The following is a 57,671-nucleotide window of genomic DNA, read 5'->3' as shown; positions in this document are numbered from 1 at the left end:
AACTTCCCGCCAATGTCTCGCCGTCGCAGCGCGCGTCACCAGCTGTAGAGCTTCCAGTACACCGGCGAGACGTTGTCCTTGTTGCCGTCCATGTGGCCGTCGCCGTTGCGGTCGTACAGGTAGTAGGCCGGGCCGCGCGCCGGGGTCACCTTGACCATGCGCAACTGGCCGGCGATGCGGTATTCGTCCACGGTGTCGCCGTTCTCCATTTTGCGTTGGGTCACTTGCGCGCCGCGCATGTCCATCGGCGCGCCGTCCGGGCCAGTGCCGGTGGAGGCGCAGCCCGCCAGTAGCAATAGCGGGATCAGGATCAGGGCTTTCATCGCAACGTTCTCCACGGGCAGGGGGATGGTGGCCGATTATGCGCTGTGCGACCGTATTCGGTGCGCGCAGGGCGGCAGCGTAGAATTGGCCGATGAGCCGATTAGTCCTGATCGACGGGTCCAGCTACCTGTATCGCGCGTTTCACGCGCTCCCGCCCTTGACCAATGCCGCCGGTGAACCCACTGGCGCACTGTTTGGCGTGCTCAACATGCTGCGCGCCACCTTGAAGGAGCGTCCCGAGTACGTCGCCTTCGTGGTGGATGCCCCGGGCAAGACCTTCCGCGACGCGCTGTACCCGCAGTACAAGGCCAACCGTCCGCCGATGCCCGACGAGCTGCGCGCGCAGGTCGAGCCGATGTGCCAGATCGTGCACGCACTCGGCATCACCATTTTGCGCGAGAGTGGAGTGGAGGCCGACGATGTGATCGGAACCTTGGCCCTGCAAGGCGTTGGCGATGGCATGGATGTGACCATCTCCACCGGCGACAAGGATTTCGCCCAGTTGGTGCGTCCCGGCGTGCAGTTGGTCAACACCATGAGCGGCAGCCGCATGGATTCGGATGCGGCGGTGATGGAAAAATTCGGTGTGTTGCCGCACCAGATTGTCGATCTGCTGGCGCTGATGGGCGACACCATCGACAACGTCCCCGGGGTGGAGAAGTGCGGACCCAAGACCGCGGCCAAATGGCTGGCCGATTACGGGTCGCTGGACGGGGTAATCGCCAACGCCGACGCGATCAAGGGCAAGATCGGCGACAACCTGCGCGCGGCGCTGGGGCGACTGCCGCTCAACCGCGATCTAGTCACGATCAAGACCGACGTGGTGCTGTCCGGCGGCCCGCGCACGCTGGGCCTGCGCGAGCCGGAGCCGGAGCAGTTGCGCGGCTTGTACCAGCGCTACGGCTTCACCCAGGCGTTGCGCGACTTGGACGGTGGCGTGGCGGCTCCGTACGTCGCCAGTGAGGCCAGTCCCAGCCTACGCGGTACCGCGGCTGGCTATGCCCGTGCCGCCGCCGCGCCCGATGGTGCGCTGGACCCGGCGTTGGCCGCGAAGGGCTACTACGCCGCGGTCACCACTGCCGAACAGTTCGATGCGTTGCTGGCGCGCTTGCGCGCCGCCGACGGCTTCGCTTTCGACACCGAAACCGACGCCTTGGACGCGATGCGCGCCAATCTGGTCGGACTTAGCTTCGCCATCGAACCCGGTCATGCCGATTACCTGCCGCTGGGTCACGACTATCCCGGTGCGCCAGTGCAGTTGGACCGCGTGCAGGCGCTGGCGGCGCTCGCACCGCTGTTGGAAGATCCGGCCAAGCGCAAGGTCGGCCAGCACGGCAAGTACGACCTGCATGTGCTGCGCCGCCACGGCGTGCAGGTGCGCGGGTATGCCGACGACACCATGCTGGAGAGTTTCGTGCTCAACTCCACCGCCAGCCGCCACGACATGGATTCGCTGGCCAAGCGCTACCTGGGTTACGACACGATCAAGTACGAGGACGTGGCCGGAAAGGGGGCCAAGCAGATCGCGTTCTCGCAGGTGGCCATCGACGATGCCACCGGCTATGCCGCCGAAGACGCTGATATCACGCTGCGCTTGCACCGGGCGTTGTCAGCGCAATTGGATGCCGAGCCGGCGCTGGCGCGGGTGTACCGCGAGATCGAAATGCCGCTGGTGCCGGTGCTGACCCGCATTGAGGCCAACGGTGTGTGCGTGGATATCGCCGAGCTGCGCAAGCAGAGCCAGGTGCTGAGCCAGCGGATGCTGGCCGCCCAGCAAAAGGCGGTCGCGTTAGCCGGGCGGAGTTTCAATCTGGATTCGCCCAAACAGTTACAGGCGGTGTTGTTCGACGAACTGAAGCTGCCCGCCCTGTTGAAAACTCCCAAAGGCCAGCCCAGCACCAATGAAGAAGCACTGGAGGCTATCGCCGACCAGCATGAACTGCCGCGGGTGATCCTGGAATACCGCGGCCTGGCCAAGCTGCGCAGCACTTACACCGACAAGCTGCCGGAGATGGTCAACCCTGAGACCGGGCGCGTACACACCAGCTATCATCAAGCCGGTGCCGCGACCGGGCGGCTGTCCTCTTCCGATCCGAACCTGCAGAACATCCCGATCCGCACCGAGGATGGCCGCCGCATCCGTCGCGCCTTCGTCGCCCCTCCCGGCCGCAAGCTGATCGCGTGCGACTATTCGCAAATCGAACTGCGGATCATGGCGCACCTGTCCGAGGATCCGGGCCTGTTGCGCGCTTTCAGTCAAGGCGTGGACGTGCATCGCGCCACCGCCGCCGAGGTCTTCGGGCGCACCTTGGAGCAGGTCAGCGCCAACGAGCGCCGCGCCGCCAAGGCGATCAATTTCGGCTTGATGTACGGCATGAGCGCGTTCGGCCTGGCGCGTAATCTCGGCATCGGCCGCGGCGAGGCGCAGGACTACGTGGCGTTGTACTTCAGCCGCTACCCGGCGGTGCGCGATTTCATGGAGCGCATGCGCGAGCAGGCGCGCACCCAGGGCTACGTGGAGACCCTGTTCGGTCGCCGTCTGTACCTGAACGACATCAACGCCAAGCAGCAGGGCTTGCGCGCTGGCGCCGAGCGCGCCGCGATCAACGCGCCGATGCAGGGCACCGCTGCGGACATCATCAAGCGCGCCATGGTCAGTGTGGACACGTGGTTGCAGGATCACCGCGCGCGTGCGTTGATGATCCTCCAGGTACACGACGAACTGGTGTTCGAAGTCGACGCCGACTTCGTCGAGATCCTGTTACCCGAGGTGACCTGGCGCATGGCCGCTGCGGCAGAGTTGAAGGTGCCGTTAGTGGTGGACAGTGGCGTGGGCGATAACTGGGACGAGGCGCATTGAGCTATGCGACCCGCAATGCGGCGGTCCCCCAACGACATCCTGCAGTCAGCGCCTTTGCGCAGGGAGTACGGCATTTTTGTTGTTTGTCGGGCGAATGTTTTGGAATGAATCCGTCCTAAACACGACGAATTCTTAACCGCAATTTTCACGAATGAGAAAGGTGAAAAATGGTCTTATGTGCCTCGACAGGCGCAATGCCTGTCGCGGATCTTCTCCCATCCCCTGGAGCAGATCTAGGAACGGAGACTCCTCCCCAAGTCTGCGTTCCCTGGCCCCGCTGACCCACCCCTGGTCCGCGGGGCCTTTTTATTTAAGCTTGAACCTATATCTTTATGCTCGCGTAAACGCTGGCAAGTCAAGGGATGGGGATTACGCCGCGCCGCTTTGTTCGAGTTTGATAGATCCCATCATTCAGCGACTATGTCTGCGCACCGTCACGACGTGTGCAGCCTGCAGTGCATCGCTGTGTTCGTGCACAGCGGTACGTCCAACTATGAAATCGAGCAGCCACTCGGCCTGAAATGCGCTGATCTGCGGCCGCCATTTTTCTGCGGTCGTTGGCTTGCGACAAACACCTTAAGCGCGTGTTTCACGCCGAGGGCGCCATGCGTGCCTGGGCGCGCGGTGACGTGCTCAGGCCAGCCAGTCCCGTGGCACCAGATATTCGGCCAGACGCGCTTCGGGGCTGCCGGGTTCCGGCTGGAAGCCGTATTCCCAGCGCACTCGTGGCGGCAGGCTCATCAAGATGCTCTCGCTGCGGCCGCCACTCTGCAGGCCGAACAGCGTGCCGCGGTCGTAGACCAGATTGAATTCCACGTAGCGCCCGCGCCGGTAGAGCTGGAACTCGCGCTCGCGCTCGCCCCAGGGCAGGGCGCGGCGGCGCGCCACGATCGGCAGGTAGGCATCCAAAAAACCATCTCCCACCGCACGTTGGTAGGCGAAATCGCGTTCGAAATCGGCATGCAGATCGTCGAAGAACAGACCGCCGACGCCTCGGGTCTCATTGCGGTGTTTGAGGTAGAAATACTCATCGCACCAGCGTTTATGTGCGGGGTATCGCTCGGCGCCGAATGGCGCACACAAATCGTGCGCGGTCTGGTGCCAGTGGCGTGCGTCTTCGTCGAACGGGTAGTAAGGGGTCAGGTCGAAACCGCCGCCGAACCACCAGGCCACGGTTGCGCCTTCGCGCTCGGCCTCGAAGTAGCGCACGTTGGTGTGGGTGGTGGGGATATACGGACTGAGTGGATGGAACACCAGCGACACCCCGACCGCGCGCCAGGAAGCGCCGGCCAGTTCTGGGCGGTTGGCGCTGGCCGAGGGGGGCAGGCGCGTGCCGGACACGTCGGAGAAGCCAACCCCGGCCTGCTCGAACACCGCGCCATCGCGCAGAATGCGGGTGCGGCCGCCACCGCCCTCGGCGCGCTGCCACACGTCTTCGGCGAAACGGGCCTGGCCGTCGGTCGCCTCGACGGTGGCACAGATGCGGTCTTGCAGCCCAGTGAGATAGTCGCGGACACGGTCGAAGGTTTGCATCCCCCTATTCTAGAAGCTTGTCGCCTGGGCGTGTGCGTGATGATGCGCGGTCCGTTGTCGAGCACGCACCGCATTCAGCCGGCACTGCGATCGGGGCCATCCGGGTGAACACTGTCGGCTTGCTGCGCGTGGTGTCGCTCAGCGGCGGAAGGCGCTACGCAGCGCCGGGCGCGAGAGCTGGTACACCAGCCAGCCGTGCAGGACGGCGAAAACAAGCGCGGTGAGCAGTGCGCTGAACAGGACGGTGATGCGGCTGGAGTGCAACTGGTGCTGCATGTGTGCATCGAAGCCGTGTTGCGGCGCCCATGCTTGCAGCATGTCGAATAATTGCCACAGTAGCGGCAACATCGCGAAATTGGCCACGGCGGTGACCACTAGGAATGCCACGAATACGCGCCGTGCCCATTCGTGTCGTTGTAACAAGGCCCATGACGTCGCGCACAACGCCAGCGCCAGCGTCGCTGCCAGCCAGGACAGTGCGATCGCATGGGTCATGCACGTGTGCAGCCACGGCGGCAACGGCAGTCCAAACGGCTGCAGCATCGTTTCGATGTTGCCATCGGGTAGCGCCATCAGCGTCAGTGCCTGCGCCAGCGCGGACAGCAGCGACAGCACGCCAAGCAAGAGCGTGATCTTGCCCATCGCATCGATCATCTGGTGACCTGCGGGGTGCAGCGGAGGTGGCGACATTGGCGATCCCTCGGTTGGGTGGATGGCGTAGTGTGCTGCCGCGCATCGGCAAAGATAGAGGTTGCTTGCACAGGCACAAGTGGCGTGGGCGTGTGCGTCATGTGCAGACACGGCGCATGGTCTGGCAGTCGTCATCGCGCATCGTCGCAGACGAGGCGGCGCGGTCATCCGCGCCACGCCGCGACCGCGACAGGCACATTGTGCCGACACCCAGCGCAGGGTGCGTGATCGCCTACTTGAGTTCCTGCTCGAACAATTTCAGGATCCGCTTGTATTCGTCCAGCCAGGAATCGGCGCGGGTAAAGCCGTGTCGTTCCAACGGATACGGCGCGATCTCCCAATTGTCCTTGTGCAGTTCGATCAGCTTCTGGGTCATGTCGACCGAGTCCTTGAAAAACACGTTGTCGTCGATCATGCCGTGGGCGATCAATAGGTGATCGCGCAGTCCGCTGGCGTACTCGATCGCCGAAGAGGTGCGGTAGGCCTGTGGGTCAAGATCGGGAGTGTTGAGGATGTCGGCGCTGTATTCGTGGTTGTACTGGCTCCAGTCTGCCACTGGACGTAGCGCGGCGCCTGTCTTGAATGTGCCGGGGCTGCGAAACAGCGCCATATAGGTTATGAAGCCGCCGTAGGAGCCGCCGTAAATGCCGGCACGGTGACGGTCGCCCTGCTTGGTGGCGACCAGCCAATCCAGGCCGTCCAGATAGTCCTCCAGTTCCGGATGGCCCATGTCGCGGTAGATCGCGGTGCGCCAGTTGCGGCCATAGCCGGCGCTGGCGCGGTAATCCAGGTCGAGCACGATGTAGCCCTTCTGCACCAGCAGGTTGTGGAACATCTGCTCGCGAAAATACGGGGTGTAGCGTACCGAGACGTTCTGCAGGTAGCCGGCGCCATGCACGAACATCACCACCGGGTAGCGTTTGCCGGGTTCTGGATGTGGCGGGCCGTAGTACTTGCCCCAGACCGTGCCGGCGCCATGGGTGGACGGTATCTGCACGAATTGCGGCTGGATCCACGGACGTGCCTTGAATGCGGCGCTGCGGGTATCGGTAAGCACGCGTGCGCTGCCGCCATTGGCGGGCAACACCGCCAATTGCGGCGGCAGATAGGCGCCGGAGTAGTGCACCAGCAGGTGTTGGCCGTCTGGCGAAAGTGCGAAGTCCTCGACACCTTCGAGTGAGGTCAGCTCGACAACGCTGTCGTCGCGCAGATCCAGCTTGCACACCTCGTAGTCGCCCGGCCATTTGCGGTTGCACAGGAACAAGAAGCCCTGGCCATCGGCGCTGATCACCGGCGCGGACACCTCCCAGTTGCCGGCGGTGCGTTGGCGCGGTTTATCGGTGCCATGTTGGGTGTACAGGTGCGCATCGCCGGATTGCTCGGACAGCAGCCACAGCGTTTGGTTGTCCGGCATCCAGCCGAAATCGTTGAAATTCCAGTTGATCCAAGCAGGATCGGTGAGGCGATGGCGCGGCTGCAGCACGGCCTTATCCAGGTCGACGCTGGCAATCCAACGGTCCTTGTTGTCCACCGCGCGCAACATCACCGCGACGTTGCGGCCATCCTCGCTCCAGTGCATCGTCGCGCCGCTGCCATCGCCGTCGGTCTCCACCCGTATCGCACGTGGCCCGTGCAGCGGTTCCTGCTTGGCGGCCTTGCGCAGTGCGGCCAGTGGGTCGTTGTGGATGCCGGGCAGGACGGCGAAGTCGAGTTTGCGCGCGCTGCCCGCGGCGATATCGACTAACCAGAGGTTCTGCGCCAGCGGTGGGTTGCGACCGACGCGAGTGCGCACTTCTTGGAATTCTTCGTAACCCGATTCGGTCACGTACTTGGGCATCTTGCCCTCGCGACCTTCGTCGGCGCCCTTGGCGTGGGTCACCACCAGTAGATGGCGACCGTCCGGCGACAGTGCGCTGTCGTCGATGACGACGTCCTCGCCCAGATACACCGGTGCCGGCGCGCGGCTGCCGTCGGCACGCCGCCAGGCTTGCTCTTGTTGCCGCAGCAAATCGCGCTGCGCGCGATCGCGCGCCAGGGTTTCCAATGTACGCAGTTGCTGCGCACGTAGCGTGTCCAACTTGGGTGCGGTGTCGGGATCGCGTTCGGCCTTGAGTAGCGCCGCTTGCGCGATGCCGCTGTCGGGATTCCAGCGGTACCAGTCGTTGCCGACCCGCCACAGTGCGCCGCCGTCGGTGCTGAACTGCGGTCTTGCGGCCGCTTGATTGCTGCGGGTCAACTGGGTCAGCGCGCCGCTGCGTAGATCGCGCAGGAATACATCGCCATTGCGTACAAACAGCATGCGTCGGCGTGCTGCGTCGTAGACCGGGTTGGCCGCATCGAGCGTGCTGCGTTGCGTATCCTCGATCCGCTGCGCGGTGCTGCCGTCGATCCCCTGGCGGTAGGTGTCGCGCACCGGGCTGCCGTTGCGCTTGAGTTTGTATTGCACTTGACGTCCGTCCCAGGCCCACCAGGCGTCCTCGACCGGCGGCCCGATCCAGTCCGGATCGGCCATCGTTTGTTCGATGGTCAGCGGGGCCACATTCTGAGCCGCAACCAATGGCGGCAAGCAGGACAGGGATAGCAAAACAACGGCGCTCAAGGCTAAGCGACACATCGGGATGTTCCGGACGAAAAGCAAACGATAAGCGTAACAGCCGTCTGGAGCGAATGCTGGGATTGGGAATGGGGAATTGACGATTCGCACAAGCGCGCGTCCCGACGCGTCCATGTTCATGGCATCACAAAAAACGGTGCCCGTTTTTCTTTTTCCGAATCCAGAATCTGGGCGTTTTCCGCCCTGCGATGCGGCATTCTTTCACATTCAATTTTACGCCGCAGCGACAACAATAGACGCTATTGTAGTTTCTTTAGGGGCAGCCTCAATGGACGCTCTTTTGCTTTCGCGCATCCAGTTCGGATTCGTCATCAGTTTCCACATACTGTTCCCGGCCTTCACCATCGGCCTGTCGAGCTGGCTGGCGTTCCTGGAGTGGCGCTGGCTGCGTACTCGCGACACGGTGTGGCGCGATCTGTACTTCTTCTGGCTGAAGATCTTCGCCGTGTCCTTCGGCATGGGCGTGGTCAGCGGTATCGTGATGAGCTTCCAGTTCGGCACCAACTGGGCGGTGCTCAGCGAACGCGCAGGCAACATCATCGGTCCGCTGCTCAACTACGAGGTGCTGACGGCGTTCTTCCTGGAGGCCTCGTTCCTGGGGGTGATGCTGTTCGGTTGGCACAAGGTCCCGGAGAAGTTGCATTTCCTCTCCACTTGTCTGGTAGCCATCGGCACGCTGATCTCCACGTTCTGGATCCTGTCGGCCAACAGTTGGCTGCAGACGCCGGCCGGTTATGTCATCGTCGACGGCGTATTCCATCCGGCCAACTGGGGCGAGGTGATCTTCAATCCGTCGTTCCCTTATCGGCTCACTCACATGGTGCTTGCCGCGTTCATCACCACCTGTTTCGTGATTGGCGGGGTCAGCGGCTGGTACCTGCGCCGCGGCGAGCATGTGGACGCGGCCGGGCGCATGCTCAAGCTGGCGGTGGCGTTCGCCGCGATCGCGCTGCCGCTGCAAATCGCTGCCGGCGACGCGCATGGCCTGAACACGCTCGAACACCAGCCGATTAAGGTGGCCGCTATGGAGGCACACTGGCACCGCGAGGCGCCGGGACAGGGCGTGCCGTTAGTGGTGTTCGCGGTGCCTAACGAGGCTGAAGAGCGCAATGACTACGCGTTGACGATTCCGCACCTGGGCAGCGTGATCCTTACCCACACCTTGAATAGCGAAATCACGCCACTGACCGCGGTGCCGGCCGACGAGCGGCCGCCGGTGAAGCCGGTGTTCTTTGCTTTCCGGGTGATGGTCGGGCTGGGCATGGCGATGCTGCTGCTGGCATTCGTGTCGCTGTTCTTCTGGTGGCGTGGCACGTTGCTGTGCCGGCGCGGGTTGCACCTGGCATGGAACGTGATGTTGCCGGCCGGTTTCGTGGCCTTGCTCGCTGGTTGGTTCGTCACCGAGATCGGGCGTCAGCCTTATGTGATCTACGGTCTGCTGCATACCCGCCATGCGGTCAGCCCGATTATCAGTCCGGCGATGGTGTGGATCTCGCTGGGTGTGTATGTGGTCGTCTATGCGCTGGTGTTCGGTTTTGGCAGTTGGTACATCCTGCGGATGCTGCGCCACGGGCCGTTGCCGCACGAGCCGGCACCGCGCCTGCACGACGGCGGCAAGACTCCTGCGCGGCCGCTGTCGGTGGTCGACGACGACATCGAGGAGACGTGCTGATGGACATGGCGACCGTGTTGCCGGTGATCTGGTTTGGTGTGATCGGCTTCGGTGTGCTGATGTACGTGCTGCTGGACGGCTTCGTGCTCGGCCTGGGCATCTTGGCGCCGTTCGCCGAAGACGAGGGCCAGCTCGACCTGATGATGAACACCGCCGCGCCGATCTGGGATGGCAACGAGACCTGGCTGGTGCTGGGCGGCGCCGGTCTGCTGGCGGCGTTTCCGAAGGCGTATGCGGTGGTGCTGTCGGCGCTGTACTTGCCGGTGCTGCTGATGTTGATCGCGCTGGTGTTTCGCGGCGTGGCCTTCGAGTTCCGCTTCAAAGCGCGCAGTTCCAAGTACTTGTGGGGCTGGGCGTTCGCGCTGGGGTCGCTGTGTGCCGCGTTCTGGCAAGGGGTGATCCTGGGGGCGCTGGTGGAGGGCATGCCGCTGCAGGACGGCAAGTACCTGGGCGGGGTGCTGGGCTGGTTCAGCCCGTTCTCGATGCTCACCGGCGCGGCGCTGGTGTTCGGCTACGCGTTGCTCGGCGGCAGCTGGCTGATCCTGAAGACCGAAGGCGCGATGCAGCACATCGCCCGCACCCTGACCCGGCCGCTGGTGCTAGTGGTGGTGGTGTTCATGGGCCTGGTCAGCGCTTGGCTGCCGTTCCTGGATTCGCGGATCATGGCGCGCTGGTTCCACGATGGGAACTTTTGGTGGCTGTCGCCGGTGCCGCTGCTGGTGCTGGTCAACGCGGTGGCGCTGTGGCGCGTGGCGATGGCACAGGGCCGCGATGCGCGCCCGTTCGTGCTGACCCTGTGCTTCTTCGTGCTCGGCTTTTTCGGCCTGGTGCTGGGCATCTGGCCGAACATCGTGCCGCCCGGGTTGACCATCTGGGAGGCGGCTTCGCCGCCGTCCTCGCAGGGGTTCGTGCTGGTCGGGCTGGCGCTGCTGCTGCCGGTGATCTTGGGCTATACCGCCTGGTCGTACCGGGTGTTCCGCGGCAAGATCACCGCCGACACCGGCTATCACCACTGACGGCCGTACCGGCGGCGGCCAGTGCTGCACCGCCTGCTTGCCAGGTGGTGCGGTGCCGGCCAAGCTAGAGGCTCCCCGCGCCGTGCGGGTCATCGCCCGTCCGAGCTTCCGTTACGCATGTCCGCCGTCTCCGCCTCGTCCCTGCTGCATCCGCTCGCCGTTGGCGACGCGGAGCGTCCGCTGGCCTTCGCCGACGGCGAACACATCGATCTGGCCACCTTCCTCGGCCACGTGCGCGGCCTGGCTGCGGCGTTGCCGTCCGGCCAGCATGCGCTGAACCTGTGCGAGGACCGCTATCGCTTCATGGTCGCGTTCTGCGCAGTGGCGCTGCGCGGGCAGACCTCGCTGCTGCCGTCCTCGCGTGCTCCAGCGGTGGTCGCCGAGGTGCAGCGCACCCATCCCGATGGTTACTGCCTGGGCGATCTGTCCATGGTCGATGCACCGCCCGGCTATTGGCAGTTGCCGGAGCCGCTGCCGACCCTGGACGGCCCGATGCCGCAGTTGGCCGATGATGCCCTGGTCGCGATCGGCTTCACCTCTGGTAGCACCGGCGTGCCCAAACCCAATCCCAAGACCTGGGGCAGCTTCCTGACCAGCACCCGCCAGGATCTGCTGGCGTTGGCGGGGGTGTGGTCCGCCGACGCGGTACCGCAGGTGGTGGCGACGGTGCCCCCGCAGCACATGTACGGCATGGAAATGTCGGTGCTGCTGCCCCTGGTGACGCCGCTGGCGGTGCATGCCGCTCGCCCGTTCTTTCCCGAGGACGTGGCCAGTGCGTTGGCCCAGTTGCCGGTGCCGCGTTTGCTGGTGACCACGCCGGTGCATCTGCGCGCCCTGGTCGAATCCGGTGTCGAGCTGCCGCCGTTGGCCGGCATCGTCTCGGCGACCGCGCCGCTGGCACAGGAATTGGCGGCGGCGGCGCAGGCGCGTTTCGGTGGCGAAGTGCGCGAGATGTTCGGCTCCACCGAGACGTGCATCTTCGCCAGCCGGCGTACCGCGCAAGAGGTTTCATGGACGCCGCTACCGGGCGTGCGGGTGTTGCCGCAGCCGGACGGCACCCTGGTTCATGCGCCGCACCTGGCTCAGCCGGTGTTGCTGGCCGACCTGATGGAGGTGGATGCTCAAGGCCGTTTTCAGGTGCGCGGGCGCCAGGCCGATCTGCTGGAGATCGGGGGCAAGCGTGCGTCGCTGGCCGATCTGACCCGCCGCCTGCTCGCGCTGCCTGGCGTGGTGGACGCTGCGATGTTGCAACTGGACCCGGAGCCTGGACAGGCAGTGGGCCGCATCGCGGCGGCGGTGGTCGCGCCGACATTGGATGAAGACGCGATCCTGGACGCATTGCGCCGCGAACTGGATCCATTGTTCCTGCCGCGCCGCCTGCGCCTGCTCGACGCGTTGCCGCGCAACGAGACCGGCAAGCTGCCGCGCGAGCGCATGCTGGCGCTGCTGGCGGGCGTGCGCGAGGGTTGAGCGGGTTTCGTCAGCAACGGTTCGACGCCCTGGTAGCGTGGTGTGCAGCGAGATAGCGATGCCGCACTTCCGCGAATGGACATCGGGCACGTCGCCGCGTCCAGCTCAGCCATGCACGCCGTCGATCTCCACCGCCAGTTCGTCGCGGCAGATCACCGCATGCAGCAGCAGGCGTGGGATCCGCTCGCCGAAGCGCGCATCGAGCGCCGCAGCGACCAACGGCAGGTCGGCCTTTTCGCGGACATAGACCTTCAACCGGGTACCGTCTCCGAACTGCGCCGGCAGGTCCGGCACGTGGGTGCGTGCGGCGCCCAGCAAGGCGTCGAAATTGGCGAAGGTTTCTTCCAATTGCGCCAGTAATTGTCCGCGGTGCATCGAAGCGTGGCCGACCACGCTGGCGGTGCCTGACAGCAACAGCGGCATATCGCTACCGACCGGTGGCAGCATCGCGCGGGCGAAGCTCGGTGGCTGCGGGCCGTACTGTCGCGGGTAATTGTAGGCACTGACCTGGCGCGGATTTTCCAGCGGCGTGCCGGCTCGCGCCGCCGCCAGCCAATAGATCTGCATCACGGGGGCGTCGTCGCAGCGACCGACGGCGGTCGCCGCTGGCAACCGGTTGGCGTCGAAGTCGCCTAGACCACGCGCGCGGCCGACGCAGAAACGGCGGTAACGCTCACGATCGCCGCTGCCCAGGGTGATCGCGTCGAGGTGGTTCCAGATGCGCAGCAGGCAGGGCGTGGCACTGCCGGCAACGAAAGCGCTGATCTGCGCGTAGGCCTGCGTTGCCGCTTTTTCGATGTCCAGATCCAGTGCGCGCTCGTCGATCTCGATGGCGGCGAATTGCAGCTGGCCATCGCTGGCCCAAGCAATGGCGCCAGCGCGGCCGCTGCGCACCGGTGTGTCCGTGCGCCAGATTTCGAGCATGCGCGGGCCGTACGGCTGCAGCGGCACGCGCAGGTAGCGCGGATCGTCGTGGTGTGGCGCTGCGTCGCCGAAGCCGAACACGGCCAACACCTTGTCTTCGCCCAACACCTGGCTCGGGTCGGTTTCGGCGATGTATTCCACCTGTAGTTGCGGGTGGTGTTGCGCGTGCTCTTGGAACTGCTGATATGGCGGGCTCATGATGGTTCTCTATGTAACGTGTCGCCATGAAACTGTTCGCGCGCCTCGCGGCGGCGATGGCGCCAGGCGCGCCAGGCTCGTGGCGACATCGCCAGGGCGGAGATGGCGTAGATGATGCGGAACACGCGCAGGCGACGCAGCACCGCGCGGTTGTCGAAGACGTCGCCGGCTAACATTGCCACCACCGCCTGCTCTACCTGCAGCACGTTGCGTGGCTGTGCGAATAGCTCACGCATGGTGGGCGAGGTGAAGCGGTAGATGAACCACTTGAGCTGATCCAGGCCGCCGCGCAGCTGTTTTTCCAGGCGTCGCTGTAGCCGTGCCTCGCCGGTCGGGTCGCGCAGCGCTGCATCGATCATTGCCGCGCCGCGCTCGGCGCTGTGCATCGCCAAGTAGACGCCGGAGGAGAATATCGGATCGACGAACGCATAAGCGTCGCCCAGCATCAGCCAGCGCGGCCCGCTCATCCGCGTGCATTCGTAAGCATAGTTGCCGGTGGCATGCACCGGCGCCACGCGTTGCGCGCCGGTCATGCGGGCGGCCACGTCCGGGTTCAACGCCAGGGTTCGCATCAGCAAACCTTCGCTGTCGCCCTGGCGGGTCTTCATGTACGACGGGTCGCACACTGCACCGACGCTCATCACGTCGTCGGGCAGCGGGATGAGCCACATCCAACCGTGGGCGTGGCGGTAGATGCTGATGTTGCCGGCATCCTCGCCCGGTCGCCGCGTCACCCCGCGGAAATGGCTGAACAGCGCCGCCGAGGCGTGCCGCGCATTGGCACGTTTGAGCTTGAGCGTGTTGCCCAGGAAGGTATCGCGGCCGCTGGCGTCGATCAGGTAGCGCGGACGGTAGTGGCACAGGCCCTCGGCACTGCGCGCCTGTACCACTGGCCTGGCGCCGTCCAGTTGCACCGCCTCGACCCGGGTGCCTTCGTGCACAGTGGCGCCGACGGCGCGGGCGCGCTCGGCCAGTATCCGGTCGAAATCGGCGCGCGGCACCTGGAAGGCATAGTCGGACCGAGCGCCGAGCGCATGGGCGAAGCGAAAGGTGTTGTAGCCGCCCGCATCGTTCGGGAAATCCGCGCCGAGCTTGAGCACACCGATCGCGCGGACCTGCTCCAGCACGCCCAGCCGCCGCAGGATCGGTATGTTCATCGGCAGCAGCGATTCGCCGATGTGGAAGCGTGGATGGCGGTCTTTTTCCAACACGCTCACCTGCCAGCCCTGTTGTGCCAGCAAGATGGCCGCTGTGCAGCCTGCCGGTCCCCCCCCGATCACTAACACGTCAGGGGTGGCGGCGGTGGCCGGTGGCGCTGTGGTGTGGGGCTGTGAAAAGGCGCGGGGTTCCATCCTGAAAGAATCTCCAACGGATCTAGTGAAACGAACCGCATAATAGCGTGTCGCTCGCGCTCCCATGGTTGCGTCGTTGCGTTGGATGCACCATCTTGTCGCACCTCCCTAATTAGTCCGGAAGCACCTGGATGTCTTCGCAAACCCCCGCCGAACGTGAACTGGCCGAGCTTCTGGTCGAGAGCCTGAACCTGGAGGACGTGCAGCCTGACGATATCGATCCGGAGGCGGCGCTGTTCAACACCGGGCTGGGGTTGGACTCGATCGACGCCCTGGAGTTGGCGTTGGCGATCAGTAAGCGCTACGGCTTCCAGTTGCGCTCGGATAACGACGAGAACCGCCGCAACTTCGCCTCGCTGCGTGCACTGTCGGCGCATGTCGAAGCGAATAAGACCCACTGATCGAACCGACGCCGCGCGCTGGGTGCCTGCGTTGGGCGTGTTGTTGGCGCTGGTATCAGTCGCGGCGCTGGTGCCGCTGTGGCGCTCGCTGCATGCCTTATTGTTGCTTAGCGTACCGCCGGTGTTGTTCGCCGCCTGGGTCGCCTGGTTCTTTGGCCGCAGCCTGCAGCGCGGGCGCACACCGTTGATTACCCGCATTGTCGAAGCACTGTATCGGCAGGCGGCCATGCCGATCAGCCCCGAGCAACGGCGCTATACGCGTCGGTTGACCCTTGCCTGGACCCTGTTGCTGTTGGCGCTGACCCTGCTGAGCTTGATGCTTGCGCTGTGCGTCCAGCTTGGTGTTGTACTGGTCCAGCTGGGTCGGGCCTCGCCATTGCCGACCAGCGACGCACACACTGCGCTGGTGGCCAATCTGTTCGGCTACGGGATCATCGGTGGTTTCTTCGTCGGCGAGTATCTGTTGCGCGGACGCTGGTTTCCGCAGCGCCCCTACCGTAACTTGTTCGACTTCCTGCACCGGTTGGCGCGGTTGGGGCCGGTTTTCTGGCGCGATCTGTTGCGCTGACGCGCGCATTACGGGAGATGCCAGGAGGTGCAAATCATCAAGGGAAAATCCAAGAATATCTCCCCAACAAGGATGCTGTCGCGCACGGCTTGGGCCGTGTGCAACGCGTTGCAACTGCTGTTCACCATGGTGTACACGGCGTTGGGAATCGTGGTTGTGCTACTGCTGTTGCCCATGACCGGGCCGCGCCTGCCGCTGCGCATGGCCGCGCGGATCTGGGCGCCTGCGCTGTTGTTCGGTGCCGGGGTGCGCCTGCAGGTGGAGGGCCGGGAGCGGGTGGACTGGTCGCGCAATCACCTGTTCGTCAGCAATCACCAGTCGATCATCGACATCTGCGCGTTGTTCATGGCCTTGCCGGTACCGTTGCGCTTCCTGCTCAAGGACGAGATGCTCAAGGTGCCGTTCGTGAATTGGTATGCGCGCTATACCGGCATGTTGTTCCTAGACCGTAACAGCCGCCGCGCCGGGGCGGTCGTGCGCCGTGAGGCTGCGGCATTGCTGCGCCGTGACGAAGACCTGTGTCTGTTCCCGGAGGGCACCCGTAGCCGCAGCGGGGAATTGGCCGAGTTCAAAGCCGGGCTATTGCAGGCGGCCATTGATGCAGGCGTGGACGTGATCCCGGTGGCATTAGATGGGGCCGGCAAGGTTTTGCCGCCCAGCAGCCTATTCCGGGTCAGGCCCGGGATAATCCGGGTGCGGATCGGCGCACCGATCCGGGTCCAGAGCGATAATGGCCCGCTGACCCGGCAGATGTTGACCCAGCGTGCGCACCAGGCCGTCCGTGCCATGCTCGAACCCAGAATATGAGTCGACCGTATGTATTTTGTCGTACCGCATGATCATCCCAGTTTGCCGGGTCATTTCCCCGGTCGTCCGGTCGTGCCTGGCGTTGTGGTGCTGGATCACGTGCTGCAAGCCGTCGAGGTCGCGCACGGTGCCCGCGCGCCGTTGCGCCTGCCGCAAGTGAAGTTTCTGCAGCCGCTGCTGCCTGACCAGTCGGCACGGGTCGAGCTGGAGGGCATTGCGCCGCGCTGGCGTTTCCGTGTGCTGCGTGGCGAGGACCTGCTGGTCAGCGGCGAATTGAGTGCCGAGGCAATGGCGTGAGCGCCGTCTGGAAACAGCGTCCGGAAGCCGGCGGCCGCTTTGCTCTGTGGCTGATTCGTAGCATCGCCCGTTATGGCGGCCGCACCATCGGGCGTTTGCTGCTGTATCCGATCACCCTGTACTTCCTACTGGTGCGCCGCCCCGAACGGCGCGATTCGCGGCGCTACCTGAGCCGAGTTTTCGGTCGCCCGGCCACGCTGTTGGATGTTGCCCGGCACATTCATACCTTCGCCTCCACGATTCTCGATCGCGTGTTCATGCTGTGCGGGCACATACACCGTTTCCGGATCCAGATCCATGGTCTGGACCAACTACGTGTGCAGATGGACCGCGGTCGCGGTGTACTGATCTTCGGCTCGCACCTGGGCAGCTTCGACGCGCTGCGGGTGTTGGCGACCAAGCGCCCGGACGTGCAGGTCAAGGTGGTGTTGGATAAGGCGCACAATCCGGCGCTGACTGATTTGCTGGCGGCGCTGAATCCGTCATTGGCGGCCAACATCATCGATGCCGGGATGGACAGTACCGCGGTCGTCATGGCGATCAAGCAGGCAGCCGACGAGGGGGCGCTGATTGCATTGCTGGTTGACCGCCCGCAGCCGGAGGACCCCGCTCTGCCGGTTGACTTCCTCGGCGAGCAGGCGCGTTTCCCGACCTCGCCGTGGCTGATCGCCGCCGCGCTGAAGGTGCCGGTGATGTTGGCCTTTGGCCTGTACCGCGGCGGGAACCGCTACGAGTTGGTGTTCGAGACCTTCAGCGAGTGCCTGGACCTGCCGCGCCGTCAACGCGCGCCGGCGCTGGCCGCGCTCATGCGCGATTACGCCGCCAGACTGGAGCATTACACCCGCTCGGCGCCCTACAACTGGTTCAATTTCTACGATTTCTGGAACACGCCCCATGCCGATGCGTCGCACCTTGTTATCGATGCTGATACTGCTGTGCAGCGCCGCACGGCTATACGCCGCGTCGCCTGAGCCGCTGGACCCGGATTGGATCCTGCAGCAACTGGTGCGGCCGGTACCTGTCAGCACCGCGTTCGTTGAGCTACGCGGCTCGGCACTGCTGAAGGCGCCGTTGCGTGTGCGGGGCGAATACCGCCGTCCGGACGCGCAGACGCTGGTGCGCGAGGTCACGGCGCCTTACCGTGAAACCACCACCCTGCGCGGCGGCGAGGCTATCGTGCAGCGCGACGGCAAACCGCCCAAGCGGTTCTCGCTGGCACGGATCCCCGAACTGGCCGGACTGCAGAGCGGCTTCGGCGCGTTGCTGTCGGGCGACCGTGCGCAATTGCAACAGCAGTACACCCTGAGCAGCATCGGCACGCGCGAGCGCTGGCAACTGCAGTTGCAACCCAAACAACCGGCGTTGGCCGCGCATGTGCGCAGCCTGCGCTTGTACGGTCGCGGCACGGAGTTGCGCTGCATCGAGACGACCCCGGCCAGCGGTGAGGTTCAACGTACCCTGTTGGCCGGCGCTGCCCAAGCCGCCGCCGACATCGCCGAGACCGCTGCGCTGACCGCGCTGTGCCACGGCGACGCGACGTAATGCCGCGTTTGCACGGGGCGACGACGTGGGTGCGGCGATGACGCGCACGTTGGGTTCGAAGATGCGGATCTGGCTGGCGCTATTGTGGCTGGCCCTGCTGACGGTGGCCGGCGTGTGGCTGGGCAATGCGCTGCAGCTATCGGGAGATCTGCGCAAATTCATGCCCGAAGCCCGGACTCCCGCGCAGAAACTGTTGCTGGACGAACTCGGCGAGGGTCCTGGCTCGCGGCTATTGCTGATGTCGCTGTCGGGGGCAGAGCCGGCCACATTGGCGCGGCAGTCGCAGGCGTTGCGTGCGCAATTGGCCGCGCAGCGCGAAGTGTTCGAATTGGTCGCCAATGGCGCCGACGCCGGTCTGGACGCGGTCCCCGAGCGCCTACTGCCGTACCGCTATCTGCTCAGCGATAGCTTCGATGCCAAGCCTCTGGATGCGGCCACCGTGGCCGACGCGCTGCAGGCGCGGCTGCAAGATTTGGGCTCGCCAGCGGCGGACATGGTCGAGCCGCTGCTGCCGCGCGACCCGACGATGGAAGTGCTGCATCTGGCCGAGTCGCTGCAGCCGGCCGGCGCCCCGCAGCCACGCGACGGCGTGTGGTTCGACCGCGCCGGCAAGGAAGCGCTGCTGGTCGCGCAAACCCACGCGGCCGGTTTCGATCCCACTGGCCAGCAGCGGGCGGTGGACGCGATCCACCGCACTTTCGCCAAGGTCGCCGCGGGGAGCGCCAGTCGTCTGACTCTCACCGGTCCCGGTGCGTTCTCGGTGGAGATCGGCGGGCGTACCCAGACCGAGGCGCAGTGGATCGGTACCCTGGATACCGTGGGCTTGATCGTGCTGCTGTTGGTCGCTTACCGCAGTTGGAAGATCCCGGTGCTGGGGGTGCTGCCGTTGGCCAGTGCCGGGCTGGCCGGGTTGGGTGCGGTGGCGTTGTTGTTCGATGGCGTGCATGGCATCACCGTGGCGTTCGGCTTCACCCTGATCGGTGTGGTGCAGGACTATCCGATCCACTTGTTCAGCCATCAGCGTCCGGGCCTGGACCCGCGCGAGAACGCGCGTCATCTGTGGCCGACCCTGGCCACCGGCGTGGTCTCCACCTGTATCGCTTACGTCACCTTTTTGTTTTCCGGCGTGGACGGGCTGCGCCAACTGGCGGTGTTCACCATTGCCGGGCTGCTGGTGGCGGCATTGACCACGCGTCTGTTGTTGCCGGCGCTGATCGATCCATCGCCACGCGACCATGCCGACTCGCCGGCGCTGGCACGGCTATGGCGCGGCATCGCACGATTGCCGCGTCCGCGTTGGTCGTTGTTGCCGCTGGCGCTGGCCGCAGTGGCCATCATCGCCTTCGCGCCCGGGCTGTTTTGGCAGAACGATCTGTCCAGGTTGACACCGGTGCCGGCTGCGGACCTGGCCCGCGACGCGCATCTGCGCCAGGAGCTGGGGGCGCCCGACGTGCGCTACGTGCTGGCGTTGCCGGCGTCGTCGGTGGATGCTGCGTTGCTGGCATCCGAGCGGCTGCGTCCGCGCTTGGATGTGCTGGTTGCGCAGGGCGAACTCGCCGGCTACGACATGGCGGCGCGCTACCTGCCGAGCGTGGCGACGCAGCGCCGTCGCCAGGCCGCCTTGCCCGATCCGACCCAGGCGCAGGCGCTCATCGCTGCGGCGGTCGCCGCGACGCCATTCCGCCGCGACGCCTTCGCCTCATTCCTGGCCGACCTGCAGCGCGCGCGCAGCGCACCACCGCTGACCACGCGCGATTTGCGCGGCACCCCGCTGGCGACCAGCGTCGGTGGCCTGTTGCTGGAGCGTCCCGACCACGCGACCGCGTTGGTCTCGCTGACTGGGCTGCGCGATCCGGCGCGGCTGGCCAGTGCGGTGCAGGGCAGCGGCGCACAGTTGCTGGACCTCAAAGACGCTTCCGAATCGCTGGTCGCCGCCTATCGTGGGCGGGTGCTGGGGGCGTTGAGCGTGGCTGCGCTATTGCTGGTGCTGACCGTGGCGATCGCGCTGCGCACGCCGCGCCGCATCGCGCGCGTGTTGTTGCCGATGGCGCTGACCACGCTGCTGATCCTGGCGATTCTGCGCGGCTGTGGCGTCGAACTGAATCTGTTCCACCTGATCGCGTTGATCCTGGCGGCTGGTCTGGGTCTGGATTACGCGCTGTTCTTCGATCACGCCGGCGATGACCGCGCCGATCAGTTGCGCACCCTGCATGCCTTGATCGTGTGCAGCCTGATGACGCTGCTGGTGTTCGCGTTGCTGGCCGCGTCCAGTATCCCGGTGCTGCGCGCGATCGGTAGCACCGTGGCGCTGGGCGTATTGTTCAATTTCGTACTGGCGCTGCTGGTGTCGCGGGAGACCGCCAGCGAGGCGGCGCAGGAGAGCAGGTATGCACACTCACACTGACGGCCTGGATGGACGCGACGCAATCGCGGCGCTGGTCCCGCATCAGGGCCTGATGTGCCTGTGGGAGCAGGTTGTGGCCTGGGATGCGCAGCGCATCGTGCTACGCAGTCAGGCACATCGCAGTGTCGAGCATCCATTGCGATGCGGCCAACGGCTGCGCGCGCTGCATCTGTGCGAATACGGCGCGCAGGCGATGGCGGTGCATGGTGGCTTGCTCGGTCGCGCCGCTGGCATGCCGGTGCGGCCAGGCATGTTAGTCGCGTTGCGTGGTGTGCAGTTGCATGTCACCGATTTGCACGATTTGCCGCAGGCGATCGAGTGCGAGGCCGAGGTGCTGCTACAGATGGAAAGCGGCCAGCAATACGCTTTCCGTATCGTCCACGCCGGGCAGCCGCTGGCCGAAGGCCGCGCCACGGTGATGCCGGGTACCGCTGAGCGAGCGTAGCGATGCTGCGCCGGGCACGATCGGCTGCGGCCGATCCCTAAAAAGGTGGACAAGCGCCACTGCTGCAACACGGACGCGCCCGTCAATCGCTAGGATGGCGGCCCTGTCTGCATTTCACCCAGTGAGCTCCGATGTCCTCATCTCCTGTTTCGCGTCGCGCGCTGGTCACCGGCGGCAGTGGCGATCTGGGCGGCCCGATCTGCCGCACGCTTGCCGCGCAGGGCCTGCATGTCATCGTGCATGCCAATGCCGGTCTCGCGCGGGCGGCGGCAGTCGTGGAGTCGATCGTTGCGGCCGGCGGTAGCGCCGAGGCCGTCGCGTTCAACGTGACCGATGCCCAGGCCTGCGCGGATGCGCTGGCGGCGTTGTTGGAAGCCGGGCCGATCCAGGTGCTGGTCAACAACGCGGGCATTCACGACGACGCGCCGCTGGCGGGGATGAGCGCGGCGCAATGGCACCGGGTCATCGATGTCTCCTTGCACGGGTTCTTCCACGTCACCCAGCCGCTGTTGTTGCCGATGGCGCGTACGCGCTGGGGGCGCATCGTCAGCGTGTCGTCGGTGTCGGCGGTACTCGGCAACCGCGGTCAGGCCAACTATGCCGCGGCCAAGGGCGCGCTGCACAGCGCCAGTAAGTCGCTGGCGCGGGAAATGGCCAGCCGCGGCATCAGCGTCAATGTGGTTGCGCCTGGGGTGATCGAGAGCGCGATGGCCGGCGCAGCGTTCGCGCCGGAAGCGATCAAGCAATTGGTTCCGGCCGGCCGTGCCGGCCGGCCCGAGGAAGTGGCCGCGTTGGTCGGTTTTCTATGTACAGACTTGGCTGGCTATATCAACGGGCAGGTCATCGGCGTCAACGGCGGCATGGGTTAAATGCGATGGCGGAGGTGACGCCGGATGCGGGACATGGCATGCGACGACATAGCCGGGTTCGCTGGCCGCTGAGACAACCAGCGGACGCTGCGTAGGGCGACAGGCAGCGCTCGTCGCGTGCCGATTGCCCAGCGTACGATCAGCGGCAAACGAAGCTGCTGGCCGACTCCACATCGCCCGCGACGTACTGGGCAACTTGCGGATACGGGCACAGCGGCCTGCTGCGTTGACTGCTCCAATTGGCCGGCACCTCGCCGTTGGGAGAGACGCTACCGCGACCGCGCGCGGTCGCGGTAATCGCCGTCGGCGCCTGACCTTGTTCGACCCAGGCGATCAGTGGCGTCAGTGCGTCGAATTGGTCGGTGGCCGGGCCACCGCCGCAATGGACCATACCCGGTACCGCAAACAGGCGCGCGAAGCTTGCGGCATTGGGGTCGGCCGTGGTCAGGCGCTGGTACCAGTCCGCTGTATCGGTGAAGGAGAAGATGCTGTCGCCAGTACCGTGATAAACCAGCAGCTTGCCACCGCGGGACTTGAGCGTCGTCAAGTGGGTTTCATCCGGTGGCACCATGAAGGACCACGACGACGCGTTGTAAGTACCGGACGTACCAAAGATCTTCGATGCGTCGCGATCCAGATTGAAGTGCAGCGTGTACTGGCCCAGATTCTGGTTCACCGACATGTTTTCCGGTGGGCTAGCGAACACGAAGGCCATCGAGTTCGGCACCAAGGTCATGGAGTTATATTGTCGCCAGCCGCCCCAGTCGCCGCTGCCGATGGCAGGATCGTAGGGAAAGGGAGCGTACAGCGCGGTGCCGGCGCTGTCATGGGGGCCGGCGTAGATGGCGGCGAGCACCTGCTTCTGCGCTCGAGTCAGGCACTGCCCGGTGCGCCCAGCGTTGCCGCAGGTGGGAACATTGCTTGCCAGGCTGAACAGGGTTTGGCAGGCGCTGACGTTCTGCACCATGCCATCGCTGACGCCGTCCAGCGCATCGCAGGTGGCGACGATGCGGCTGGCGACGAATGCACGTTCGGCGCCGGTGAGCCCGCTTTGTATATCGTTGCCGTCGGTCAGCGTAGCCAGCTGTTGTGCCGCGGCCATTTCCGCGATCGCGGCCTTGGGCAGGTGGAATCCAGGGTCGCCAGCCAGGATGCCATCGTAGTCCTGCGCGTCACGCGCGGCGGCCACCATCGCGTGGCGGCCACCGTTGGAACAGCCGCCGAAATAGCTCACATCCGGTGGCTTGCCGTAGGCGGTCTGGATGGTGTGCTTGGCCATCGGGGTCAGCGCCTGCACCGCCTGATAGCCATAGTCCAGGCGTGCCTGGGGATCCAGCCCGAAAAATCGGTTCTTGTCGCCGTTGTGCCCGGCATCGGAATCGATGACGGCAAAGCCCATGTGCAAGGGATTGTCCTGCTGTGCACTGCCACCGATGTCGCCGACCGCGGTGTTGACGTAGCCGTCCAAGCCGCTGTTAGCCTGGTAGAAGAAACGACCGTTCCATGCGGTGGGCAGCCGCATCTCGAAGCCGATCGCATACGTTTGACCATCCACCGGGCTGACCCGGGTGTGCATCGTGCCGGTGATTTGGCAATGCGCGTCGATGGGTTTTCCCGCTACGCTCAGGGCGCCTGCCGGAACGGTCCTGACGCCGGTGAAGGTTGTGTCCGGATAGCTGAGGTTGGGGTTGGCGGCCAATGCTTCGCAGGATTGTTGTAGCTGCGCTGGTACTGCCGGACCCTTCTGTGCCATCGCGGTGGACGACACGGCAAGACTTGCCAATGAGAGCGTTAACACGGACAACGCGTGTGACATGATGACTCCCCAGATGAGTGGCTGATGAACAGTCGCGCCATCTGTTAATTTTTCCGCATAGCATGTCAAGGTCACGGCCCGCTACTGCATGAGCGGTGTGATTTTTCACGCATTCACAATAAATTCAACGTCGCATTATTGGAAAATAAAATTTCTTTATTTCTGCGTTGCAGCAAACTGCTGCGCCTGTTCAGGCGGCGTCGGCGTACCAAGCAGCCGACAGAATCGGTGCCGGCCCGGGTGCGCTGCTGTACACCGTCAGTCCATGATCGGCAAGCGCGGGATGCCGCGCGTGTGCGCGCTCGAGAATCTCGCTGGCCAGTGTCGCCATGTGCGCGACATTATCGTGAAGGCGCGCGACGAAGGCCGCATCGTCCAGTCGATCGTGCAGTGCGCGGTTGAGCTCATGGAACCAGTCGATCAGGTATTGGTCGAGCAAGCGACCCTCGATCACCACGGCGTCTTGCGCGCGGTTGGCCGCGCCCCAATTGCGTAGCAATGCCTGCACGCCAAGATTGAGCGCACGTGCTTGCTCGAACGCGGGGCGCAATTGGCCCAGCACCGCCACGTTGGTGGTGCGGCCGGAGCAGTACAGCGGTGCCAGCAGCGACCAGTAGTAGGTGTAGTCCCAGATCACCTTGACCGGCATGACCTGCGCGTCGCCGAACAGCGGGTACTGGTCTTGGTATAGGGTCAGGGTGTTCTCGTAGAAAGAGAAATACAGTTGCTGATAAAGCGTGGCATAGGGCGCGATGTTGCGCCCGTCGCGCTCCAGCGCGATGAGTTCGCAGATGTAGGTGTTGGAGATGGCGATGAAGTCGTTGCCCGGCGAGTAGAACGGGTCCAGGAACACGCCGGCTTCGCCGGTCAGCGCCCAACGCTGGGCCGAAAATACGTGTTTGCAGCCGTAGGAAAAGTCGCGCAGGAACATGAAATCCTGCACCGCGTATGCGCTGTGCTCCAGCGTGCGCGCGATCTGCGGCTGATGTGTGCGCAGCCAGGCCATGGCCTTGTCGTGGCTGTTCATCGTTTCCAGCGGATGCAGGGTTGCATCGCAGACGATACCCAGCGAATGCGCGCCTGAAGACAGCGGGATCATCCAGAACCAGTAGCCTGGGCCGCACATGTGATTGGTCGAGCGCCAGCGGTCCGGCGGCGTGCAGCGCTGCAGCCAGGCGTTGTCCTGCGACCAGGCATTCGGGTCGATGTGTCCATCTACCCGCCACCACACGGCGTTGGCGCGGTGTGCGTTGTCCTGCGCCAGACCCAGTTTGCGTTTGAGTAGGCCGGCGCGGCCGCTGGCGTCGACCACCCAGCGTGCATGCAGCGCGGCCTCGACGCCATCACGCGCGTAGCGCACGCAGTGATTGCCATCGTCGTCGGCCAGGTCGATCCCGCGCACCGTGCTGGCGTCGAGGAACTCCACGCCCAGCGCGCGCGCGCGCGTACCAAGGAAGTTCTCGAAGCGGCCGCGGTCGATCTGCCACGATGGCGTCGGCAGCAACTGGCTCACGCCCAGTTCGGTGCAGCGGTCCAGATCCTCGCGTCGGTCGGAGAAAAAGAAACGGAAGCCGAACTTGCGGATCTGCTCGGCATCGAGGTGTTCGCGCAGGCCCAGTACCTCGGCGAAGTAGTGCGCACCGATTTCCACCGAGGACTCGCCGACCTTGAACGCTGCCTCGCGCACCGGATGCGCGTGCCGTTCCAGCACACTGATGCGCAGCTCCGGTACGCGCTGGCGCAGTTGTAAGGCCAGGGTCAGTCCGGCCAGTCCGCCACCGACGATCACCACGTCCGCGCAGCGTTCGTTCATGTCGTCGATTCCTTTCCGGAAGCCATGGAGAGTGCGGCGCCGCCGCTATCCGCGTCGTCGATCACCACAGGGTTGGCGCGGGCGCGGCGGTATTCGCGCACCACGTGGCCGTATTGCCACACCTGTACGACCACGTGCGAAGTGATCTTCCACAGATCGCGCACCAAGCGGAAATGGCTCTTACGGAACGTGCCGGGAGTTTGCTGGGCGTAGCGCGTCTCGATCGGCACCGCCACCACCCGCGCCCCGGCCTGACGCGCGGCGGAGATCAACAGTTGTGCCTCGAACACGAAGCCCTCGCCGGGCACATCGTGCAGGGTGTAGACCGAATGCGGATAGAGACGCTGCCCGCTCTGGCTGTCGACCAGGCGGAAGCCGCAGCCCCAGGCGATGCCCCAGTCGCCGAAATCGTTACCGAGGCGGCGAATGGCCGGTTGGCTGGCGCGTTTGCGCAGGCGTGCGCCGACGATCACGCAGCCGGGATGGCGGTTGGCGGCGGCCAGTAGGCGTGGGAAGTCGCTGGCGCTGTGTTGGCCATCGCCGTCCATGGTCATTACCGCGCGCGCGCCCTGACGTTGCGCCTCTGCGAAACCGCTGCGCAGCGCTGCGCCCTTGCCGAGGCGCTGCGGATGGCGGATCAACGTCACCGGCAGGCCGGCGAGGCAGTCGCTGGTGCCGTCGTCGGAGCCGTCGTCGACCACGATCACGCGCGGGCAATGCGCCAGCGCGTCGCTGACCACCTCGTGGATACGCAGTGCTTCGTTCAGCGCCGGGATCAGGATGGCGGCATCGGCGTCGTTCAATGGGGCCCTACTCATGCGGGCAGATCCACTTGCAGGCAGCGACCGCCGCCTGCGTCGAGCATGCAGCCGGTCGCGCCAACGGCCAACGCGTCGAACAGGGGCAGCATCGGTGCCATTGCGTTGGCTGCGGCATGCCGTGCCAGCGCGCCGTCGCCGGGCACGGCGACGCCGTCGCGCAGGTGCGCCTGCAGTCGCGGCAGATCGGAGCGGGTCGCGGTGCTGAGCACCAGCGCACCGCCGAGCAGACCCTCGCTGTGCGAGATGCGGCCGAGTACGCCGACCGAGCGGCTGTCGTAGCCGACCAGCAGGACGGCTTCATCTCCAGCCGCCAATTGCGACAGTGCCTCCAGCAAGCCTTGGGCGAAGCTGCCGTGGTGCGCGCTGAGCGCGGTGGTCGCCGTGGTGGCGCCGGCGCCGATGGTCCAGTAACCCGCAGCGGCGTTATGCACCGAGTTGTGGAACTTGGTTGGCGAGATCGACAACGGTTCGCTGGCCAGGGTGGCGCACATGTAATCGGTGATGATCATGTCGCCATGGGTGGAAGTGAATACCGACGGCAACGCGGCCGGGTCGCGACCGGCGTCCTGGCACGCGGCCAGTGCCACCTCCAGCGAAACCGCCACGGTGTCCGGTGCCCGCCGTCGCTCGTTCGGCGCCAGTAGTTGCGGCGATGGCCGCGCTGGCGTTTCCAGCGGTGCCTTGGCGCCGCGCGCGAATGCCTGTGCCGCCGCCCACGAGGGCAGGCCTGGCATCCAGAAGCCGACACCTTCGATCGCCGCTTTCAACATGGGCGTGTTCATGGGCGACCAAACAGCAGCGAACAGTTGTTGCCGCCGAAGCCGAAGGAGTTGTTCATCGCGTAACGGACCTGTGCGTGGGCGGTATCGAAGCGAATCTGTGGGCCGCACACGGGATCGGGCATGGCGCTGTTGAGAGTACCGGGAAGCAGGCCATCGCGCAGTGCGAGTAGCGCGAAGACCGAGTCGACGATGCCGGCGGCGCCCAGCGTATGCCCGGTCCAGGCCTTGGTGGAACTGGCGTGCAGGGTGGCTGGGAACACCGCTGCCACCGCTGCCGCCTCGACGCTATCGTTGGCCTGGGTCGCGGTGCCATGCAGGTTGAGATAGCCAACCTCGGCCGGGTCTACGCCTGCGCGCTGGAGTGCGCCGCGCATCGCCAGACGCGCGCCCAACCCTTGCGGATGCGGGCTGGACATGTGGTGCGCGTCGCTGGATTCGCCGTAGCCGCACAACAACGCCAGCGCTGGCGGTGCGTCGACGGCGTCGTTGCGTTCCAGCAACGCGTAACCGCCGGCCTCGCCCAGCGACAAGCCGACCCGACGCATGTCGAATGGTCGACATGGCTCCGGCGACACCAATTGCAGTGCGTTGAAACCGAACAGCACACTGCCGCACAGCGTGTCCACGCCGCCGACCAGGGCCGCATCGACGACGCCGTTGGCGATCAGCCGTGCGGCCTGGGCGAACACTTTGGCGCTGGAGGAGCAGGCGGTGGCCACGGTGATGCATGGGCCGCGCAAGCCGGTGGCGCGGCGCACGAAATCGCCCAGCGAATGCGGGGTATGCACGATCGGCTGGTTCAGGTCCTCCGGAAAGCGTGGACCTTGCGCGTCGTACTCGAGCCGGGTGTAGGCCTCCTCGCTTGCGCCGATGCTGGAGGTGGACGTCCCCATCACCACTGCAACGCGCTCGGCGCCGTGCCGATGCGCGGCATCGGCCACCACTGCGGCCATGCCGTCCTGTTGCATGGCCAACCAGGCTAGACGGTTATTGCGGCTTTCCGCATAGGCGAGCGCTGGCGGCAGCGCGGCGCGTTCCAGCGCATCCACCCGACCGATCCAGCATGGCAGCGGTTGCGTGCCGAAATCGTTGCGGCGCAGACCGCTGCGGCCCTCGCGCAAGGCGCTGGCCTGGGCCTGGACTCCGCTGCCGAGCGCGGTGGTCGCGGTGTACGCGCGGATGGCGACGGGAGCCATCCGGGGCCACTGGTGCGCTTCGGTCACGCGATCATCCAGAAATGAAGGTCAAGCGTCCAAGTATGGCCTATATCGGCGCTTCCGATGCCATCGTTGCCGTGCGCCGTCCAGGCGAAGGTGAATAGGTACCCGCATGGAATCTGTTCAGTGCCGTGCTGGCGTGCGCTTTCGCCGCTGGCACATTTCCTCCACAATCACTGGCATTTCCACGCCGGGCGCACGCCACGGGCATGCAAGCCTACGTCTATAAAAGCCAACGTAAACCGGACACCTACCTTTATCTCGCCGCGCGCGACGACTTCGGTTGTCTGCCGCCGACACTGCTGGCTACGCTGCACCCGCTAACGTTCGTGCTCGAAGTGGCACTTAGCGCCGAGCGCACGCTGGCCCGCGCCGATCCGGTCGCAGTGCGCGCGAACCTCTCCGGTTGCGGCTTCCATCTGCAATTGCCGCCGCGTCCGGACGGCCTGATCGATCGACACGATGACTGAATCCTTTTTCCGCACGCGCGCGCCGATGCTTGCCGCCGCGCTGGGAGCCCTGCTGGCTCTGGCTGCCGGGGTTGGCCCGTTCGCAGCCTTGCTGGGCGGATGGCTGGCGCAACCGGCCTTCGCACTGGCGGTGTCCTGGCATCGCGGCAGCCGTTCGCGCCCGACCAGCCTGAAGGCGTTGGCCGCGACCGTGACGCCATTGCTGGTGCTATGGGCCGGTGGTCTGGCCGTGGTTGCGTTGCTGGTGGCCTGGCCACTGGCCGCATTGCGCGATAGCGGCAGCTTGACTGCGGCGTTGGCGCTGAGCGTGGCGGCCAGTGCGGTCCTGCTCGGACTATGGCGCATCTGGCCGCTATGGCACGGCTGCGAATGCACTGACGGCTCTCTGCGGCCTCGCTGGCATGCGTTGGTGCAGCAAGATGTGCAGGCTTGGCGCGGTCTGGGGGTGGCCGGGTTGGTGTTGGCATTGGCCGGCCTCGGCGTACTGATGGCGTGGCCTGGCTTACTGGTGACCACCACACGCTGGCCGCTGGCGTTGGCCTACGCGATGCTGTCGCCACTGCTGCATGCTGCTTTGCAGCGGGTGGCGCCGCCACAGGTGCTGGCGCCAGTGCCGTCCTCGGCCGACCTGTTCGCCGAATTCAGTGCCGCCGTGCCGCGCATGGACGAACCCGCGCCGCCGCAGGAGCAATTGCACGTGGCGCTGTACGATGCGGCGCGCAGCGGCCGGGTGGATCGGGCGTTGCAGTTGCTGCAGGCCGGGGGCGATCCGCATGCGCTGCCGGCCGCGGACTGGCGCGACCAGCGTAGTTTGCCGGTGCTGGCCGCGGTGTTGCCGGACCTGCGCCTGTTGCGCGACTTGATCGTGCGTGGAGTGGACGTCAACCGTCCGCACCTGGGCATGACCCCGCTGTTGGCCGCCACCCGCGACAGTTGGCACGGTCGCCCCGAGGCGGTGATGACCTTGCTCGCCAACGGCGCCGATCCGCGTGCTAGCGATAGCGATGGCAATACTCCGTTGCATCACGCTGCACGCAGTTCCGATCCGGGCGTGGCCGCGCTGTTGCGCGATGCTGCCGCCGAACTGGATGTGCCCAATCGCGATGGTCTGACCCCGCTGGCGGTGGCCTGTCAGGTCGGCAACTGGAGGATGGGCAAATTCCTGCTCGAGCGTGGGGCCAAGCCCGAGCCACCCGACGCCAGCCCGGTGTTGCTGGCCGCAGCCGGAACCGAGGAGGACGATCCGGCCGGTGTGCAACTGTTGCTTAAACACAAGGCGCGGGTGGACGCACGTGACCACCAGCAGCGCCGCAGTGCACTGCACGAGGCGGCGCAGGCCGGGCATGTGGAAATCGTCCAGGCGCTGCTCGGCGCCGGCGCCAACCTGGAAGCGCGCGATGCGCTGGGCCGTACCCCGTGGCTGGAAGCCGCACGTCATGGTCGCGTCGCGGTGCTGGAACGGCTGCTGCCGCACAAGCCCGATGTGCACGCGGTCGATGGTGACGGCCGCAACGCGCTGTTGTTGGCTTGCACCGCCGATCAGGTGTCGCCGGACTTGATCCGACGCCTGCGGGAGCTAGGCGTATCGGCTGCACAGCCCGACCACGCGGGTCGTCGTGCGGTGGACGTGGCCGCCGAGGCGGGACGCTGGGCGATCGTCTCTGCGCTGGACCCTGACTATCCATTGCCGGCCGCGGTCAGCGATGGTCAGGGCGAGATCGGCAGTGCCGGTTTGCCCGACCGAGCGCCGCTGGAACTGCTGCGCGAAGGCCTACAACTGGGCCAGCCAGGTGACGGGCTGGCCGCGCTGGCGCGGCTGTGTGCGGTGGAGGAGTTGGGCACCCTGCTGCACGATAAAGATGTGGCGCTGAAACCGCGCGCGGTGGATTGGCTGCTGGCGCATGGTGCTGCGCCGGAGGTGCTCGATGCTGACGGTGACACGCCGATGTTCGCGCTGCTTGCGCGCGGTGTGGAAGCCTTGCCTAGCCTGCAGGTGCTGCTGCGCAATGGAGTGTCGCCTGCTGGCCGAGGTGGCTTGACACGCCTGCTCGCTGCTTGCGCCCAGCATGACCATGCTTCGCGCGCGCTGGAGCAGTTTGCGTTGGAGTTGCTCGAACGCGGCGCCGATCCGTTCGCGCCGTCGCCTGCCGGTGATCCGCCGTTATCGCTGGCAGTGCGCCTGGGTTGGTTGCGCTTGCAGTTGCACTTGCTTGAGCGCGGTGCCGACCGTGAGGCGCGCGATAGTCATGGCATGACCGCGCTGCATCTGGCAGCAGCGCTGGGCCGAGAGGCCTCGCTGAAACTGCTGATCCAACAGGGCGCTTCGCCGGAGGCGCGAGCCGCCGACGGCCAGACTCCCCTGGGCGTGGCCCTGGCCAGTGGCCGACGCGATTTGGCCGTTTGGCTGGACTGGCGGATCTGGCCGTTGCCGCTGCGTCCGCTGCGCGAAGCCGATGTGCCCGCAGCGGCGATGGTAGGCGATGCCGACGCGATCCGCCGCCTGATCGACCTGGGCCTGCCGGTGGACGCCGTGGACGCGCAGGGTTGTACCGCACTGCTGCGCGCTGCCGGCGGTGGCCATGCCGCAGCGTTGGATCTGCTGTTGGCGCGCGGTGCCAATCTGCACCATGCTGCGGCCAGCGGCGTCACCCCGTTGTCCGCGGCGGTGAGCATGCGTCAGGTCGGCATCGTCTCTGCATTGCTGCAAGCCGGTGCGCAGATCGAGCATCGCCTGCCTGGTGGCGTCACCGTGCTGATGCTGGCTTGTGCGCTGGGGTTGCCGGATATCGCCGCGCGCCTGCTGGCCGCCGGTGCCGATGTGCATGCCAGCGACGCACAGCAACGTACGCCTTTACACTGCGCGACGCTGTACGCCTTCAGCGCACGCGACAAGTCGCGCTTGCTGGCGCTGCTGGATACCCTGCTGCTGGCCGGTGCCGAAGCCGATCGCGGTTCCGCTGACGGGGTGACGCCGCTGTTGTCGCTGCTGGGTTCGCGCGCCGAACCTGGCACCGCTTGCGAAGAACTGGTGGTGTTGGCAGGTGTGGAGCGACTGCTCGATGAGGAGGTGAGCCTCGATGTGCAGGACGCGCACGGTTTCGGCCCGCTGCATTTGGCGGCCTTGCATGGGTTGCCGCTGTTGGTGCAGCGCCTGTTGCGCGCCGGCGCCGATCCGGATCTGCGCGACACCTTGAACCGCACTGCGCGCGAAATCGCGGTGATGCGCGGCTTCGTCGATGTTGCCGGTCAATTTCAGCCTGCGTTGCCGGGCGTGTCCTCGATGGCCCGGTTCCTGCGCGAAACGCGCTGAGCAGGTCCCTCCTGCGATGCGGCGCCAACACCGCCGTTGCCATGCTCTGTGCTGCGCTAACCCGGCGCATGTGCTGCCCGATCAGCAGCCTGCGCAGGGCAATGCGACGCGGTGTTGCTCCACCCCGTGTTGTGCCTGCATGATCCGATCGGCAAACAGGACACTCCTCCATGCGTGATGCCAATCCAATCACCCCACCATGCCTGATCGTGGTATTCGGCGCACGCGGCGACCTGACCCGGCGTTTGGTGCTGCCGGCGTTGTACAACCTGCGTCGCAGCGGTGCGCTGCCCGAGCAGTTCGCGGTGATCGGCGTGGATCATGGACAGGTCGGTGAAGCGGGCTGGCGGCGCATGCTTGGCGACGCCCTGCGTGCCTTGATGGCCGAGCGCGATGTCGAGTTCAAGGCCGATGCCGCGCACGAGCAGGCGTGGAGTTGGTTGCGCAGCCGCCTGTACTACCTGCGAGGGGATTTTGCCGACGCCGGCACCTACCGTGCGCTGGGCGAGTTGCTGGAGACGATCGGTGCCCAGCAGCGCAGCGGCGGCAACGTGTTGTTCTACCTGGCCACCGCAGCGCGCTTCTTCGCGCCGGTGATCGAACACCTGGGCGCGGCCGGGCTGGTGCGTCAAGTGGCTGGCGAGGGCTGGCGCCGGGTGATCGTGGAGAAACCGTTCGGCCACGATTTGCGCAGTGCGCAGGAACTCAACGCCATCGTCGGCCGGGTATTGGATGAGGACCAGGTATTCCGCATCGACCACTTCCTGGGCAAGGAGACGGTGCAGAACATCCTCGCGTTCCGCTTTGCCAACGGTCTGTTCGAGCCGGTATGGAACCGCGATCGTATCGATCACGTGCAGATCACCGCCGCCGAGACCATCGGTGTGGAGGGTCGCGGTGGCTTCTACGATCCCACGGGTTGCCTGCGCGACATGGTGCCCAACCATCTGTTCCAACTGCTGGCGATGATCGCGATGGAACCGCCGGCGGCGTTCACTCCGGCGGCGATGTTGCGTCGTCGTGCCGAAGTGATCGAGGCGGTGCGGCCGTTGACGCCGGTGGACGTGGTCCGGGGCCAGTACGCGGCCGGTGCGATCGGGCGCAACGCGGTGCCGGGTTACCGTGAGGAGGATACGGTGTCGCCGGATTCCAACACCGAAACCTACGTGGCGATGAAGTTGCAGGTCGATACCTGGCGTTGGGCCGGAGTACCGTTCTATCTGCGCACTGGCAAGCGCTTGCGCGAGCGCACGACCGAGATCGCCATCCGCTTCAAGCCGGCGCCGTTGGCGCCGCTGCGCAGCGCCGAGATCGGCGGTTACGGCCCGGACTGGCTGGTGCTGCACATCCAGCCCGATGAGGGCATCTCCTTGCAGTTCGACGTCAAGCGTCCGGGCGCGCGGATCAGCCTGGCACCGGTGCGGATGGATTTCCGCTATCGCGATTGGTTTCCCAAGGAATATACGGTTGGTTACGAGCGGCTGCTGCAGGATTGCATGCATGGCGAGGCCGGCTTGTTCCAGGATGCGACCATGGTTGAGGCAGCCTGGCGCATCGTCCAGCCGATTCTCGATACGTGGCAGACTTCGGCCGACGAAGTGGCGCAATATCCTGCCGGTAGCGCCGGTCCGGCGACAGCCGATGCGCTGTTGGCGCTCAATGGCGGGCATAGTTGGCGCGCCCTGACCGCCGGTCGCCGGCCGCCGCCGCGGCGCCCGCCCGACCCTCCCGCCAGCGAGACGTCCTCGCTGACGTCGACGCCGCAGGGTGCGCGAGCCGCGTCTGCGTCAGGCGTGGCCCGCAGGCCGGCCACGCCGGCGCTGGCGTCCGCCGTGCCGGTCGGGAAAGCGGCCAAGCGCGTGCAGGCCAAGGCCGCAAAACGTCCCTCAAGCAAACCGTCCAAGCGCTGAGGGTGGAGCGGCTGCGTGCTTCTGCGCAGCAGGCAAGCGTCTTCAGTGCGAATGCAACACGGCGTCGGTCACGACCTGTGGTAAGTAACGCGCACTCTGTTGGTGCGTCGGAGTCGTGCGCCTTTTTTGTCGGCAGACGCGTCGCCGCCGTGGGAGCGGAAGCACTGGGATCGCGGCGCTTGCGCTTGCCGAGCCACGCATGGCGTCGTTGCTGCGCCAGGATCAGGTGCGTGTTGGCGGCGTGATCGACGTTGTATCGTCTGCGCGTGCTGTGTGTGTGTCTTGCACGTCCGCCTCGAACAACTGCATCAGGTCCGCACGCGCGGCGCGCGCGGTTTGCACCACGGCCGTGTCGTCGTCGTAGACCAGGTGTTGGGCGCGCAGCAATTGTTCGTCGTGTTCGCGGAAGCGGGCGATGCGGTCACGCGCAGTGGCTTGGTCCAGGCCGAGGCCGAGTAGGACCTGTTCGCTCAGTTCCAGGCTGGAGGCAAACACTTCGCGGAACGGCTCGGCACCCAGGTCCATCAGCCGCCAGGCGTGCTGGCGGTTACGCGCGCGTGCCAACACCCTGGCGCTCGGATACAGGCGGCGGATCAGCCGGGTGGTCTTGATGTTGGTTTCCGGGTCGTCCATCGCCACCACGAACAGGCGGATGCTGTCGCTGCCGGCCGCACGCAGCAGATCCGGTCGGCTGGGGTCGCCGTAGTAGAGTTTGTTGCCGAACCGGCGCAAGTCTTCCACGGTGTCCGGGTTGTGTTCCAGCGCCACGAACGGGATGCGCTGCGCGGTCAGCAGCCGCGCTACGACCTGGCCGAACCGACCCATGCCGGCAATCAGCACTTGTGCACGTTGCGCCTCCACTGTGTCGTAGCGGGTTGCCGGTACCGGCGGTGCACGTCTGGCCTTGGCGTCCGTGTCGCCATCGAGCAGACGCTGTATGCCGATCAGCAACAGCGGCGTCAGCGCCATCGAGACGCCGACGACCGCGACCAAGCGCTCGTGACTGGCTTCGTCGAGCAAGCCCACGCGTTGGGCTTCGATCAACACCACGAAGGCGAACTCTCCGCCCAGCCACAGCAGGCTGCCGAGCAGCAGCGCGTTGCGCCATGGCAAGCGCTGCATGCGACCGATGCCGGCGAGCAGGCCGAACTTGACCAGCAGCAGGGTCGCCACTCCGCCGACGATCAACCATGGCTCTGCGGCGATGCGATGCAGGTTGATGCCCATGCCCACGGCGATGAAGAACACGCCTAATAGCAGCCCCTTGAAGGGCTCGATCTGTGCCTCCAGCTCGTGCCGGAACTCCGAATCGGCAAGCAGCACCCCGGCCAGAAATGCGCCCAGGCTCGGGCTCAGTCCGGCCTTCTGCAGGAACCATGCATTGCCCAGGACCACCAGCAGCGCGCTGGCGGTGAAGACCTCGGGCATGCGCGTGCGCGCCACCACGCGGAACAGATGGCGCAGCACGAAGCGGCCGCACAGCACCACCAGCGCCAGTGCGCCGAGCGCTTGTCCCACTTCGGTCCAGGTCAGAGTGTCGTTTTTGGCACCGCCCAGCAACGGCACCGCGGCCAGCAGCGGGATCGCGATCAGGTCCTGGAACAGCAGGATGGCGAAGCCGAGCCGACCGTAGTCGCTATTGAGTGCCTTGCGCTCGGCCAGCAACTGCAGGCCTACCGCAGTGGAGGATAGTGCCAGCGCCATGCCCACCACGAGTGCGCCTTTCCAGTTCATGCCCATGCACAGCAGCAGCACGCCCAGCGGCAAGGCGCTCAGTGCCACTTGTGCGGTGCCGGCGCCGAACACCGCATGCCGCATCACCTTCAACCGCGCCGGCGACAGTTCCAGGCCGATCAGGAACAGCAGCATGACCACTCCGATCTCGGCCGCGTTGAAGATGCGCTGGGTATCCTGCACGAAGCCCAGCCAGTCCGGGCCCAGCACCACGCCCGCGGCCAGATAGGCCAGCACTGCTCCCAGGCCCAGGCGCTTGAATACCGGCACCGCGATCACGGCAGCCAGCAGCAACACCAACGCCAGTTCCAGGCCGCTGCTATGCATGCGTCGTCTCCATCGTCCTATTATGCGACTGTTGATGCGAGCAGCGGCGGATCCGGCTAAGAGTAGCTAAGACATCTGCATATGCGCGCAGGCAGGTGCATCAACCCTGTCCATGCCGATGCTGCCCACGTCGGCGTCAGCCGTGTACCGTGGGGACATCCGCTCGCAGGTCTGCTGCCACCATGAGTACCTATCATTTGCAGTCCGTGTTCCGTCCCGCCGCAGTCGCCGTCGTGGGTGGCAGTCCGCGCGAGCGCTCGGCAGGTCGCGCCGTGGTACGCGGTTTGCGCGCGGCTGGCTTTCCCGGCCAGATCGGCTGGGTCAGTCCACGTTATCGCGAGATCGATGGTGTGCCCACGGTACGCCACCTTGCCGATCTGCCATGGGTGCCGGATCTGCTGGTCATCACGGCGCCGGCGCGGATGGTGCCGCGCATCGTCGCGATCGCGGCACGCCGTGGCGTGGCCTCTGCGATCATCCTGACCGCTGGGCTCGGTAGCGGGCCGGGGTCGGCGGCGGCGCGGGTGGAGCAGGTGGCGCGTGCCAAGGGGCTGCGTGTCCTCGGCCCACACTGCCTGGGCGTGATCGCGCCGCACGCACGGCTCAACGCCAGCATCGCCGCACACTGTCCGCAGCCGGGCGATCTGGCGTTGGTGTCCGAATCCAGCGCCATCGCCGCAGCGCTGGTGGAATGGGGCGTGGCGCGCGCGGTCGGCTTTTCCGCGGTGGTGTCGCTGGGCGATACGCTGGATGTGGATTTCGCCGACCTGCTCGATTATTTCGCCACCGACGAACGCACCCGCGCAATCCTGCTGTACGTCGAGCATATCCGCGACGCACGCAAGTTCATGTCCGCCGCCCGCGCCGCGGCGCGCGCCAAGCCGGTGGTGGTGGTGAAGTCCGGCCGCCTGCTGCGCATCGATCCCGATGCCGACACCCATGTGCAGGCGTTGGCCAGCGCCGATGCGGTCTACGCCGCCGCCTTCGCCCGCGCCGGGTTGCTACGGGTGCGCGCACTGGATGAACTGTTCGCCGCCGCGCAGACCCTGGGTCGGTTGAGCACCTTTCCTGGCCGGCGCCTGGCCATCCTCAGCAATGGCGGTGGTGTCGGTCGTCTGGCGATGGATACGCTGGTTGAGCTTGGTGGCACGCTGGCGGCACTGTCGCCGCAGACCCAGCAGCGGCTACATCAGGCGTTGCCGCAGGAGGAGCCGCATGCCAATCCGGTGGACATTCTGGTGGATGCCGACGGCGAACGTTATGCCGCCGCCATTGCCGCGTTGTTGGACGATGTGGAGAACGATGCGGTGTTGGTGGTCAACGTGCCGACGGCGTTCACTTCTTCTGCGGAGGTGGCGCAGGCGCTGACCCGCATCCTCGATCAGCGTCCGCATCACTATCGCGACAAGCCGGTGTTCGCGGTCTGGCTCGGCAACGAGGCAAGCGCCACCGCCGCGCGTATTCCCACCTACGCCACCGAGGCCGATGCGGTGCGCGGGTTCATGCATCTGGTGCGCTACCGCGAGGCGCAGGCGGCGTTGATGGAAACGCCGCCCAGTCTGCCCGACGATGTCGTCTTCGATGTTGCCGCTGCGCGTGCCATCGTCGATGCCGCGTTGGCCGCTGGGCAGGCGTGGCTGGACCCGCTCGCGACGACGCAGCTACTGGCGGCTTACGGTATTCCCACCGCGCCGGTGGTGCAGGCCGCGAGCGCCGACGCTGCTGCGGAGTTGGCCGGGCCGATGCTCGCGCAGGGCATCGCGGTCGCAGTGAAGATTCATTCGGCCGATATTCCGCACAAGTCCGATGTGGATGGCGTGCGCCTCAATCTGGTCAGCGTGGAGGCGGTGCGCGATGCTGCCGAAGGCATCCTGGCCAGAGCACGCGCCGCACGTCCGGATGCGCGCATCGATGGGGTTTTGGTACAACCGTCGCTGTTGCGACCGAAGGCGCGCGAACTGATCGTCGGGATCGCCGACGACCCGGTCTTCGGTCCGGTGATCGTCTTCGGTCGCGGCGGTACTGCGGTGGAAGTAATCGACGACAAGGCGCTGGCATTGCCACCACTGGACTTGCGCCTGGCCCACGAATTGATCGGCCGCACCCGTGTCAGCCGCATCCTCAAAGCCTACCGCGACGTACCCGCCGCCGACGAGCGCGCAGTGGCGATGGTGTTGGTCAAGCTCGCGCAACTGGCCGTGGATCTGCCGGAGATCCGCGAAGTGGACATTAATCCGTTGCTGGCCGACCGCGACGGCGTGATCGCCGTCGATGCGCGCGTGGCGGTGGCGCCGTCGCGGCGGCTGCACAAGGGGCGTGGCCACCCGCGCTTTGCGATCCTGCCCTATCCCAAGGAATGGGAGCGGCGCATCGTCCTCAACGATGGCGCCGAGGCTTTCGTACGCCCGGTACGTGCGGAGGATGACGCGTTGTTCCGGCGCTTCTTCGCGCGTGTGAGCGAGGAGGATCTACGCTTGCGCTTCTTCCAGGCGTTCAAGCATTTCAGTCACGAATTCATCGCGCGCCTGACCCAGCTCGACTACGCGCGCTCGATCGCGTTGGTGGCGATCGAACCCAGCACGGGCGAGATGCTCGGTGCGGTGCGTCTGCATGCCGATGCCGACTACGGCCACGGCGAATACGCGATTCTGATTCGCTCCGATCTCAAGGGGCATGGCATTGGCTGGCAATTGATGCGGATCATGATCGAATACGCCGGTTGGCTCGGCCTCCAGGTCATCGAGGGCCAAGTCCTGCGTGAGAACCGCACCATGCTGGCGATGTGCCGGCAACTGCACTTCAGTGTCACCGCCGATCCTGACGATCCGATGCTGATGAATGTGATGCTGCCGGTGGGCAAGCGTTGAGGCGTGTCGCGGGAGGATCGCCTCGGTGCACGCGCGCCCTAGCGACGCAGCGCAGCTCCTGCGTGTCTGGTCCAACTTGCGGTGGGTTGGCACAGGCGTTCGATGACGCGTGGTTTGCGCACAGCGCAATGGCACAGTGTGTCACTGCGATGCCGTTCGCGACGGCTCAGTCGTCATGGCTGTCTTCTTCGCGAGTGAACGGTGCCAATCGCAGTTTTACCCGGTGCTCGACCCCGGCGGGACATTGCTCAGGCGCGGGGCCGCGAAAATAGCTGCGTTGCCAGCCTTCGCGGCTGGCCGCCGAATCCGCTTGCGCCAAGTCGTGCAAAAACTGACCACGGCTGTGCATCCACGTTTGGTGTTCGCGCTCCAGTTCCGGCGTCTGCGACAACGGTTGCCAGCGTGGCTGCGTCTGCGTCAGTAGCTGGCGCTGTACCGGGAAAAAGTGGCAGAACGGTTCGCCAGCGTCGAAGCGCACGCGCCCGGGCCGGGTGAACTGCCAGTTCATGGTGAAGGTGTAGGGACTCCAATCGGTTTCGATCAGGCCGGTGAGGCCGGCGATACCGTCCTTGGGCCGATTGACTGGCGCGGTCACGTACAGGTCCACGCCTGGCTCGGTGCGGAACAGGCATGGCACGTGGAAGGTGAGCACGCCATAGCCGAAGTGGCTGACCGCCGGTGCCTGCGTGTCCGCTGACGGATGCACGCGCAGGTCGTCGAGCGCGTTGCCGCCGTTCCAATCGGCCTCGAACGCGGTCTGGCATAGCAGTTCCCAACCGTGCGCGTTGGCGATGTCCAGCGGCAGACAGCGGTAGGCGTAGCGTTCGGCGGTGAGGTCCATCCATGGCCGCTCGCGCGGCGCTGGACGCACGTCGAGCGTGTGGCCGTCGAGAACGTGAGCGGTGAGCTTCATGGCAGCGGCAGGGCGAGGGACGAATGCCGAGTGTGACGCGTCGCCGCCGCGCTGGCGACTGTGGCGGCGCGGCGCGATGGATCAGGCTGCTTCGAATTCCAGCAGCGCGACGCCATCGGCGACCAGCTCGCCTTCGCGGACGCGGTAGCCGTGGACCGTGCCGTCGGTGGGTGCTTGCAGGGTGTGCTCCATTTTCATCGCTTCCAACACCAGCAAGGGCGTGCCACGGGTCACCTGCGTGCCGGGCGCGACCAGCAGTGCGATCACGCGGCCCGGCATCGGCGCGGTCAGTCCTCCGCTGTCGATGGCCGGCTGGTCCGCTTCGGCGATGGGGTCGTGACGTTCGAACAGATAGCCCTGGCCGGCCACGAACAGATGCAATTGGTTGCCAACGAACACGACGTCGGCCTGCATGCGCTGCGTGCCCAGGTGCGCGGTCAGGCGGTCATCGTGCCACTGTCCGGCGACGTCCAGTTCGGTGTTGGTATCGCTGTCGTGCACGCGCCAGCCGTTGGCCTGGGTGCTCAGGCGCAGGCAGCGACGCATTTCGCCATGCTGTAGCGTCAGTTGGCGTGGTGCGGATGCGCCCAGACGCCAGCCATCGCGCAGATCCCAGGGCGAATACGGATCGTCGGGGTGAGCGACTTGCGCGCGCTCTTGCAGTAACCAGGCCAGCGCGGCCAGGTGCCAGATCGCGTCTGCGGTCGGTGTCGCCGTGTCGAACAACGCGGCGTGCTCGCGCTCGATCAGCGCCGTGTCTAGGTCCGCCTGTGCGAATGCCCTGGTCGCGACTAGGCGTTGCAGGAACGCGGCATTGGTCGCGACGCCGACCACCTGGCAGGCGCTCAGTGCCGTCTGCATACGCCTTAGCGCGCCTGCGCGGGTCGTATCCCAGACGATCACCTTGGCGATCATCGGGTCGTAGTGAGGACCGATCACATCGCCTTGCTCGACCCCTGCATCGACACGTGTGTGCGCGTCGGCGGCGGGCAGGCGCAGGTGTCGTAATGTGCCGATGGAGGGCAGGAAGCCGCGTGCCGGGTCTTCCGCGTACAGCCGTGCTTCCAGCGCATGGCCGTGGATCGTCAGTTCGTGCTGGCGCTGCGGCAGCGGTTGGCCAGCCGCCACGCGCAGTTGCCACTCGACCAGATCGGTGCCGGTGATGTATTCGGTGACCGGATGTTCCACTTGTAGTCGGGTGTTCATTTCCATGAAGTAGAACGCGCCGTCGGGGGCGACGATGAACTCCACCGTGCCGGCGCCGACATAGCCGACCGCACGCGCGGCCTCCACCGCGGCTTGGCCCATCGCCGCACGTCGTTCTTCGTGCATGCCCGGTGCCGGTGCTTCTTCCAGCACTTTTTGGTGGCGGCGCTGCACCGAGCAGTCGCGCTCGAACAGGTACACGAATTCACCATGCTGGTCGCCGAATACCTGGATTTCGATGTGGCGCGGCCGTAGCACGTATTTCTCCACGAGCACGTGCGCATTGCCGAACGCTGCTTGTGCTTCGCGCTGGCACGCGACGAGTGCCGTGGCGAAGTCCGCGTTGTGGTCGACTCGGCGCATGCCTTTGCCGCCGCCACCGGCGCTGGCCTTGATCAGTACCGGATAGCCGATGGTATCGGCCTGGGTACGCAGGAATTCCATCTCCTGGCGTTCGCCGTGGTAGCCCGGTGTCAGCGGTACGGCGGCGGCCTGCATCAGCGCCTTGGCGGCACTCTTATCGCCCATCGTGCGGATCGCTGCCGGTGGTGGACCGATGAAGACGATGCCGCGTCTGGCGCAGTCCTCGGCGAACGTCGCGTTCTCGGAGAGGAAGCCGTAACCGGGGTGGATCGCTTGCGCCTCGCAGTGCTGTGCGGCATCGAGGATGCGCTCGCTGTGCAGGTAACTTTCGCGTGGAGGTGCGGCGCCGATGTACACGGCGTCGTCGGCCATGCGGACATGACGAGCGTTACGATCGGCATCGGAATATACGGCCACGGTGGCGATGCCGAATCGGCGACACGTGGCGATCACCCGGCAGGCGATTTCGCCGCGATTGGCGATCAGGATCTTGTCGAACGTCGTCAGGTTGGGCGTTGCCATGGTCAAGTGCCTGGGGCAAGAAGGAGGCGGTGGGGGGACGGAGTCGATAGCCTGCGTGTGGCGATGGTGTGTTGGTGATCAATATGTGTGTTCATGGCGTTGGCATATGCGCAAGTGTCTGCGTGCATATTGGGATTGCCAGCGAGCAGAGTTCGTCGGCAACATTGTTGTTGTTGTTGCTTGTGCTTTTGACGTGCCGGGTTCCCTTCCGAAGCGGTGGCCATGACGGGGGAATACCCCGTAGGGGCGGCGCACAGGGATGTGCGCCGTTCGCGGCAGGGGCACTATGCCCCTTCCGCGAATCCCCGGCATGGACGCGGACCCGGAGCGCGTAGCGCGGAGGGCGCGAGGCAGGGCGTGTTTTCTTTTGGTGACTTTTCTTTGCACGAGCAAAGAAAAGTCACTCGCCGTCAGGCGAAAGCTTTGGCTTTTGTTTTGGCCTTGGCTCTCGCTCTGGCCTGAAGCTTCAAAGCAAAAGCTTCCGCTCACGCGGGTGACTTTTCTTTGCTTGTGCAAAGAAAAGTCACCAAAAGAAAGCACACCCCGCAGCGCGCCTTCCGCGCTACGCGCTCCAGGTTCGCAGTCACGATGGGCATTTTTCGACGGCACATCCATGTGCCGGCGAAAAACGACGCGCATCGTGCGCGTCGCCCTTCGGGTATTCACCCATCGTGGCTGCCGCGCCGAGGGGGCCCGGTCAGTCAAAAGCAAAACAGCAACAGCACAAGCAACAGCATGGCTGGCTCTTGCAGACATGGCCCGGTATGCGACCGCTTTCAGCCACGTTGAAAGGCAAGTCAAGCGCCCTCGCCTGCTCACATCCGAAATACTCCGAACCGACTCGGTTCCACCGGCGCATTCAATGCCGCCGACAACCCCAAGCCCAACACCCGCCGCGTCTGCGCCGGGTCGATGATGCCGTCGTCCCACAGTCGCGCGCTGGCGTAGTAGGGATGGCATTGATGCTCGAACTGCTCGCGGATCGGCGTCTTGAACGCGCGCTCCTCTTCGGCCGACCACTGCCCGCCCTTGGCTTCGATGCCATCGCGGCGCACGGTCGCCAGTACGCTTGCGGCTTGTTCGCCACCCATCACCCCGATCCGCGCGTTCGGCCACATCCACAGGAAATTGGGCGAGTACGCTCGCCCGCACATGCCGTAATTGCCGGCGCCGAACGAGCCGCCGATCACCACGGTGAACTTGGGCACCTTGGCACAAGCCACCGCCATCACCAGCTTGGCGCCATCCTTTGCAATGCCGCCATGCTCGTATTTGCGCCCAACCATGAAGCCAGTAATGTTTTGCAGGAATACCAGCGGAATGCCGCGTTGTGCGCACAACGCAATGAAGTGCGCGCCCTTGAGCGCCGATTCTGAAAACAGGATGCCATTGTTGGCGACAATCCCCACCGGATATCCATGCAGGTGTGCAAAGCCGGTAACCAGGGTGGTGCCGTAGCGTGCCTTGAACTCGTCCAGGCGCGAGCCGTCCACGATTCGCGCGATCACCTCGCGCACATCGAATGGCTTGCGTGGATCGGCTGGAATCACCCCGTACAGTTCTTCGGCCGGATACAGCGGCGGCTCCGGTGCGCGCAGTGCCAGTGCCGGAGTTGGCTTGCGCCAGTTGAGTTGGGCCACGATCGCACGCACGCGTGCCAGTGCCTGCACATCGTTATCGGCGAGATGGTCGGCCACGCCGGAAATACGCGTGTGGATATCGGCACCGCCCAGTTCTTCTGTGCTGACATCTTCGCCCGTGGCGGCTTTCACCAGCGGCGGTCCGCCAAGGAAAATCGTGCCTTGCTCGCGCACGATCACCGTCTCGTCGCTCATCGCCGGCACGTAGGCGCCACCGGCAGTGCATGAGCCCATCACGCAGGCGATCTGGGCGATGCCTTGCGCCGACAGGTTGGCCTGGTTGTAGAAGATGCGGCCGAAGTGGTCGCGGTCGGGAAATACCTCGTCTTGCAACGGTAGGAACGCGCCGCCGGAATCGACCAGATACAGGCAAGGTAGCCGGTTCTGCTGCGCGATCTCCTGCGCGCGCAGATGTTTTTTGACCGTCATCGGGTAGTAGGTGCCGCCCTTGACCGTGGCGTCGTTGGCCACGATCACGCATTCCACGCCGCAGACCTGGCCGATGCCAGCGACCACGCCGGCGCATGGCACTTCATCGTCGTACAGGCCCAGTGCGGCCAACGCTGCGATCTCCAGGAACGCGCTACCGGGATCGAGCAGGGCGTCGATGCGTTCGCGTGCCAGCAGTTTTCCGCGCGCTTGATGCTTGGCGCGTGCGGCCTCGCTGCCGCCCTGCGCGATTCGTGCCTGGGTACGCTGCAGGTCGTCCACAAGCGCGCCTAGCGCGGCGGCATTGGCGGCGAAGCTGTCGCTGCCGGGTTGCAATTGGGTCTGGATCGTAGGCATCGCAGAGACCGTGGAAGAGAGTGGAGGAAAAACCTGTCCTACAGGAACCGTCGGCGTTACTTGGTTTGCTCGAACAGCTCACGGCCAATCAGTATGCGGCGGATCTCCGAGGTGCCGGCGCCGATTTCGTAAAGTTTGGCATCGCGCCACAGGCGTCCGGTCGGGTAGTCGTTGATGTAACCATTGCCGCCCAGTACCTGGATCGCTTGGCCGGTGAGCCAGGTTGCTTTCTCGGCGGCATACAGAATTGCGCCAGCGGCGTCCTGGCGGGTGGTGCGGCCGGCGTCGCAGGAGCGAGCCACGGCGTACACATAGGCGCGGCAGGCATTCAGGCCCACATACATGTCGGCCAGTTTGCCCTGCATCAGTTGGAAGTTGCCGATCGCTTCGCCGAACTGGTGGCGTTCGTGCACGTAGGGAAGCACCACGTCCAGCGCCGCTGCCATCAGCCCCAGTGGACCACCGGATAGCACCACGCGTTCGTAGTCCAGGCCCGACATCAGCACGCGCACGCCGCCGCCGACCTCGCCGAGCACATTCTCCGCAGGCACTTCGCAGTCCTGGAACACCAGCTCGCAGGTGTTGGAGCCGCGCATGCCGAGCTTGTCCAGCTTTTGCGCGGTGGAGAAACCTGGCATGGTCTTCTCGACCACGAACGCGGTGATGCCGCGTGCGCCGCCTGCCGGATCGGTCTTGGCGTAGACCACCAGCACGTCGGCGTCGGGACCGTTGGTGATCCACATCTTGTTGCCGTTGAGCACGTAGCGGTCGCCGCGCGCCTCGGCGCGCAGTTTCATCGAGACCACATCGGAGCCTGCGCCGGGTTCGCTCATCGCCAACGCACCGACATGTTCGCCGTTGCAGAGTTTGGGCAGGTAGTGCGTCTTCTGCGCGGCGTTGCCGTTCTTACGCAACTGGTTCACGCACAGATTCGAATGCGCGCCGTAGGACAGGCCGATGGCACCGCAGGCGCGTGAAATCTCCTCCATCGCCACCACGTGCGCTAGATAGCTCATCGCACTGCCGCCGTATTCCTCCTCGACGGTGAGGCCGAGCAGGCCTTGTTCGCCGAGCTTGCGCCACAGCGACACGGGGAAGGTGTTGTCGCGGTCGGCTTGCGCGGCCAGCGGTGCGATCTCGCGTGCGGCGAAGGCGGCGACGCTGTCGCGCAGCAGGTCGATCTCCTCCCCCAGGTCGAAGTTCAGTGACGGCATCAACATGCGGCAGGCTCCGGGGATGATGGGGGGCGGCGGTACCGAGAATCCGAGCGGCACCGGCGACGTTGAAGGCATGCCTAGCGTAGCCGGGGGCGATAAGGAAGTGAGTGCGAATTCGCAAATTGGACTAAAATCACGCTGTGTCCTACGGCTGTGCGCGGATGGAAGAATGCCTTGCCGGCAACTGTCAGCGCATCCTGTCGACCGCGCGGCGGCTGATTGCCGCAGGCGGGTTTCGTGGCGCGCCCAGTCGCAATGGTCTGCGCGATAGCGAGCGGCTGGTGGAGGGGGCCGTTTCTGCCTGCGCGCGGTCGCCAGCGCCTGAGCCGTCCCTGTCGGCGACAGTGGACTGTTGCGATGCAGCACGTTTGGTTTGCGCTCGTCGGCGTTGCCGGCGTGCCGTGCGGAGCAAACGCTGGCTATACTCGACCGCGTAGTGGCGGTCCGATCACCACGTGCCAAAGGGGTGTGATGTGCGGAATTACGACCTCGAATTTCTCAAGCGCTTCTCGCTGGTGATCGGCCTGCTGATGCTGATCACCCTGGGGTTGATGGCGTTGGCGTTCTATTTGCAGCGGGCGATTCCGCCGGAAGTGTCGCCAGTGGCGCTCAAGCGCACCGAGGAGCGCATCGCGCCGGTCGGCGCGGTCTACGCCGGCAGCACCGGCGCCGCGGCGCAGGCCGCCGCGCAGGCGGCGGCCCTGGCCAAGGCCTCGGCGCAGGCGGCTTACGGTGGCACCACCGATGGCAAGACGATCTTCAACAACCTGTGCACCGCCTGCCACACGAATGGCGTGGGCAAGGCGCCGACGCTGGACCACGCGCATTGGGATGCGCGCATCGCACAGGGCAAGCAGACGCTCTACAAGCACGCGATCGAGGGCTACAACGGTCCCGATGGCGGGATCATGCCGCCCAAGGGCGGCAACCCGGGGCTGACCGAAGCGCAGATCCACGCCACGGTGGATTGGATGTTGTCCAATCTGAAGTAACCTTGGCCTTGCGCCGGGCGGCGCGCGCCGCCGCCGGGTGTCGCATGCGTTTACACCCTGATTGCTTGAGGGTCACATGGATGCGCACCCTCATTATTCCTGCTGTGCTTATCCTTTCGTCATTATCAGGACGGCTTGCCCCGATGCCGCGGCATGGTAAAGATCAGCATGAAACGCCAGCGGCCACTCAGGTGACCGGCCATGCGGCGACAGCGCCGACCAGGCCCGCGCTCCGGGACGAACTGAAATCCATGGCTGATCGTGACCAGCAAGCCCGGAATGCCTGGCAGGCGGATGGCGATGTCATCGACTCGAAGGCATTCGCCAAGATGCAGAAGGTGGACGCGGCCAATTTGACTCGCCTGCGCGCCGTGCTTTCAGCGCACTTCCCTACCGCCGCCGAAGTCGGCGAGGAGGGTGTGCAATCGGCCTGGCTGATGCTTCAGCACGCAGATGCCGATCCCGCGTTGCAGCAAAAGATGCTCAAACGACTGAACCCGTCCCATCTCCCCGGTGGCATCGACCACAAGGCGTATTCGCTTCTGGTGGATCGTGTGCGGATCAACCTGAAAAAGCCCCAGGTCTACGGTAGCCAGTTCCATCGGGTCGATAAGACCTGGGTGCCTTAGCCCCATCGATCATCCTGCCGATGTCGATCAACGGCGCCAAACTCTAGGGTTGATGCCCTTGCGGCTGTAGCGTGCGTCGTGGTCGCTGCGAGTACGTACAACAGCAATTGATTTGCGTCGGCGTGTGCGTCATGAGCGTTCGGTTCAGGAACTGCAATGCCGCCGGTGCCGGCGCCAGTTCCACAGGTGTGCGCTGGCCAGGGCCAGACTGCCGGCAACGGTGATGGGGGTTTCGTTGTCTTTGCCGGCAAGATCGAGCGCACCGGTTAGCAAGCCAGCCAGCCCCAGTAAGGCCAAGGCCCACAGCGGCCAGGGCAGCGGCTCATGTTGGTGTGCGCGCCACAGCGCCAGCCCAGCCAGCGGCGCGGCGATGGCGACGAACAACAAATGCACCCACTCGGCCTGCGCCCAGGTGCCGAGCAGCGGCAGGGCTGTGGCCAGCAACGGTAATGCCAGGCAATGCAGCAGGCACAACCCGGACAGCAGCATTGCGGATGCATCGAGGAAGGGTTGCGGCAAGGATTTCACTGGCAACTGTTCGGGCACTTATTGCGTTATAGACTAACATTCTCAAGCGCACCTGAGCGCGTCTCACGCCGATGTCCGCCATGTCCATCTCCGCCGTCTCCGACCGCCGTCTTCCCGTCACCGTGTTGTCCGGTTTCCTTGGCGCTGGCAAGACCACGCTGCTCAACAACGTGCTGCGCAACCGCGAGGGGCGTCGGGTGGCGGTGATCGTCAACGACATGAGCGAGATCAATATCGATGCGGCGCTGGTGCGCGAGGGTGGCGCCGCGCTCAGCCGCACCGAGGAAACGCTGGTCGAGTTCAGTAACGGCTGCATCTGTTGCACTCTGCGCGACGATTTGCGTCAGGAGGTGCAGCGTCTGGCAGACAGTGGCCGTTACGACTACCTGCTGATCGAGTCGACTGGTATTTCCGAGCCGATGCCGGTGGCGGCGACCTTCGCCATGCGTGATGCCGATGGGCACGGTCTGGCCGACGTCGCGCGGCTGGACACCATGCTCACCGTTGTCGATGGGGTGAGTTTCCTGCGCGATTTCGCATCGGCCGAGCGTCTGACCGATCGCGGTCTGCAGGCCGGTGACGACGACGATCGCGGTCTGGTCAATTTACTGGTGGAGCAGATTGAGTTCGCCGATGTCATCGTGATCAGCAAGAGCGATCTGGCCGATACGGTCATGCTCGACCGCACCCGGGCGGTGCTGCGCGCACTCAACCGCGATGCGCGCATCGTCGAGGCCAGTCGCGGCGATGTGCCGCTGGACTTGGTGCTGGAGACGGGTCGTTTCGATTTCGTGCGTGCGCAACTGGCGCCGGGCTGGATGCAGGCGTTGCGCGGCGAACATACGCCGGAAACCGAGCAGTTCGATATCGGCAGCTTCGTGTATCGCGCACGGCGTCCGTTCCATCCGCTGCGCTTTGCGCACCTGACCCAGCGTGGCTTGCGCGATGTGATCCGGAGCAAGGGTTTTTTCTGGCTGGCTAGCCGCATGGATTGGGTCGGCGAATTGTCGATCGTCGGTCCGGCGATCCAGACCCAAGCCGCTGGCTTTTGGTACGCCGCGCGCGAGCGCGTGGACCAGGGTTTGTTGGAAACTCCGTTGGTGCTGCCGCCGTCGCCGCTGCCGTACACCGAGCTGGGTTGGCAGCGGCAACAAACCGCGTGTTGGAACGCCCCGCCGCCGCAGGCCGAGGAGGTTGGCGATGCGCGCGAATACGCCGCGTTGCGCGCCATGTGGCATCCGTTGTGGGGCGATCGCCGTCAGGAGTTGGCCGTGATCGGGGTTGGCCTGGACGAGGCGCGGGTGCGCGCCGAACTCGATGCCTGTCTGCTCGACGATGCCGAATTGCGGCAGGGTCCGGTGGCGTGGCAGGGGCTGGACGATCCGTTTCCGGCCTGGCGTCGCTGAGGCTGGAGCGGCGCCAGCACGCGGCATCGTCCAGTCAGGACAGCCGTACGCCAGGTGCACGATCCGGTTCGAAAAAGAACGCTGCATGCATCACGTGCGCATGTGGTCTGCACATCGTCCCGGTATGATGTTGGGATGACATCTCCCGTTTTTCCCACCGCCTCTGCTGCGCTGACCCTGCACGGCCCGGCCGGTCCGATCGAGGCCGCCGTGGACCTACCCGATGCCGATGTCGTCGCGTTGCCAGTCACCGCGATCGTCTGCCACCCGCTGTCCACCGAGGGCGGCAGCATGCACAACAAGGTGGTGACGATGGTCGCACGCGCGCTGCGCGAACTCGGCGTGTGCGTGGTGCGCTTCAACTTCCGCAGCGTCGGTGCTTCCGCCGGCAGCTTCGATCATGGCGTGGGCGAGCAGCAGGATCTGGCCGCCGTGGCCGCCTGGGTGCGCGCGCAGCGTCCGCACGATGCACTGTGGCTGGCCGGTTTCAGCTTCGGTGCCTATGTGTCGCTGCGCGTCAGCGCCGCGCTGCAGCCGCAGGTGCTGATCTCGATCGCACCGCCAGTCGGGCGCTGGGATTTTGATCGTGTGGCGCCGCCGCCGCAGTGGTTGGTGATTCAGGGCGATGCCGACGAAATCGTCGATCCACAGGCGGTATACGCTTGGCTGGAGACGTTGCCGTCGCCACCGCAACTGGTACGCATGCCTGATACCAGTCATTTCTTCCATCGTAAGCTGATCGATCTGCGCGGTGCCTTGCAGCACGCGGTCAAGGGCTGGTTGCCGGCGGCACAGGCGTGAGTTCGGCGGCAATACCGTCGCAGCGCTACGCCGATGGTGTGGCGCGCGGTGACTGGCGCGACGATCCGGCGCAGCATGCCGCGTTGGCCGAACTGGACCGTCTCCACAGGGTGATCGTGGACAGCGAGCAATCCGGCTGGCTGGATCGCATGGCGGCGTTCTGGAAGAAGTCCGAGCCGGTCCGTGGCTTGTACTTTTGGGGTGGAGTGGGGCGGGGCAAGACCTTCCTAGTCGATCTGTTCTACGATGGCCTGCCGATCGAGCGCAAGTACCGCACGCACTTCCACCGCTTCATGCGCGGTGTGCACGAGCGCTTGCGCGAGCAGGCCGGGCATAGCGATCCTTTGGCTAGGATCGCGCAGGAGTGGCGCACCCGCTTGCGGGTGCTGGTGCTGGACGAATTCTTCGTGACCGACATCGGCGATGCGATGCTGCTTGGACGATTGCTGGAGCGCTTGTTCGCCGAGGGCGTCACCCTGGTGACCACCTCGAACACCGCGCCGCAGAATCTCTACCTCAACGGCCTGCAGCGCGCGAGCTTCCTGCCAGTCATCGCGCTGCTGCAAAAGTACTGCGTGGAGTTGTACGCCGAAGGCGCCGAGGACTACCGCATGCGCGCGTTGACGCGCTCGCCGGTATACCGCACGTCGTTGGTCGAGGAGGCCGACGCATGGCTGGAACAACGCTGGAGCGAGCTGACCGGCAACGCCGAGGCGCGCCGCGGCAACATCGAGATCGAAGCGCGCAAGATCCCGGTGCGTGCACGTGGCAAGAGTATCGTCTGGTTCGATTTCGCCGCGTTGTGCGAGGGGCCGCGTAGTCCGAATGATTACATCGAAATCGCACGCGAGTTCACCACTCTCCTGCTCGGCGGCATTCCCCACTTCGGTCGCGGGAACGAAGACGCGGCAAGGCGCTTCGTCAACCTGATCGACGAGTTGTACGACCGGCATGTCAATCTGGTCTGCACGGCGCAGGACCCGCCGCCGCTGCTGTACACCGGTGAGCGCCTGGCCGGCGCGTTCGAACGCACCGCCTCGCGCTTGATCGAAATGCAGAGCGCCGAGTACCTGGCGGCCGCGCACCGCGCCTGAGTGCGGCGCATCCGCGCCGCCTGGTAACAGCGGGCAGCATGGACCTGCGTTTTCCCATCAGAGATGCCGCTGTCTGGCAGGTGGCGCGGATGCAGTGGGTGTCGTGCGCCGGCCCGGCGGCGCCCTGCGGCGGCGGGCGACTGACCGTCCATGGCCTGGTAGCTGCGCCGCCCACACGACGCAGTCGCGTGGATCTGCCCGTCGCGGTATTGCATTAGTGAGGATTGTATCGCATAAATATCGCTTGCTATTAAATAGCGTACTATTTATCATGTGGCACATGAACCCGCTCCCCTCCACTGCCGCCACCGACCTGCTCCGGCTGGACAACCAGTTGTGCTTCGCGCTGTATTCGGCCAACTTGGCGATGCACAAGCTCTACCGGGGGTTGTTGCGCGCGCTGGGCCTGACTTATCCCCAATATCTGGCGATGCTGGTGCTGTGGGAACAGGACCAGCGCAGTGTCTCGGACATCGGCGAGCGCCTGTTCCTGGATTCGGCCACGCTGACCCCATTGCTCAAGCGCCTGGAGACGCTCGGCCTGCTGACCCGCCGCCGTGCCACCGAGGACGAGCGTCGGGTGGTGGTCGCACTGACCGAACGCGGTCACGCCCTGCGCGAGCGGGCGCAGGTGTTGCCGGAGCGTGTGTTGTGCGCGGTCGCCTGCGATCTGGAGCAACTGACCCGTTTGAAACACGAACTGGAGGACGTGCGCGGCAAATTATTGGTCGCGTCTTGAGCGTCGCCTGCGTTCAATTCGCCGATTTTGTTGCGTCCTACTCGGTGTTCGACTCTCTCCATCCCTGACGCTACGGCGTCGTCCTTCGTAAGGAGTATCACCATGGCTTCACCGACCACCATCGCTTACACCGCCACCGCCACTGCCACCGGGGGCCGCGACGGCCGCGCTGTGACCCCCGACAAGACGTTGGACGTCAAGCTGTCGACCCCGCGCGAACTCGGCGGCGCCGGCGGCGACGGCACCAACCCGGAGCAACTGTTCGCGGCCGGCTATTCGGCCTGCTTCCTCGGCGCGATGAAGTTCGTCGCCGGTCAGGACAAGCTCAAGCTGCCGGCCGAACCGACCATCGAAGGCAAGGTCGGCATCGGCCAGATCCCCGGTGGCTTCGGCATCGCCGTGGAACTGCGCATCGCGGTGCCGGGCATGGAGCGTGCGGCGCTGCAATCGCTGGTAGATAAGGCGCATCAGGTATGCCCGTACTCTAATGCCACCCGCGGCAACATCGATGTGAATCTGATCGTGGTCGATTGAGTCAGGGGTGTCCCGACCCGTCGCACGGCGGCGGTATCCGGCACTGCGATGTCCTTTGCCCGTGGCGGTAGCGCCGGGCAGACGTTTGTCCCTTGCAGCGGGCGGCCATCGGCCGCCCGCTTGCGTTGTGCGGACAGCCCGCCGCATCCCCGTTTTGGCTCCGTTCCTTGGTTGTTTCACAAGGCCATCACGGCCTCGATCCTGGTGATGGAGGCGGGTGACGCAGGCAAGCCATTGGCAGGCTTAGCTTTTCGTGATTGCACCTACATTTAGCGTTGACGTCACTATTGCACCCCACTATCTTGGGGTTGTCGGTTCCTGCGGCACCTCGCCACGGGATCAAAAGGGAAGCCGGCGTGGCGTGTGAGCGCCAACGTCGGTGCTGTGCCGCAGCGGTCATTGGGAACGATCCTTCACTGCCTGAGGCTCCCGCCTTGGCGAGCGACGGGTTCGGAACTGCCCAGTCGCCGCGCGGCCTATCAGCCCGAAGACCTGCCGACAGCCGCGTGAAGCACACCGCGTGGCGCCGACTTTAGTGTCTCCGGGGGGAGATGGTTGGTGTAGCAGATGACCGCTCGCAGGCGCCGCCTGCGCTGCTGCTTCTCCGCGACACCGTATCCCTCCGCCGATTCGGTCGGACCGCTGCCTGAGGGGGGGGCGGGTGGCTGTGTGCATCACGCTTGGAGACACGTTCATGAGTCAGACCCACAGCCTGCCGGCTGCCGCTTCCATCGACGACACCGTCGATTCCACGACCGCCGCCGCCATCGCGCAGCCCACCACGGCCAGCAGCGAGCCGAGCAACGATCAGCGCGCCGTCACCTGGATCGTCAAGGACGGCGGCAACCGCCGCATGGCCTTCGACCGTTCGCGCCTGCAGCGCACTTTGGATCGGATCCACGCCGAGTTCCCGCAGCTGGATGTGAGCGACTACGAGCGCAAGGCGTTTGCTTTCATCGAGAAGAAGGAAAGCCTGTCCGCCGACGAGATGGTCGACTACCTGATTCGCGAAGCCGAATCGCGTGTGGACATCGCCACGCCGGAGTGGGAATACTTTGCCGCGCGTCTGTACCTGGATCGCCTGTACAAGCGCGCCAGCAAGAACCGTTTCTACGATGCCGGCGAGAAGTACGGCTCCTACGTTGGCCTGCAGGAAAGCCTGGCCGATCGCGGCGTGTATTCGATCGACATCCTCAAGAATTATTCCAAGGAAGAGCTGGCCGAGGCCGGCCGGATGATCGATCCCGAACGCGACAAGTTGTTCGCCTACAACGGCCTGTACCTGTTGGCGACGCGCTACCTGGCCACCGACAACTCGCGCAAGGTCTACGAACTGCCACAGGAGCGCTGGCTGACTATCGCGCTGTACCTGATGCAGGATGAAAAGCCGCGTGAGCGGCGCATGCAGTTGGTTGGCGAGGCGTACTGGGCGCTGTCCAACCTGTACATGACCGTCGCCACCCCGACCCTGTCCAACGCCGGCAAGATCGGCGGGCAGCTGTCGAGCTGCTTCATCGACACCGTCGACGACAGCCTGCAAGGCATCTACGACTCCAACACCGACGTGGCGCGCGTGTCCAAGCACGGTGGTGGCGTCGGCGCCTACCTGGGCTACGTGCGCTCTTCCGGCTCGGCGATCCGTGGGGTCAAGAACTCCAGCGGCGGCGTGGTGCCGTGGATCAAGCAACTCAACAACACCGCTGTGTCGGTGGACCAGCTCGGCCAGCGTAAGGGCGCCATCGCCGTGTACCTGGACATCTGGCACCGCGACATCGAGGCGTTCCTGGATCTGCGCCTGAACAACGGCGATCAGCGCCTGCGCGCGCACGACGTGTTCACTGCGGTGTGCGTGCCGGATATCTTCATGGAAGCGGTCGAGCGCCGCGGCGAGTGGTATCTGTTCGACCCGTACGAGGTGAAGGAGGTCAAGGGCTGGTACCTGCAGGACTTCTTCGATGAAAAGCGTGGCGAAGGCAGTTTCCGCGCCAAATACGAGGAAGTGGTGGCCGACGAACGCATCGGTCGCAAGGTGGTCAAGGCCATCGACATGTTCAAGCGAATCATGGTCAGTCAGTTGGAGACCGGCAACCCGTTCATGTTCTATCGCGATGAAGTCAATCGGATGAACCCGAATAAGCACCAGGGCATGGTCTATTCCAGCAACCTGTGCACCGAGATTCTGCAGAACATGAGCCCGACCCGGGTCATCCAGGAGATGATCAGCGGCGATCAGATCGTGACCACCAAGCAGGCCGGCGACTTCGTTGTGTGCAACCTGTCTTCGGTGAATCTGGGTCGCGCGGTCACCGCGCAGCCGGATCTGCTGTCGCCGGACATTCTGGAGCGGCTGATCCGGGTCCAGGTGCGCATGCTCGACAACGTCATCGACCTCAACGACCTGCCGGTGCCGCAAGCCACCATCACCAACCAGAAGTACCGCGCGATTGGCCTGGGCACCTTCGGCTGGCACCACTTGCTGGCGCAGAAGGGCATCGAGTGGAACTCCCGCCAGGCCGAGGACTACAGCGACACGCTGTACGAGCGCATCAATTACCTGACCATCCAGGCGAGCCTGGCGCTGGCCAAGGAAAAGGGCGCCTACAAGGTGTTCAAGGGCAGCGACTGGCAGAACGGCGAGTACTTCAGCAAGCGCGGCTACGACAGTGCGCAGTGGCAGGAACTGGCCGCGCAGGTGAGCGTGCATGGCGTGCGCAACGCCTGGATGGTGGCGGTGGCGCCGAACATGAGCACCGCGCAGATCGCCGGTTCCACCGCCTCGATCGACCCGATCTACAGCGCGTTCTACTACGAAGAGAAGAAGGACTTCCGTCGCCCGGTGGTGGCGCCGGGGCTGACGGTGGACACCTATCCGTACTACGAAAAGGGTGCCTACAAGGTCGACCAGTTCGCCAGCGTGCGCCAGAACGCCCGCCGTCAGCGCCACGTCGATCAATCGATCAGCTTCAACTTCTACGTGCCCAGCGGCATTCGCGCCGGCACCCTGCTGGACTTGCACATGACCGCGTGGAAGGAAGGCCTGAAGACCACCTACTACGTGCGTTCCAACGACATCGACATCAGCGAATGCGAGTGGTGCTCCAGTTGATCGCCGGCGCTTAGCGCCCAGCGCCGCGCGTGCCAGGGATGTCCCGGTGCGCGTGGCGTGTTTCCGTCGCGCCGCATGTCGGTGCCGTTCACCCGATTTCCGAAGTAAATCTCATGGCCATCGCGCTCGATCGCATCAAGATTCTCGAACCGCTGCACCCCAACCGGTCCACCGGCATCATCAACGGCACCACCAGCGGCATCCTCAACTGGAACGATATCCCGTACCCGTCCTTCTATCGGGCGTACAAGGAACTGTCGACCAATTTCTGGATCCCCGACGAAGTGGACATGAAGGGCGATGCCAAGCAGTACGGCGAACTGTCGGCGCGCGAGAAAAACGCCTACGACTCGATCATCGGCTTGTTGGCCACGCTGGATTCGCCGCAGACGCGCTTCATCTACAACGTCGCCGAATACATCACCGACCCGGCTGCGCACGCCAATGCCGCGATCATCGGCCAGCAGGAGGTGATCCACAACGAGAGCTACTCCTACGTGTTGGCGTCGATTGCCGGCCTGGCCGACCAGAACCGCGTGTTCGAAATCGCGCGCACGCATCCGACCATCGTCGCGCGCAACCAGCCGATCATGCAGGCCTACGACGACTTCATGCGCGAGAAGACCGCCGAGACCCTGCTGCGCTCGCTGATCCAGTCCTCGATCCTGGAGGGCATCAACTTCTATTCCGGCTTCGCCTACTTCTACAACCTGGTGCGGCAGAACCGCATGACCGGCACCGGCAAGATCATCAGCTTCATCAACCGCGACGAACTGGCCCACACCAAGTTCATCAGCGAGCTGATCCGCGCCATCATCGGTGAGAACGCCGAGTTGCAGACCAACGAACTGACCGACTACGTGCACCAGGCCTTCGAACATGCGATCCGCTTGGAGACCGAGTGGTCCTCGGAAGTGCTCGACGGTATCGAGGGCATCGACGTGGACGAGATGATCCAGTACGTGAAGTACCGTGCCAACAAGATGTCCGGCATGCTCGGCATCGAGAAGCTGTACACCGGCGCCAGCGACAACGTGATGCCTTGGATCAAGGCCTACGCCGACAACTTCACCGAGACCAAGACCGACTTTTTCGAGATGCGCAACGCCAGTTACAAGAAGACCAACTCGGACAACGGTTTCGACGACCTGTAAGCGGACTGCGCGTGGTCCGCCACACCACGCGCGTTGTTTGTTGCACGCCTATCATCATGCAGATCCTGCTCGCCTACGCTTCGCTCAGCGGCAACACCCGCGACGTCGCCCGCCGCGTGCATGCGCAGTGCGAGGCCGCTGGTCACCAAGTGACCTGGATCCACACCGATCTGCAAACCTTGCACGGCGTACTCGGCGATCCGTCCTGCGCCACCGGTTTCGATCTGCATTTGCTCGGCAGTTGGACCGACAACGCCGGGCGCACCCCATCTGAGATGAAGCGCTACATCGCCGAATTGGTCGAAGCGGTTGGTCGGCATGCCGAGGTTGCGGTGTTCGGCACCGGCGAGACGCAGTGGGGGTTGGAATACTATTGCGGTGCGGTCAAGCGCATTGCGCGGTTCTTCGACAGTGCCTATCCGCTGCTGGAGATCGAGCAGATGCCGCATGGCGAGCGCGATGTGGCGGCGATCGATGCCTGGTGCGCGCAGGTGCTGGCGTTGCGCGCCGCGCGCGCCGCCGCGCCCGCGGCGGCCAGTCAGGTCAGTGCTGCGGCGTTGCCGGTGCATGGCAGCGGTTGATTCCGCAAATTTTCTCTTTCCGCTCTAGCGCTGGCCGTTGCCGCGCCGTGCGTCACGCGCCATACGAGGTTCCGTTGCATGCTCACCACCATCACCGTTTCCAGCCCAGAGCAATTCGCCGATGCGCTCGCCGCGCACCCGCGCGTGTTGGCCGATTTCAACAAGGACAATTGTCCCGGCTGTCGCATGCTGGACAAATCGCTGGAGCGCTTCGCCGAGAGCGACAGCGCGCAAGGCCTGACCTTGCTCAAGGTGAAAATGGAAGACGTGGGCGAAGATTTCTTCCGTGCTCAGGGTTTGCGCCAGACCCCGACGCTGATGCTGTTCCGCCACGGCGAGGAAGTGGCGCGTGTGCCCGGCTTCGTGCCGCCAGCCAAGATCGACGAAGCGGTGCGCACACACCTGGG

General features: G+C 65.2%; 45 protein-coding genes and 1 riboswitch (1 of these 46 only partly in view). Of the genes, 28 read left to right on the top strand and 17 right to left on the bottom strand.

Annotated features, from left to right (window positions below; all coding sequences use genetic code 11):
• Nucleotides 1-35: 35 nt before the first annotated feature.
• A complete protein-coding gene (locus XalbCFBP2523_RS05680; protein ID WP_045757557.1) occupies nt 36-323 on the bottom strand; it encodes a DUF2782 domain-containing protein in 288 nt (95 codons plus the stop codon).
• A 92-nt stretch (nt 324-415) separates the two neighbouring features.
• Here XalbCFBP2523_RS05680 and polA point away from each other — a divergent pair, with 92 nt between their 5' ends.
• A complete protein-coding gene (gene polA, locus XalbCFBP2523_RS05675) occupies nt 416-3,184 on the top strand; it encodes a DNA polymerase I (protein ID WP_045765076.1) in 2,769 nt (922 codons plus the stop codon).
• 633 nt (nt 3,185-3,817) lie between these two features.
• Here polA and hemF read toward each other — a convergent pair.
• The 3 genes from hemF to XalbCFBP2523_RS05660 form a co-directional block, all read right to left on the bottom strand.
• On the bottom strand, nt 3,818-4,717 hold the full coding sequence (gene hemF, locus XalbCFBP2523_RS05670; RefSeq protein WP_012914683.1) for an oxygen-dependent coproporphyrinogen oxidase: 900 nt from the start codon (nt 4,715-4,717) through the stop codon (nt 3,818-3,820).
• A gap of 138 nt (nt 4,718-4,855) precedes the next feature.
• Nucleotides 4,856-5,407, bottom strand: a complete 552-nt coding sequence (locus XalbCFBP2523_RS05665) for a hypothetical protein (RefSeq protein ID WP_045765077.1) — start codon at nt 5,405-5,407, stop codon at nt 4,856-4,858.
• A 232-nt stretch (nt 5,408-5,639) separates the two neighbouring features.
• On the bottom strand, nt 5,640-8,021 hold the full coding sequence (locus XalbCFBP2523_RS05660) for a S9 family peptidase (RefSeq protein ID WP_045765078.1): 2,382 nt from the start codon (nt 8,019-8,021) through the stop codon (nt 5,640-5,642).
• Nucleotides 8,022-8,289: 268 nt separating this feature from the next.
• On the opposite strand from XalbCFBP2523_RS05660, the gene XalbCFBP2523_RS05655 reads away from it, so the two are divergent.
• The 3 genes from XalbCFBP2523_RS05655 to XalbCFBP2523_RS05645 all read left to right on the top strand — a co-directional run bounded on the left by XalbCFBP2523_RS05655 (nt 8,290) and on the right by XalbCFBP2523_RS05645 (nt 12,179).
• The gene (locus XalbCFBP2523_RS05655; protein ID WP_045765079.1) at nt 8,290-9,693 is read left to right on the top strand and encodes a cytochrome ubiquinol oxidase subunit I; all 1,404 of its coding nucleotides are present in this window, start codon (nt 8,290-8,292) and stop codon (nt 9,691-9,693) included.
• Nucleotides 9,693-10,709, top strand: a complete 1,017-nt coding sequence (gene cydB, locus XalbCFBP2523_RS05650; protein WP_045765080.1) for a cytochrome d ubiquinol oxidase subunit II — start codon at nt 9,693-9,695, stop codon at nt 10,707-10,709. Before XalbCFBP2523_RS05655 ends, cydB begins: the two co-directional genes overlap by 1 nt.
• A gap of 117 nt (nt 10,710-10,826) precedes the next feature.
• On the top strand, nt 10,827-12,179 hold the full coding sequence (locus XalbCFBP2523_RS05645) for an AMP-binding protein (protein WP_045765081.1): 1,353 nt from the start codon (nt 10,827-10,829) through the stop codon (nt 12,177-12,179).
• A 105-nt stretch (nt 12,180-12,284) separates the two neighbouring features.
• On the opposite strand, the gene XalbCFBP2523_RS05640 is transcribed toward XalbCFBP2523_RS05645, so the two are convergent.
• Together XalbCFBP2523_RS05640 and XalbCFBP2523_RS05635 are read right to left on the bottom strand one after the other, a co-directional pair.
• Nucleotides 12,285-13,301: a chorismate transformation FkbO/Hyg5 family protein gene (locus XalbCFBP2523_RS05640; protein WP_012914689.1), complete on the bottom strand. Its 1,017-nt coding sequence runs from the start codon at nt 13,299-13,301 to the stop codon at nt 12,285-12,287.
• Complete coding sequence (locus XalbCFBP2523_RS05635; RefSeq protein ID WP_104629914.1) at nt 13,298-14,653, bottom strand: NAD(P)/FAD-dependent oxidoreductase; 1,356 nt, start codon at nt 14,651-14,653, stop codon at nt 13,298-13,300. The genes XalbCFBP2523_RS05640 and XalbCFBP2523_RS05635 overlap by 4 nt, the downstream gene beginning before the upstream one ends.
• 131 nt (nt 14,654-14,784) lie before the next feature.
• Between XalbCFBP2523_RS05635 and xanC the strand changes: the two genes are divergently transcribed.
• From xanC to fabG, 9 genes are all read left to right on the top strand, one after another.
• Nucleotides 14,785-15,054: a xanthomonadin biosynthesis acyl carrier protein XanC gene (gene xanC, locus XalbCFBP2523_RS05630; protein ID WP_012914691.1), complete on the top strand. Its 270-nt coding sequence runs from the start codon at nt 14,785-14,787 to the stop codon at nt 15,052-15,054.
• The gene (locus tag XalbCFBP2523_RS05625; RefSeq protein ID WP_407070997.1) at nt 14,978-15,622 is read left to right on the top strand and encodes a COG4648 family protein; all 645 of its coding nucleotides are present in this window, start codon (nt 14,978-14,980) and stop codon (nt 15,620-15,622) included. Before xanC ends, XalbCFBP2523_RS05625 begins: the two co-directional genes overlap by 77 nt.
• A gap of 72 nt (nt 15,623-15,694) precedes the next feature.
• Complete coding sequence (locus XalbCFBP2523_RS05620) at nt 15,695-16,429, top strand: lysophospholipid acyltransferase family protein (RefSeq protein ID WP_045764188.1); 735 nt, start codon at nt 15,695-15,697, stop codon at nt 16,427-16,429.
• Between the two features lie 9 nt (nt 16,430-16,438).
• Complete coding sequence (locus XalbCFBP2523_RS05615; RefSeq protein WP_045764189.1) at nt 16,439-16,726, top strand: ApeI family dehydratase; 288 nt, start codon at nt 16,439-16,441, stop codon at nt 16,724-16,726.
• A complete protein-coding gene (locus XalbCFBP2523_RS05610) occupies nt 16,723-17,697 on the top strand; it encodes a lysophospholipid acyltransferase family protein (protein WP_012914696.1) in 975 nt (324 codons plus the stop codon). Before XalbCFBP2523_RS05615 ends, XalbCFBP2523_RS05610 begins: the two co-directional genes overlap by 4 nt.
• Complete coding sequence (locus XalbCFBP2523_RS05605) at nt 17,621-18,268, top strand: LolA-related protein (protein WP_327196714.1); 648 nt, start codon at nt 17,621-17,623, stop codon at nt 18,266-18,268. The genes XalbCFBP2523_RS05610 and XalbCFBP2523_RS05605 overlap by 77 nt, the downstream gene beginning before the upstream one ends.
• 37 nt (nt 18,269-18,305) lie before the next feature.
• Entirely contained in the window at nt 18,306-20,672 is a 2,367-nt protein-coding gene (locus tag XalbCFBP2523_RS05600) for an MMPL family transporter (protein WP_045765083.1), read from the top strand.
• A gap of 4 nt (nt 20,673-20,676) precedes the next feature.
• Nucleotides 20,677-21,117, top strand: coding sequence for a hotdog family protein (locus tag XalbCFBP2523_RS05595; RefSeq protein ID WP_045766584.1), 441 nt, complete (start codon nt 20,677-20,679; stop codon nt 21,115-21,117).
• A gap of 131 nt (nt 21,118-21,248) precedes the next feature.
• Nucleotides 21,249-21,986, top strand: a complete 738-nt coding sequence (gene fabG, locus XalbCFBP2523_RS05590; RefSeq protein ID WP_045757563.1) for a 3-oxoacyl-ACP reductase FabG — start codon at nt 21,249-21,251, stop codon at nt 21,984-21,986.
• 139 nt (nt 21,987-22,125) lie between these two features.
• On the opposite strand, the gene XalbCFBP2523_RS05585 is transcribed toward fabG, so the two are convergent.
• From XalbCFBP2523_RS05585 to XalbCFBP2523_RS05565, 5 genes are all read right to left on the bottom strand, one after another.
• The gene (locus XalbCFBP2523_RS05585; protein WP_230597115.1) at nt 22,126-23,754 is read right to left on the bottom strand and encodes a tannase/feruloyl esterase family alpha/beta hydrolase; all 1,629 of its coding nucleotides are present in this window, start codon (nt 23,752-23,754) and stop codon (nt 22,126-22,128) included.
• A 238-nt stretch (nt 23,755-23,992) separates the two neighbouring features.
• A complete protein-coding gene (locus XalbCFBP2523_RS05580; RefSeq protein WP_045765085.1) occupies nt 23,993-25,615 on the bottom strand; it encodes an NAD(P)/FAD-dependent oxidoreductase in 1,623 nt (540 codons plus the stop codon).
• Entirely contained in the window at nt 25,612-26,433 is an 822-nt protein-coding gene (locus tag XalbCFBP2523_RS05575) for a glycosyltransferase family 2 protein (protein ID WP_045765086.1), read from the bottom strand. Before XalbCFBP2523_RS05575 ends, XalbCFBP2523_RS05580 begins: the two co-directional genes overlap by 4 nt.
• Entirely contained in the window at nt 26,430-27,206 is a 777-nt protein-coding gene (locus tag XalbCFBP2523_RS05570; RefSeq protein ID WP_045766585.1) for a beta-ketoacyl synthase chain length factor, read from the bottom strand. The genes XalbCFBP2523_RS05575 and XalbCFBP2523_RS05570 overlap by 4 nt, the downstream gene beginning before the upstream one ends.
• Before the next feature lie 8 nt (nt 27,207-27,214).
• Nucleotides 27,215-28,414: a beta-ketoacyl-[acyl-carrier-protein] synthase family protein gene (locus tag XalbCFBP2523_RS05565; RefSeq protein ID WP_045765087.1), complete on the bottom strand. Its 1,200-nt coding sequence runs from the start codon at nt 28,412-28,414 to the stop codon at nt 27,215-27,217.
• Between the two features lie 230 nt (nt 28,415-28,644).
• Here XalbCFBP2523_RS05565 and XalbCFBP2523_RS05560 point away from each other — a divergent pair, with 230 nt between their 5' ends.
• The 3 genes from XalbCFBP2523_RS05560 (at nt 28,645) to zwf (ending at nt 34,125) form a co-directional block, all read left to right on the top strand.
• Complete coding sequence (locus XalbCFBP2523_RS05560; protein ID WP_012914706.1) at nt 28,645-28,905, top strand: YcgL domain-containing protein; 261 nt, start codon at nt 28,645-28,647, stop codon at nt 28,903-28,905.
• Nucleotides 28,898-32,215, top strand: a complete 3,318-nt coding sequence (locus tag XalbCFBP2523_RS05555; RefSeq protein ID WP_045765088.1) for an ankyrin repeat domain-containing protein — start codon at nt 28,898-28,900, stop codon at nt 32,213-32,215. The genes XalbCFBP2523_RS05560 and XalbCFBP2523_RS05555 overlap by 8 nt, the downstream gene beginning before the upstream one ends.
• A gap of 170 nt (nt 32,216-32,385) precedes the next feature.
• Nucleotides 32,386-34,125, top strand: a complete 1,740-nt coding sequence (zwf, locus tag XalbCFBP2523_RS05550; RefSeq protein ID WP_045765089.1) for a glucose-6-phosphate dehydrogenase — start codon at nt 32,386-32,388, stop codon at nt 34,123-34,125.
• A gap of 222 nt (nt 34,126-34,347) precedes the next feature.
• Here the strand turns inward: zwf and XalbCFBP2523_RS05545 are convergent, their stop codons facing one another.
• A complete protein-coding gene (locus tag XalbCFBP2523_RS05545) occupies nt 34,348-36,186 on the bottom strand; it encodes a monovalent cation:proton antiporter-2 (CPA2) family protein (RefSeq protein WP_045757568.1) in 1,839 nt (612 codons plus the stop codon).
• Nucleotides 36,187-36,368: 182 nt separating this feature from the next.
• Here XalbCFBP2523_RS05545 and XalbCFBP2523_RS05540 point away from each other — a divergent pair, with 182 nt between their 5' ends.
• Nucleotides 36,369-39,053 carry a bifunctional acetate--CoA ligase family protein/GNAT family N-acetyltransferase gene (locus XalbCFBP2523_RS05540; protein WP_045765090.1) on the top strand — a complete coding sequence of 895 codons (2,685 nt, stop codon included), beginning with the start codon at nt 36,369-36,371 and terminating at the stop codon, nt 39,051-39,053.
• A gap of 166 nt (nt 39,054-39,219) precedes the next feature.
• Here XalbCFBP2523_RS05540 and XalbCFBP2523_RS05535 read toward each other — a convergent pair whose 3' ends face one another.
• The 4 genes from XalbCFBP2523_RS05535 to XalbCFBP2523_RS05515 form a co-directional block, all read right to left on the bottom strand.
• A complete protein-coding gene (locus tag XalbCFBP2523_RS05535; RefSeq protein WP_045765091.1) occupies nt 39,220-39,966 on the bottom strand; it encodes a DUF6065 family protein in 747 nt (248 codons plus the stop codon).
• 81 nt (nt 39,967-40,047) lie between these two features.
• Complete coding sequence (locus tag XalbCFBP2523_RS05530; RefSeq protein ID WP_045765092.1) at nt 40,048-42,057, bottom strand: acetyl/propionyl/methylcrotonyl-CoA carboxylase subunit alpha; 2,010 nt, start codon at nt 42,055-42,057, stop codon at nt 40,048-40,050.
• Between the two features lie 815 nt (nt 42,058-42,872).
• On the bottom strand, nt 42,873-44,483 hold the full coding sequence (locus tag XalbCFBP2523_RS05520) for a carboxyl transferase domain-containing protein (protein ID WP_045765093.1): 1,611 nt from the start codon (nt 44,481-44,483) through the stop codon (nt 42,873-42,875).
• Between the two features lie 56 nt (nt 44,484-44,539).
• Nucleotides 44,540-45,703, bottom strand: a complete 1,164-nt coding sequence (locus XalbCFBP2523_RS05515) for an isovaleryl-CoA dehydrogenase (protein WP_045765094.1) — start codon at nt 45,701-45,703, stop codon at nt 44,540-44,542.
• Nucleotides 45,704-46,173: 470 nt separating this feature from the next.
• On the opposite strand from XalbCFBP2523_RS05515, the gene XalbCFBP2523_RS05505 reads away from it, so the two are divergent.
• Nucleotides 46,174-46,692: a c-type cytochrome gene (locus tag XalbCFBP2523_RS05505; RefSeq protein ID WP_045765095.1), complete on the top strand. Its 519-nt coding sequence runs from the start codon at nt 46,174-46,176 to the stop codon at nt 46,690-46,692.
• 80 nt (nt 46,693-46,772) lie between these two features.
• A complete protein-coding gene (locus XalbCFBP2523_RS05500) occupies nt 46,773-47,321 on the top strand; it encodes a DUF6624 domain-containing protein (protein ID WP_146084041.1) in 549 nt (182 codons plus the stop codon).
• A 144-nt stretch (nt 47,322-47,465) separates the two neighbouring features.
• Here XalbCFBP2523_RS05500 and XalbCFBP2523_RS05495 read toward each other — a convergent pair whose 3' ends face one another.
• Nucleotides 47,466-47,849, bottom strand: coding sequence for a MerC family mercury resistance protein (locus XalbCFBP2523_RS05495; RefSeq protein ID WP_045765096.1), 384 nt, complete (start codon nt 47,847-47,849; stop codon nt 47,466-47,468).
• An 80-nt stretch (nt 47,850-47,929) separates the two neighbouring features.
• On the opposite strand from XalbCFBP2523_RS05495, the gene XalbCFBP2523_RS05490 reads away from it, so the two are divergent.
• From XalbCFBP2523_RS05490 to XalbCFBP2523_RS05445, 9 genes are all read left to right on the top strand, one after another.
• Nucleotides 47,930-49,255, top strand: coding sequence for a GTP-binding protein (locus tag XalbCFBP2523_RS05490; protein WP_045766587.1), 1,326 nt, complete (start codon nt 47,930-47,932; stop codon nt 49,253-49,255).
• Nucleotides 49,256-49,390: 135 nt separating this feature from the next.
• Nucleotides 49,391-50,056, top strand: coding sequence for an alpha/beta hydrolase (locus XalbCFBP2523_RS05485; protein WP_045765097.1), 666 nt, complete (start codon nt 49,391-49,393; stop codon nt 50,054-50,056).
• Nucleotides 50,053-51,150 carry a cell division protein ZapE gene (zapE, locus tag XalbCFBP2523_RS05480; RefSeq protein ID WP_045765098.1) on the top strand — a complete coding sequence of 366 codons (1,098 nt, stop codon included), beginning with the start codon at nt 50,053-50,055 and terminating at the stop codon, nt 51,148-51,150. The genes XalbCFBP2523_RS05485 and zapE overlap by 4 nt, the downstream gene beginning before the upstream one ends.
• A 280-nt stretch (nt 51,151-51,430) precedes the next feature.
• Complete coding sequence (locus tag XalbCFBP2523_RS05470; RefSeq protein WP_045765100.1) at nt 51,431-51,889, top strand: MarR family winged helix-turn-helix transcriptional regulator; 459 nt, start codon at nt 51,431-51,433, stop codon at nt 51,887-51,889.
• Nucleotides 51,890-51,991: 102 nt separating this feature from the next.
• Nucleotides 51,992-52,423, top strand: coding sequence for an organic hydroperoxide resistance protein (locus XalbCFBP2523_RS05465; protein WP_012914723.1), 432 nt, complete (start codon nt 51,992-51,994; stop codon nt 52,421-52,423).
• Nucleotides 52,424-52,718: 295 nt separating this feature from the next.
• Nucleotides 52,719-52,937, top strand: a riboswitch (cobalamin riboswitch).
• Nucleotides 52,938-53,117: 180 nt separating this feature from the next.
• Nucleotides 53,118-55,529, top strand: coding sequence for a ribonucleoside-diphosphate reductase subunit alpha (locus tag XalbCFBP2523_RS05460; protein WP_045765101.1), 2,412 nt, complete (start codon nt 53,118-53,120; stop codon nt 55,527-55,529).
• Nucleotides 55,530-55,642: 113 nt separating this feature from the next.
• On the top strand, nt 55,643-56,683 hold the full coding sequence (locus XalbCFBP2523_RS05455) for a ribonucleotide-diphosphate reductase subunit beta (protein WP_012914725.1): 1,041 nt from the start codon (nt 55,643-55,645) through the stop codon (nt 56,681-56,683).
• Nucleotides 56,684-56,739: 56 nt separating this feature from the next.
• Entirely contained in the window at nt 56,740-57,264 is a 525-nt protein-coding gene (locus XalbCFBP2523_RS05450) for a flavodoxin (protein WP_045765102.1), read from the top strand.
• Nucleotides 57,265-57,342: 78 nt separating this feature from the next.
• On the top strand, nt 57,343-57,671 hold the 5' portion of the coding sequence (locus XalbCFBP2523_RS05445) for a thioredoxin family protein (protein ID WP_012914727.1). The gene runs 4 nt beyond the window's last position; only the first 329 of its 333 coding nucleotides appear in the window; it begins with the start codon at nt 57,343-57,345; its stop codon lies beyond the right edge, outside the window.

Source organism: Xanthomonas albilineans, from assembly GCF_002939705.1.
Classification (GTDB): Bacteria; Pseudomonadota; Gammaproteobacteria; order Xanthomonadales; family Xanthomonadaceae; genus Xanthomonas_A; species Xanthomonas_A albilineans.
This window is presented reverse-complemented; position numbering and strand designations above follow the sequence as displayed.

Coding starts and splice junctions, on each gene's coding strand:
- XalbCFBP2523_RS05600 (WP_045765083.1), top strand. CDS start 18,306: ATGACGCGCACGTTGGGTTCGAAGATGCGGATCTGGCTGGCGCTATTG.
- XalbCFBP2523_RS05635 (WP_104629914.1), bottom strand. CDS start 14,653: ATGGAACCCCGCGCCTTTTCACAGCCCCACACCACAGCGCCACCGGCC.
- fabG (WP_045757563.1), top strand. CDS start 21,249: ATGTCCTCATCTCCTGTTTCGCGTCGCGCGCTGGTCACCGGCGGCAGT.
- XalbCFBP2523_RS05460 (WP_045765101.1), top strand. CDS start 53,118: ATGAGTCAGACCCACAGCCTGCCGGCTGCCGCTTCCATCGACGACACC.
- XalbCFBP2523_RS05545 (WP_045757568.1), bottom strand. CDS start 36,186: ATGCATAGCAGCGGCCTGGAACTGGCGTTGGTGTTGCTGCTGGCTGCC.
- XalbCFBP2523_RS05660 (WP_045765078.1), bottom strand. CDS start 8,021: ATGTGTCGCTTAGCCTTGAGCGCCGTTGTTTTGCTATCCCTGTCCTGC.
- XalbCFBP2523_RS05605 (WP_327196714.1), top strand. CDS start 17,621: ATGCCGATGCGTCGCACCTTGTTATCGATGCTGATACTGCTGTGCAGC.
- XalbCFBP2523_RS05465 (WP_012914723.1), top strand. CDS start 51,992: ATGGCTTCACCGACCACCATCGCTTACACCGCCACCGCCACTGCCACC.
- XalbCFBP2523_RS05515 (WP_045765094.1), bottom strand. CDS start 45,703: ATGTTGATGCCGTCACTGAACTTCGACCTGGGGGAGGAGATCGACCTG.
- XalbCFBP2523_RS05620 (WP_045764188.1), top strand. CDS start 15,695: ATGCTGTCGCGCACGGCTTGGGCCGTGTGCAACGCGTTGCAACTGCTG.
- XalbCFBP2523_RS05490 (WP_045766587.1), top strand. CDS start 47,930: ATGTCCATCTCCGCCGTCTCCGACCGCCGTCTTCCCGTCACCGTGTTG.
- XalbCFBP2523_RS05450 (WP_045765102.1), top strand. CDS start 56,740: ATGCAGATCCTGCTCGCCTACGCTTCGCTCAGCGGCAACACCCGCGAC.
- XalbCFBP2523_RS05655 (WP_045765079.1), top strand. CDS start 8,290: ATGGACGCTCTTTTGCTTTCGCGCATCCAGTTCGGATTCGTCATCAGT.
- XalbCFBP2523_RS05665 (WP_045765077.1), bottom strand. CDS start 5,407: ATGTCGCCACCTCCGCTGCACCCCGCAGGTCACCAGATGATCGATGCG.
- xanC (WP_012914691.1), top strand. CDS start 14,785: ATGTCTTCGCAAACCCCCGCCGAACGTGAACTGGCCGAGCTTCTGGTC.
- XalbCFBP2523_RS05535 (WP_045765091.1), bottom strand. CDS start 39,966: ATGAAGCTCACCGCTCACGTTCTCGACGGCCACACGCTCGACGTGCGT.
- polA (WP_045765076.1), top strand. CDS start 416: ATGAGCCGATTAGTCCTGATCGACGGGTCCAGCTACCTGTATCGCGCG.
- hemF (WP_012914683.1), bottom strand. CDS start 4,717: ATGCAAACCTTCGACCGTGTCCGCGACTATCTCACTGGGCTGCAAGAC.
- XalbCFBP2523_RS05470 (WP_045765100.1), top strand. CDS start 51,431: ATGAACCCGCTCCCCTCCACTGCCGCCACCGACCTGCTCCGGCTGGAC.
- XalbCFBP2523_RS05530 (WP_045765092.1), bottom strand. CDS start 42,057: ATGGCAACGCCCAACCTGACGACGTTCGACAAGATCCTGATCGCCAAT.
- XalbCFBP2523_RS05580 (WP_045765085.1), bottom strand. CDS start 25,615: ATGAACGAACGCTGCGCGGACGTGGTGATCGTCGGTGGCGGACTGGCC.
- XalbCFBP2523_RS05555 (WP_045765088.1), top strand. CDS start 28,898: ATGACTGAATCCTTTTTCCGCACGCGCGCGCCGATGCTTGCCGCCGCG.
- XalbCFBP2523_RS05645 (WP_045765081.1), top strand. CDS start 10,827: ATGTCCGCCGTCTCCGCCTCGTCCCTGCTGCATCCGCTCGCCGTTGGC.
- XalbCFBP2523_RS05520 (WP_045765093.1), bottom strand. CDS start 44,483: ATGCCTACGATCCAGACCCAATTGCAACCCGGCAGCGACAGCTTCGCC.
- XalbCFBP2523_RS05565 (WP_045765087.1), bottom strand. CDS start 28,414: ATGGCTCCCGTCGCCATCCGCGCGTACACCGCGACCACCGCGCTCGGC.
- XalbCFBP2523_RS05455 (WP_012914725.1), top strand. CDS start 55,643: ATGGCCATCGCGCTCGATCGCATCAAGATTCTCGAACCGCTGCACCCC.
- zwf (WP_045765089.1), top strand. CDS start 32,386: ATGCGTGATGCCAATCCAATCACCCCACCATGCCTGATCGTGGTATTC.
- XalbCFBP2523_RS05575 (WP_045765086.1), bottom strand. CDS start 26,433: ATGAGTAGGGCCCCATTGAACGACGCCGATGCCGCCATCCTGATCCCG.
- XalbCFBP2523_RS05640 (WP_012914689.1), bottom strand. CDS start 13,301: ATGAGCCCGCCATATCAGCAGTTCCAAGAGCACGCGCAACACCACCCG.
- XalbCFBP2523_RS05615 (WP_045764189.1), top strand. CDS start 16,439: ATGTATTTTGTCGTACCGCATGATCATCCCAGTTTGCCGGGTCATTTC.
- cydB (WP_045765080.1), top strand. CDS start 9,693: ATGGACATGGCGACCGTGTTGCCGGTGATCTGGTTTGGTGTGATCGGC.
- XalbCFBP2523_RS05500 (WP_146084041.1), top strand. CDS start 46,773: ATGCGCACCCTCATTATTCCTGCTGTGCTTATCCTTTCGTCATTATCA.
- XalbCFBP2523_RS05540 (WP_045765090.1), top strand. CDS start 36,369: ATGAGTACCTATCATTTGCAGTCCGTGTTCCGTCCCGCCGCAGTCGCC.
- XalbCFBP2523_RS05570 (WP_045766585.1), bottom strand. CDS start 27,206: ATGTTGAAAGCGGCGATCGAAGGTGTCGGCTTCTGGATGCCAGGCCTG.
- XalbCFBP2523_RS05560 (WP_012914706.1), top strand. CDS start 28,645: ATGCAAGCCTACGTCTATAAAAGCCAACGTAAACCGGACACCTACCTT.
- XalbCFBP2523_RS05680 (WP_045757557.1), bottom strand. CDS start 323: ATGAAAGCCCTGATCCTGATCCCGCTATTGCTACTGGCGGGCTGCGCC.
- XalbCFBP2523_RS05485 (WP_045765097.1), top strand. CDS start 49,391: ATGACATCTCCCGTTTTTCCCACCGCCTCTGCTGCGCTGACCCTGCAC.